Below are 54,141 nucleotides of genomic sequence, written 5' to 3' on the forward strand. Positions count from 1 at the left end.
CGGATCCAGGGCCGAATTAAGGCCTATTAAAAGATCGCAGCCTGCGGCAGCTCCTACATGGGAACGCATTTCTCTGTAGGAGCTGCCGCAGGCTGCGATCTTTTGCTTTTAACGGACTACCGCTCAAACAACTCCATCTGCTCAAACCCGCCGCGCAAGTCCTCCAGCCTCACCCCGACCCCGAGCAACCGCACCGGCTTCCCGCCGCGATTGAACGCCTGCGTCAGCATCAACTGATAACTGCCCAGATCCCGCCCTGCCCCGGCCTGCTCCAGCGTGGTCTGGGTGAAATCATGAAACTTCACTTTGACGAACGGCTTGCCCGGCCGATAACTGCTGTCGATCCGTGCCATCCGTGTTTTCAGGGTTTCCAGCAGTTCTGGCAATTTATCCAGGCAACTGCGCAGATCCGGCAGATCAACGTCGTAGGTGTTTTCCACGCTGATTGACTGACGCCGACTGTCGTTGTGCACCAAGCGATCATCAATCCCACGAGCCAGACTCCACAGTCGCTCACCGAAGCTGCCGAATTCACGCACCAGGGCCAACTTGTCCCACTCGCGCAACTGCGAGCAGTCGACGATGCCGAGCCTGCCCAGCTTGTCCGCCGTGACCTTGCCAACACCGTGCAACTTGCTCACCGGCAAACCACTGACGAAGTCTTCGACCTGATCCGGGGTGATCACGAACAAGCCGTTGGGCTTTTTCCAGTCGCTGGCGATCTTCGCCAGAAACTTGTTCGGCGCTACGCCTGCGGACACAGTGATGTGTAATTGATTGGAGACTCGGCGACGGATGTCCTGCGCAATGCGCGTGGCACTGCCGCCGAAATGCGCGCTGTCCGACACGTCCAGATACGCCTCATCCAGCGACAAAGGCTCAATCAAGTCAGTGTAATCGGCAAAAATCGTATGAATCTCTTTCGAGGCTTCGCGATAAGCGTCCATGCGCGGCTTGACGATGGTCAGGTCCGGGCACAGCTTCAAGGCATGCCCCGACGCCATCGCCGAGCGCACGCCGTATGCCCGCGCTTCATAGTTGCAAGTGGCGATCACCCCTCGCCGATCCGCCGAACCACCCACCGCCAAAGGCTTGCCGGCCAGACGCGGGTCATCGCGCATCTCGATGGCGGCGTAAAAACAATCGCAGTCGATGTGGATGATTTTTCGCTGTGTCATGTCAGAAAAGGAAACGTGGCGAACCGGATCGGCAGTATCTCACTGACACCTGTATATAGCACCAGTGGTATGAATGTTCTTTTGCGCACGTAGGAAAAGGCCTTTGAATTTATTTTCTCAATCGACAAACAACCGTCAATAGAGCTGAAAGCCTTGCCCCACCTGCCCTGCAACGTAAAAAACACCCGACAAAAATCGCTAACCGATTGAACCTCAACAGATTTTATCCAGATTGCGGGTTGACACCCCGGCGTTCCTCTGTAGAATGCCGACACACAGACGCGGGATGGAGCAGTCTGGTAGCTCGTCGGGCTCATAACCCGAAGGTCGTCGGTTCAAATCCGGCTCCCGCAACCAAACATCAAAAAAGGCTACTCGAAAGAGTGGCCTTTTTTGTGCGCGTGTGTTTTTTGAATTTCGTCTTCTTATAGAGAAGCGAGCGCCAAACAGGAATTCTTTGCATTTCCGCAGCTTAACGCGCCACCTGCGACCGTTTGACGCGATTCCACACTTATTTGACCCTTTATGGGATTAGCGGTTGACACCCCGTCGTTCGTCTGTAGAATGCCGCCACACAGACGCGGGATGGAGCAGTCTGGTAGCTCGTCGGGCTCATAACCCGAAGGTCGTCGGTTCAAATCCGGCTCCCGCAACCAAACATCAAAAAGGCTACTCGAAAGAGTGGCCTTTTTTGTATCTGTTGAAAAAGTCCTTTCGCAACAATGATCTGTCACTGTGCAGTGAACCGCTTGGGATCATCAGAAGTCCTGACTTGCGACTATGCTTGAGTCACAGGCAAGGCCTCTGCAATCCAGGAACTGCCCTCGCCGATACCCGGTGAGAGGCGTAGTATTTTGTGATTATTTTTTTCTACAGGGATTGGTAACTTGGCTGGATACCTCCATCCTGTCGCGCACAATCCAAGAGGTGATTGATGCGCGCCAACTCGTCTGATCCACAAGACACCGTCACAGCGGAACATCCGATCAAACCCGAGCGCCTGCGCTTGCTGGATCGGTTGAGCAAATACCGGCAACCGATCGGTCTGGCGGTCACACTGCTGCTGTTTGCCATTGCGCTGATTGCCTGCCGCCATCTGCTCGCCGAACTTGATCTCGATGCGCTGCACGACTCGATTCTCGACGTGCCGAAACCCGCCCTGCTCGGCGCATTCGGCGCGACCGTGGTCGGCTTCATTATTCTGCTCGGCTATGAATGGTCGGCCAGCCGTTATGCCGGCGTGACCTTGCCACCGCGCACGTTGGCCCTCGGCGGCTTCACGGCGTTTGCGATTGGCAATGCGATCGGTCTGTCGCTGCTGTCCGGCGGTTCGGTGCGCTACCGTTTATATGCACGACTGGGTCTGGGGGCGTCGGAAGTCGCGCACATGACCTTGTTCGCCAGCCTGTCATTGGGCTGCGCCTTGCCGCCGCTGGCAGCGCTCGCGACGCTGAGTGACCTGCCTGCGGCTTCCCAGGCGCTGGGGCTGTCCGAAGGCCTGCTCGGCACTGTCGCCGCTGTTGTGCTGTTGCTCGGCGCAGTGTTGGCTATCGGCATCTACCGTCGACGCCTGCCGGAACAACCGTTGCGCGACAACCTGCTGGTCAGGGTTGGCCGTCGCACGCTGCGCTTGCCGGGTCGACGCCTGACGTTCCTGCAACTGATCATTACCGCCCTCGACGTCGCCGCTGCTGCCACCGTCCTTTATCTGTTGCTGCCGGAAGCGCCGCCGTTTGGTGCATTCCTGCTGGTGTATCTGCTGGCATTGGCTGCCGGCGTACTCAGCCACGTACCGGGTGGCGTTGGTGTCTTCGAAGCGATTCTGCTGGCCGCTTTCGCTGACAAGCTCGGTGCCGCACCACTGGCCGCGGCGCTGCTGCTGTATCGCCTGATCTACGTGGTGTTGCCGCTGCTGGTCGCCTGCGTATTCCTGCTGATCAACGAAGGCCAGCGCCTGTTTCAGACTCAGACCATGCGTGCAGCGTCCGGTCTGGCGGCACCGATTCTGGCGGTGCTGGTGTTCCTGTCCGGTGTGGTGCTGCTGTTTTCCGGCGCGACTCCCGAGATCGACACCCGTCTGGAGCACATCGGCTTTCTGATCCCGCATCGTCTGGTCGACGCCTCGCACTTCGGCGCCAGCCTGATCGGCGTCCTTTGCCTGATGCTCGCTCAGGGCCTGCGCCGCCGCCTGTCGGCCGCGTGGATGCTGACCACCATTCTGCTGCTGGTTGGCGCCCTGCTCTCGCTGCTCAAAGGTTTCGACTGGGAAGAAGCGACGCTGATGACACTGACGGCTGCGCTGCTCGGTGTGTTCCGTCGCTCGTTCTATCGCCCGAGTCGCCTGACTGAACTGCCCTTCTCGCCGTTGTACCTGGTGGCCAGCCTGTGCGTCCTCGGTGCATCGACATGGCTGCTGCTGTTCGCCTATCAAGACGTGCCGTACAGCCATCAACTGTGGTGGCAGTTCACCCTGGATGCTGACGCGCCGCGCGGCCTGCGCTCGCTGCTCGGCGCCGCCGTGCTGTTGCTGGTGATCGCGCTGACCTGGCTGCTGCGCACCGCGCGCCCGGTCATTCACCTGCCGACGCCTGACGAACTCGATCGCGCGGCAAAGATTCTGATGGCCTCGTCGCAACCCGACGGTGGCCTCGCGCTGACCGGTGACAAGGCGCTGCTGTTTCACCAGAACGACGAAGCGTTCCTGATGTACGCGCGCCGTGGTCGCAGTCTGGTGGCGCTGTACGACCCAATCGGCCCCGGCCTGCAACGCGCCGAAATGATCTGGCAATTCCGCGACCTCTGCGATATTCACCACGCCCGCCCGGTGTTCTACCAGGTGCGCGCGGAGAACCTGCCGTACTACATGGACATCGGCCTGACCGCGATCAAACTCGGCGAAGAAGCCCGGGTCGACCTGATTCGCTTTGACCTGGAAGCCAAGGGCAAGGAGATGAAGGACCTGCGTTACACCTGGAACCGTGGCACCCGCGATGGTCTGTCGCTGGAAATCCATGAGCCGGGTCAGGCGCCGATGGACGAGCTGAAAGTGATTTCCGATGCGTGGCTGACCGGCAAGAACGTGCGTGAGAAAGGCTTCTCCCTCGGCCGTTTCAGCGACGATTACCTGAAGCATTTCCGCATCGCGGTGATTCGCTTCGAAGGCCGCCCGGTGGCGTTCGCCAACTTGCTCGAAACTTATAGCCATGACCTGGCCAGTCTCGACCTGATGCGCGCGCACCCGGACGCCCCCAAGCTGACCATGGAATTCATGATGGTCGGCCTGATTCAACACTATAAGAGTCACGGATACGCGCGCTTCAGCCTGGGCATGGTGCCGTTGTCGGGGTTGCAACCCCGGCGTGGTGCACCGCTGACCCAGCGTCTGGGCTCGATGGTTTTCCGCCGTGGTGAGCAGCTGTACAACTTCCAAGGCTTGCGCCGCTTCAAAGACAAGTTCCAGCCTGACTGGGAACCCCGTTATATGGCCGTGCCCGCCGGACTCGATCCGCTGGTGGCGCTGGCCGACACTGCTGCCCTGATCGCGGGCGGCTTGACTGGATTGGTGAAACGCTGATGATTCAACGCTCCCTGAAGTACATCCTGGCCGCACTGATTGTGCTGGCCGTGATTGCCGGCGGCGGTTTCTGGTACCTGAAACGCCCGGCACCGGAACCGACCGTCGAACAGCTCAACCCGGCCGATGGCGCCGCCATGACCCGCGTCATTCCCGGCACCAAGCCCAAGGCTCAAGTGCTGGTTGCGGTCAACGACGACCAGAAACTCTCTGAAAAACAACTGACCACCCTGAGCCGCAGCGCCTCGGCGCAGATCGTTCAGGTGATTCTGCCGAAAGACTGCCTGCTGCAAAGCCGCGCCCTGCAATCGGGTCTGCGTGAACTGAATGGCCCGGCCACTCTCGTCAGCGGCATCGGCCCAGGCGCTGTACTCGCCTGGCGCTGGTTGTCGGAGCAGAAAGACGACAAGGCTCAAGCCATTTCCGTGGATCTGGCCCTGGAAAAAGGTGGCTGCACGCACCTGCTGCCGAAATCCGCCGCCCACGGCCACTGGCTGGCAGCGTGGAACGACAACCCGGACGACGCCAGCGCAGGCTTCGTACGCGACCAACCGAACGCCGAAACCAGCATCAGCGACTACGACATCAACCTGCCGCAAGTGCTCAACAACGAACTGCGCAAGATCCTCGTCGGCGGCGACAAGGCCAACGGCGGTCTGGCGATCCCGGTGGTTGAAGTGCCGGCCGGCCAGGCCAAAGACACCGTGACCCTGTTCCTCTCCGGCGACGGCGGCTGGCGCGACCTCGACCGCGACGTGGCCGGTGAAATGGCCAAGATCGGCTACCCAGTGGTCGGCATCGACACCCTGCGCTACTACTGGCAGCACAAGAGCCCGGAGCAAAGCGCACTCGACCTGACCGAACTGATGCAGCACTACCGGCAGAAATGGGGCACCAAGCGTTTCATCCTCACCGGTTATTCGTTCGGTGCTGACGTATTGCCAGCGATCTACAACCGCCTGCCAGACACCGAGCAGCAACGCGTCGACGCCATCATCCTGCTGGCCTTCGCCCGCACCGGCAGCTTCGAGATCGAAGTCGAAGGCTGGCTGGGTAACGCCGGCAAAGAAGCCGCGACCGGCCCGGAAATGGCCAAGCTGCCAGCCGCCAAGGTTGTGTGCATCTATGGTGAAGAAGAGACCGATGAAAGTGGCTGCACCGACAAGACTGCCGTTGGCGAGGCAGTGAAACTGCCTGGCGGCCACCACTTCGACGAGAACTACCCGGCGCTGGCCAAGCGTTTGGTGGATTTGATCGAGAAGCGCCAGAGCAAGGACTCGGTCGCCGAAGAGTGATCTGAGCCTCCACAAAAAGCCCCCGCAACTTCGCAGTTGCGGGGGCTTTTTACATCTCGGACGATGAACCCATTCCCCTGTAGGAGTGAGCCTGCTCGCGATAGCGGAGTGTCAGCCACCTGGTTGCCAACTGACACACCGCTATCGCGAGCAGGCTCACTCCTACAAGGGATGGCGCTGGATTCGAGATTTTGTGCAGTGACCGTAAATTTCTTGACTCTTCAGGAAGCTAAAAACGCCAAGTGTCCACATTCCATAAAACGTGGACACCTGCTTGATTGGCATTATCGATCGTCAACTCCACACTCATTCATCTGCTGAACAAATCCCCGCAAAACCGCCAGCAACGTTTAGTTTCGTTTACTTCTGGTCTCGCAATATCAGATGACGCCCACAGACCTTGTAGGCAAACTCCGAAACTCTTGTTGGGGCGCTGTGCCGCTCTATTGCGCTGTTTTTCGACGGGATACTCTCCGGACGTCGCTGACCCATTCAGCGATCGGGTGTGGTAACCCGGAGAAACCATCGCAACAGCGCGCTCCTCAAGTTATGGCGGCTGTGCGTGGGACGCTTTCGGGCGTGCCGGTTTCCTTGGTTCCCGGTTTACCACCCTGCGTACAGTTGCCTCCCTTTCGCGTGGTAACGAAAGTCGCGGCACTTCGAACTAAGGAGTAACACGATGACCGAAACTGATCTGCACGGACTCGCAACCGTTAAAACCATCGGCTTCACCCCTTTCCTCTACAACTCGGATCAAGCGTTCTTCAACGTGAGCGCCGGCATCCCGATTCTCGATGCCCTGTCCAAATCCTCCGACCTGCTGTACCTCGCAAAATCCTTCGCCGAAGATGCGGCCTTCATCAGAGACACCGACCGCCACGCCTGGGCTGCGCATTACCTCACACTCATGGGCAAGGCTTTGCTTGATGATGTGATTCAGACACTGACTCCTCGTCCTCCGCGAACAAAGGCTGAATCTGAATTAGATGCACCCAAGAGCATGTAAAAGCGCAGGCACAAAAAAGCCCCCGCCAGTTGAAAAACCGGCGAGGGCTATCTTTTAATTGGTTTCGACACATTGATCAGATTCGACGCTCGGCGGCGTCGTAAACCTCTTCATCTCGCCGCACCCCAACTGCGACGATCAACACCTGAATCGCCCTGCCATTGACCCGATAAACAATGCGCGTGTCGCCCGTGAGAATCCTGCGACATCCGGCAAGGCTGGCTCTGAGCGGTTTTCCAGACTTGTCTGGCTCACCATTAATAATCCGCTCTTCAATGACATCAAGAACCCGGTTGGCTGCCGCAGATCCCAGTTGATCCAGATCCCCTTGGACTTCCGGATGATAAATCACTCCCCAAACCATCCAGCACTCCTTTAGTCCTTCCTGGCATACCTGGCCCGCATATCGTCATGGCTGACCGCCTGGGCCGGATCAAAATTGATCAATCTCTCCCGGGCTGCCGCTTCGATGCGCAGATTCTCGAGTTCATCCAGCATCTCTTGATAGGCCTGCACATTGATGATGACAGCGGCCGGTTGATTGTCTTTGAAGATAACCAAACGCTCAGTTGCACGACTGGAGATTTCCTTGAGCTTCGCACTGAAGCTCCTGACCATGGCAGTGACGGAAATTGCCTGGTCAGCACGTTCTAGTAATGCCGTCATAACTACCTCTCACTCACTTGCTGATTAGCACAATAATGCACAGAGTATTGCGTTGAATTAAACACAGTGCAACTTCCTGTTTCCAGCCACCGACCAAATACCCGCTCGACCAGACGCCCACAAAAAAGCCCCCGCCAACCACAAGGCTGACGGGGGCTTTTCGGTAGGGGCCAAGCTTACATTTCTACCTGCGTCCCCAACTCAATCACCCGATTCAGCGGCAGATTGAAGAACCGCAAATTCCCATTGGCATTCTTCAACATGAACGCAAACAGCGCTTCACGCCAACGCGCCATCCCCTCAAGTTTCGAAGCAATCACCGTTTCGCGGCTGAGGAAGTAAGTCGTGCGCATCGGGCTGAAATCCAGATCATCCAGATGACACAGCTTCAGCGCCTGCGGCACGTCCGGTTCATCGGTGAAGCCGAAGTGCAGGATCACCCGGAAGAAACCCTCCCCGTGCGCTTCGACCTCGAAGCGCCGCGATGGCGGTACGCGCGGGATGTCTTCGTAGACCACCGTCAGCAACACCACCTGCTCGTGCAACACCTGGTTATGCAGCAGGTTGTGCAACAGCGCATGCGGCACGGCGTCGGAGCGTGCAGTGAGAAACACGGCTGTGCCCTGCACCCGATGCGGTGGCTGCACGCGGATGCTGCTGATAAAGATCGGCAGCGGCAATGCACCTTCATCGAGGCGTTCGACCAGCAGTTGTTTGCCGCGCTTCCAGGTGGTCATCAGCACGAACAGCGCAATACCGGCGATCACCGGGAATGCACCGCCCTGGACGATCTTCGGCACGTTGGCGGCGAAATACAGACCGTCCACCAGCAGAAAGCCCAGCAGCACCGGCACCGCGAGGATCGGTGGCCATTTCCACAGCAGCAGCATCACTGCCGACACCAGAATGGTGGTCATCAGCATGGTGCCGGTCACCGCCACGCCGTAGGCCGAGGCCAGTGCGCCGGAGGATTCAAAGCCCAGCACCAGCAGCACCACGCCGACCATCAGCGCCCAGTTCACCGCGCCGATATAGATCTGGCCCTGCTCGTCGCTGGAGGTGTGCTGGATGTACATGCGCGGGATGTAGCCGAGCTGGATCGCCTGACGGGTCAGGGAGAACGCGCCGGAAATCACCGCTTGCGAGGCAATCACCGTGGCCAGCGTCGACAAGCCGACCAGTGGAATCAATGCCCAGCTCGGTGCCAGCAGATAGAACGGGTTACGCGCCGCCTCGGGATTTTCCAGCAGCAAGGCGCCCTGACCGAAGTAATTGAGCACCAGCGCCGGCAACACCAGAATGAACCACGCACGGGCAATCGGCTTGCGGCCAAAGTGACCCATGTCGGCGTACAGCGCTTCGGCACCGGTCAGCGCCAGCACCACAGCGCCGAGAATCGCCACGCCCATGCCCGGATGAACCACGAAGAAATTCACCGCCCAGATCGGGTTCATCGCATGCAGCACTTCTGGCGCGTGGCTGATGCCATACACACCGAGGGCGCCGAGGACGAGGAACCAGGTGACCATGATCGGCCCGAACAGAATGCCGATCCGCGCCGTACCGTGTTTCTGGATCAGAAACAGCGCGACCAGCACCACCAGCGACAGCGGCACGACCCAATGGTCGATGCCATCAAATGCCAGCCCCAGACCTTCAATCGCCGACAGTACGGAAATCGCCGGGGTGATCATGCTGTCGCCATAAAACAGCGCCGCGCCGATCAGTCCGCAAACCACCAGCAACGAGCGCAATTTCTTGCGATGCCCGGCAGCGCGACGGGCCAGTGCGGTGAGCGCCATGATGCCGCCCTCGCCCTGATTGTCGGCGCGCAGCACGAACATCATGTATTTGATCGACACGACCCAGATCAGCGACCAGAAGATCAACGACAGAATGCCCAGCACGCCGTCGTGGTTGACCGGTACGCCGTAACCGCCGGAAAACACTTCTTTGAGGGTGTACAACGGGCTCGTGCCGATGTCGCCGTAAACTACCCCGACCGCCGCGACCAGCATGCTCAGCGGCTTGGAGGCCGAACCCTCGGCGCCTGCCGCATGACTACTTGCCTGACCCATCCAACACTCCTGATTTTAGAACCGGCTTCTTTGAATGAAGCACTATGCTTTGTGGTGCAGCATGCGCTGTTTTACCTGTTGTTACAGACGTTTTGTTGACTGTAAAAAATTGGTAAAGCTCAACGGCGCGAAGCATAGCGCAGCACTCGTCGTATTTCCCTGCATAAAGCTGGTCAAGTGCGTTGCTCGCCGCTAGAATTGCGCACTTTTTGATCAGAGGCGCGCCCTAAGCGCCCGTCCGTCGGCTTTCGCACCCAGAAAGCGATGTCACAAAATACCGAGGTTAGACATGTCCACCACTCCTGCGCCGGCCAATCCAAAGGTTGGCTTTGTATCTCTGGGTTGCCCGAAAGCACTGGTCGACTCCGAGCGCATCCTGACCCAGCTGCGCATGGAAGGCTATGACGTGGTGTCCACCTATCAGGACGCCGACGTTGTAGTCGTCAACACCTGCGGTTTCATCGATTCGGCCAAGGCTGAGTCTTTGGAAGTGATCGGCGAAGCGATCAAGGAAAACGGCAAGGTCATCGTCACCGGTTGCATGGGCGTGGAAGAAGGCAACATCCGCAACGTCCACCCGAGCGTGCTGGCCGTGACCGGTCCGCAGCAGTACGAGCAAGTGGTCAACGCCGTGCACGAAGTCGTGCCGCCGCGTAAGGATCACAACCCGCTGATCGACCTGGTGCCGCCGCAAGGCATCAAGCTGACCCCGCGTCACTACGCGTACCTGAAAATTTCCGAAGGCTGCAACCACAGCTGCTCGTTCTGCATCATCCCGTCGATGCGCGGCAAACTTGTCAGCCGTCCGGTCGGTGATGTGCTCGACGAAGCTCAGCGTCTGGTCAAATCCGGCGTTAAAGAGCTGTTGGTGATCTCGCAAGACACCAGCGCCTACGGCGTCGACGTCAAATACCGCACCGGTTTCTGGAACGGCGCGCCGGTGAAAACCCGCATGACCGAACTGTGTGAAGCGCTGAGCACCCTCGGCGTCTGGGTGCGTCTGCACTACGTTTACCCGTACCCGCACGTCGACGAGCTGATCCCGTTGATGGCCGCTGGCAAGATCCTGCCGTACCTGGACATCCCGTTCCAGCACGCCAGCCCGAAAGTATTGAAGTCGATGAAACGCCCGGCGTTCGAAGACAAGACCCTGGCGCGGATCAAGAACTGGCGCGAAATCTGCCCGGACCTGATCATCCGTTCGACCTTCATCGTCGGCTTCCCGGGCGAAACTGAAGAAGATTTCCAGTACCTGCTCAACTGGCTGACCGAAGCCCAGCTCGACCGCGTTGGCTGCTTCCAGTACTCGCCGGTTGAAGGCGCCCCGGCCAATGATCTGGATCTGGAAATTGTTCCAGACGACGTCAAGCAGGATCGTTGGGATCGCTTCATGGCGCACCAGCAAGCGATCAGCTCGGCACGTCTGCAAATGCGCATTGGCCGTGAAATCGAAGTGCTGGTGGACGAAGTCGACGAGCAAGGCGCGGTTGGCCGCTGCTTCTTCGACGCCCCGGAAATCGACGGCAACGTGTTTATCGACAACGGCAGTAATCTGAAGCCGGGTGACAAGGTCTGGTGCAAGGTGACTGACGCTGACGAATACGACCTGTGGGCCGAACAGATCTGATCTGAAGGTCAAAAGCCCCTCACCCCAGCCCTCTCCCAGAGGGAGAGGGAGCTGACCGTGTTGTTCTTTCGAGATACATCGACCTGAACGTTCGAGTCGAACTCAGGTTTTGAACAGCACGAAGATCAGCTCCCTTCCCCCTCGCCCCCTCCCAGAGGGAGAGGGAGCTGACCGTGTTGTTCTTTCGAGGTACATCGACCTGAGCTATCCGGTCGAACTCAGGTTTTGAACAGCACGAAGATCAGCTCCCTTCCCCCTCGCCCCCTTGGGGGAGAGGGTTGGGGTGAGGGGGAGAGTTCTTGCTGGCGACAGAAGTATCCAGCCAGACACCGCAACAAATACAAAAAGCCCCACTCTTTTTACAAGATGCGGGGCTTTTTTACGGCTATCGTTTAGCGGGGGACGGACTCCCTTGAAACGGACAAGAGGCAGACGGGCATGCGTCACCATTCGGTCATCCACACACCGAAACTCAGCGATTATCAGGAACTGACCCGGGTCTGGGAGGCCTCGGTTCGCGCCACCCATGATTTTCTGCCGGACAGCTACATCGAGCTGCTGCGCAATCTGGTGCTCTCGCGTTATCTGGATGCGGTGATGCTGATCTGCACCAGGGACGCCGACCAGCGCATCACCGGGTTTGCCGGTGTCGCGGCGGGCAAGATCGAGATGCTGTTTATCGATCCGGATTATCGGGGTCAGGGCTTGGGCAAGAAGCTGCTCAACTATGCCATGCAGCATCTGAATGCCGATGAACTCGACGTCAATGAACAGAACCCGCAGGCCTTGGGCTTTTACTTCAAGCAGGGTTTCGAAGTGATCGGCCGCTCGGAGGTCGATGGCATGGGCCAGCCGTATCCGTTGCTGCATATGCGCTTGCGCCAGAACCAGCAGCGCTCCAGTAACGGCTGAAACAACCCAACCCAATGTAGGAGTGAGCCTGCTCGCGATAGCGCCAGATCAGCCACCATCAATGTCGAATGTCAGATGGCTATCGCGAGCAGGCTCACTCCTACAAAAAGCATTCCCGAAATGGAACCGGGCTTAACCGGCGCCACACAGGTACAATGCCCACCCCTTTTTTGTTACGGCCCTGTCATGACTGACCCGATTCGCCTCTCCAAACGCCTCATCGAACTGGTCGGTTGCTCCCGCCGGGAGGCCGAGCTGTTCATCGAGGGCGGCTGGGTCACCGTGGACGGCGAAGTGATTGACGAGCCGCAATTCAAGGTCGGCGAGCAGAAAGTCGAGCTCGACAAGGACGCCAAGGCCACCGCGCCGGAGCCGGTGACCATCCTGCTCAATGCCCCTGCCGGCATGGACGTCGAAACGGCCATGCAATCGCTCAGCGCCGAAACCCTTAGCGAAGAGCACCGTTTCAGCAAGCGCCCTCTGCGCGGCCACTTTCTGCGCCTGACCGCCAGCGCTGACCTGCAAGCCAAGGCCAGCGGCCTGCTGGTGTTCACCCAGGACTGGAAAATCCTGCGCAAGCTCACCGCCGACGCCGCGAAGATCGAGCAGGAATACGTGGTCGAAGTCGAAGGTGACATGGTCGCCCACGGCCTCAATCGCCTGCAGCACGGCCTGACGCACAAGGGCAAGGAACTGCCGCCGGTCAAGGCCAGCTGGCAGAACGAAAACCGTCTGCGCTTCGCCATGAAGAACCCGCAGCCGGGGATCATCGCGCAGTTCTGCGAAGCGGTCGGCCTCAAGGTCGTCGGCATCCGCCGTATCCGCATCGGCGGCGTCTCGATCGGCAAAGTCCCGGTCGGCCAATGGCGCTACCTGTCCGGCAAAGAGAAGTTCTAAGACTTCCACTGCCGCCACACATTCCGGTAGCGCGCCTGCGCGCTGCCCACAACGCATCAGGATTACTCACATGATTCATAACGACGTATTGCGCAGCGTGCGCTACATGCTCGACATCAGCGACAAGAAAGTTGTCGAGATCATCAAGCTCGGCGGCATGGACGTCGCGCTCGCTGACGTAGTGACCTGGCTCGACAAGAAAGAAGAAGACGAAGAAGGTTTCGTGCGCTGCCCGGACGAAGTCATCGCACACTTCCTCGACGGCCTGGTGATCTTCAAGCGCGGCAAGGACGAAAGCCGTCCGCCGCAGCCGATCGAAGTGCCGGTGACCAACAACATCATCCTGAAAAAGCTGCGTGTGGCCTTCGAACTGAAAGAAGACGACATGCACGCGATCCTCAAGGCTGCCGAGTTCCCGGTGTCCAAGCCTGAGCTGAGCGCGCTGTTCCGCAAGGTCGGCCACACCAACTATCGCCCGTGCGGTGACCAGTTGCTGCGCAATTTCCTCAAGGGCCTGACCCTGCGCGTTCGTCCGGCCTGATCCCCTCCGCGGTGGCGACCGATGGTCGCCACCGCAACGCATGACTGTTCATTCCCTCCAGAAATAATGGCTCCGCTTCGCGCGGCTGACGACTAGGGTGTACTGATCCCCAATCTTCAGGACTCGCCATGCACCCGTATTTCTCCCTGCAAGGCCGCACCGCTCTGGTGACCGGCGGCACCCGTGGTATCGGCAAAATGATCGCCAAAGCCTTTGTCGAGGCTGGCGCGCGCGTTTACGTCTGCTCGCGCGACGCCGAAGCCTGCCATCAAACTGCGGAAGAACTCAGCGCCTTGGGCACGTGCCACGGCGTGGCGGCGAATCTGGCGACCGAAGAAGGTGTGCAGGAACTGGCCGCGCGCCTGGGCGAGCAGATCACCCATCTGGATATTCTGGTAAACAATGCCGGCACCACCTGGGGCGCGCCGCTGGAGAGCTACCCGGTCAAGGGCTGGGAAAAGGTCATGCAGCTCAACGTGACCTCGGTGTTCACCTGCATTCAGCAATTTCTGCCGTTGCTACGCAAGGCCGGCTCGGCGGCGAATCCGGCGCGGATCATCAACATTGGTTCGGTGGCGGGGATTTCTTCGTTTGGTGAGCAAGCGTATGCCTATGGGCCGAGTAAGGCTGCTCTGCATCAGTTGTCGCGGATTCTGGCGCGGGAGTTGGTGAGCCAGCACATCAACGTCAATGTGATTGCGCCGGGACGCTTTCCGAGCAAGATGACTCAGCACATTGGCAATGATCAGCAGGCGTTGGCTGAAGATACGGCGTTGATTCCGATGAAGCGTTGGGGGCGTGAAGAGGAGATGGCGGCGTTGGCGATCAGTCTGGCGAGTACGGCTGGGGCTTATATGACCGGGAATATTATTCCGCTGGATGGCGGGTTTAGTCTCTGACATCGGCGGTGAAGCATCGCGAGCAGGCTCACTCCTACAGGGATTTTCAGCGAACACAGATTTTGTGTACACCCATGACCCTGTAGGAGTGAGCCTGCTCGCGATGGCTTCAGCCCAGTCTCCACCAGCCATAGGGTCTGCCGGGTTATCATGCCCACCCCTGCCCCGCTTCGAATGCAAACCATGACTTACAGCGTCTCCCCCATCGGCTTCGTGCGCTCCTGCTTCAAGGAAAAATTCGCCATCCCCCGCCAGCCACAACTGGCCCCCGCCGCCCGTGGCGTGCTGGAACTGGTGGCGCCGTTCGATCAGGGTGACGCGGTGCAGGGTCTGGAGCAGGTCAGCCATGTCTGGCTGCTGTTCCTGTTTCATCAGGCACTGGAAGAAAAACCACGCTTGAAAGTCCGCCCGCCACGCCTGGGCGGCAACAAGTCCATGGGCGTATTCGCCACCCGCGCCACACACCGTCCTAATGGCATCGGCCAGTCCGTGGTGAAACTGGACAAAGTCGAAGCCAATCGCCTGTTCATCTCCGGCATCGACTTGCTCGACGGCACGCCGGTTCTCGACATCAAACCCTACGTGCCCTACGCCGACATCATTCCCGACGCCTCCAACAGTATCGCCAGCGCCGCGCCACAGCTGATTGAGGTGCAGTGGACCGACTCAGCCCTGAAACAAGCGCATACACACGCTCAGCGCCTCGACGAGCCTTTGGTTGAACTGATTGAACAGTGTCTGGCGCAGGATCCGCGCCCGGCCTATCAAACCCCGGCGCCTGAACGCGAATATGGCGCGCAATTCTGGGATCTGGACGTACGCTGGCATTATCCGACGCCTGAGCAGATTCGCGTGCTGGAAGTCATTCCAGCCATGGTCTGAAACCGCGCCCAATGTAGGAGCTGCCGCAGGCTGCGATCTTTTGATTTTGCTCTTCAAAAGCAAGATCAAAAGATCGCAGCCTGCGGCAGCTCCTACAGGTGAATGTCGCGGGCATAAAAAAGCCCCCATTGCCAATTCAGGCAATGGGGGCTTCTTCAGTGGGACTTACTTCTCGACGAACGCACGCTCGATCAGGTAATCACCCGGCTCGCGCATCCGCGCCGAGATCTTCAGGCCGAAGCTGTCGAGCACTTCGCTGGTCTCGTCGAGCATGCTCGGGCTGCCGCAGATCATCGCGCGGTCGTCCTGCGGGTTGATCGGTGGCAGGCCGATGTCGCTGAACAGCTTGCCGCTGCGCATCAGATCGGTCAGACGGCCCTGATTCTCGAAAGGCTCGCGGGTCACGGTCGGGTAGTAGATCAGCTTGTCACGCAGCGCTTCGCCGAAGAACTCGTTCTGCGGCAGATGCTCGGTGATGAATTCGCGGTAGGCGACTTCGTTGACGTAACGCACACCGTGGACCAGGATCACTTTTTCAAAGCGCTCGTAGGTTTCCGGGTCCTGGATCACGCTCATGAACGGCGCCAGGCCAGTGCCGGTGCTCAGCAGGTACAAATGCTTGCCCGGGTTCAGGTCATCCAGAACCAAGGTGCCGGTAGGCTTCTTCGAGATGATGATCTCGTCGCCTTCCTTCAAATGCTGCAGCTGCGAGGTCAGCGGGCCGTCCTGCACCTTGATGCTGAAGAACTCCAGATGCTCTTCCCAGTTCGGGCTGGCGATCGAGTAAGCGCGCATAAGCGGGCGGCCGTTAGGCTGTTGCAGGCCGATCATCACGAACTGACCGTTCTCGAAGCGCAGGCCCGGATCGCGGGTGCACTTGAAGCTGAACAGAGTGTCGTTCCAGTGATGAACACTGAGGACACGCTCGTGGTTCATGTTGCTCATGTACGTTTGACTCCTGGAGATTGGGTCTGCGCTGGCTTTTGCAGGCGACGGTGCGCAATTGCATCGCATTCTAATAGCGACGACAATATCTGTTAACTGGATTATTAAGATAAGGGTTATCGGTTATATCGATATGCGATTTACTCTCCGTCAACTGCAAGTCTTCGTCGCCGTCGCCCAGCAGGAAAGCGTATCCCGTGCTGCGGGTCTGCTCAACCTCTCACAGTCGGCTGCCAGCACCTCGATCACCGAACTGGAGCGTCAGTCCAGCTGCCAGCTGTTCGACCGCGCCGGCAAACGGCTGAGCCTCAACGCCCTCGGCAAACAGCTGCTGCCACAAGCGGTGGCCCTGCTCGATCAGGCCAAGGAAATCGAAGACCTGCTCAACGGCAAATCCGGTTTCGGCTCGCTGTCGGTAGGCGCGACGCTGACCATCGGCAATTACCTGGCGACCCTGCTGATCGGCAGCTTCATGCAGCGCCACCCGGAAAGCCAGGTGAAGCTGCACGTGCAGAACACTGCCAATATCGTGCAACAAGTTGCCCACTACGAAATTGATCTGGGTCTAATCGAAGGCGATTGCAGCCACCCGGACATCGAAGTGCAGAGCTGGGTCGAGGATGAACTGGTGGTGTTCTGCGCGCCGCAGCATCCGCTGGCGCAACGTGGTAGCGCGTCCATGGAAGAATTGACTCACGAGGCGTGGATTCTGCGTGAACAGGGTTCCGGCACGCGGCTGACCTTCGATCAGGCCATGCGTCACCATCGCAGCTCGCTGAATATCCGTCTGGAGCTGGAACACACCGAGGCGATCAAACGCGCGGTGGAATCAGGGTTGGGGATTGGTTGCATCTCGCGACTGGCACTGCGCGATGCGTTCCGACGCGGCAGTCTGGTGCCGGTGGAAACGCCGGACCTGGACCTGGCGCGGCAGTTCTACTTCATCTGGCACAAGCAGAAATACCAGACCTCGGCGATGCGCGAGTTTCTCGAGCTGTGCCGCGCTTTCACCGCCGGGGTTCAGCGCAGCGACGAGATTGTTTTGCCGACCATCGCTTAAAGCAGAATCACTGCCCACACCAGGCCGATCATGCTCAGCGCGACGAATTGCGCGGCGCTGCCCATGTCCTTGGCGTTCTTCGACAGTGGATGCAGTTCCAGCGAGATGCGGTCGATGGCCGCCTCTACTGCCGAGTTCAACAACTCGACGATCAGCGCCAGCAGGCACACTGCAATCAATAGTGCCTGCTCAACGCGGCTGACATTGAGGAAGAACGTCAGCGGAATCAGCACCACATTGAGCAGCACCAGTTGGCGGAACGCCGCTTCACCGGTGAAGGCGGCGCGCAGACCGTCGAGCGAATAACCGGAGGCATTCAGGATGCGTTTCAGGCCGGTTTGGCCCTTGAAAGGTGACATAAGGAAGAAACCAACCAAAAAGGAGTGGGAAAGCTAGATCAATAAAAGTCAAAAAAACGTGAAGACACCAGCCTTTATTGGCTCGGAATTGACTCAAGTTGTTGCAGCAGTAAAGCCGCTTGCGTGCGAGTGCGCACATTCAACTTGCGAAAGATCGCCGTGACGTGGGCCTTGATGGTCGCTTCGGACACGCTCAGCTCATAGGCAATCTGTTTGTTCAGCAGGCCTTCACAGACCATGGTCAGCACGCGGAACTGCTGCGGTGTCAGGCTGGCGAGCCCGTCGCTGGCGGCTTTGGCTTCGTCGGAAACGGCAACCGCTTCGAACGCCTGCGGCGGCCAGAACACATCGCCATCGAGTACTTTGCGCACCGCTTGCTGAATCACGCTGAGGTCGCTGGACTTGGGTATAAAGCCACTGGCACCGAACTCTCGGGATTTGACCATCACCGACGCTTCTTCCTGCGCCGACACCATCACCACCGGAATCTGCGGGTATTGTCCGCGCAGCAGCACCAGCCCGGAAAAGCCATAAGCGCCGGGCATGTTCAGGTCCAGCAGGACCAGATCCCAGTCAGCCTTTTCGGTCAGGCGGGTTTCCAGTTCGGCGATGCTCGCCACTTCCACCAGGCGTACATCCGGGCCAAGGCCCAGCGTCACCGCTTGATGCAGGGCGCTACGAAACAGAGGGTGATCATCGGCAATCAGGATGTCGTATGTGGCCATTTTTCAAATGATCCTGTTTTTGATGGCAGACACGGTGCATTCCGGTCTGGCCAAAGCAACTCAAGATGCCGCTTTTGAAGCGATATCCACAGGGGCACGTTCAACGCCAATCAATAGCAAACACGGCGTTTCAAACCTTGGCCGCACCCTAATCGGCGCCAAGCATGCCCAGCGAAGACGGGGTGGTCAAGCAGCACGGCCGCTGGCTTGTACAGTATGGGCCACTATTGGGCCAACTCCGGCTGCACCTTTCGTATATAGGGCAACAGCTCGGCGTGCGCGGGGGTGGCTTCATTCATGTCCAGTTGTTGCTTGGCACCGAGGTAGTGCTGGCTGAACACGTCGAAATAGGCGTCCAGCGCAGAAGCCGCGTCGCTGTCACCCGCCAGTTCGAGACATAGCGCAGCCACTTCGGCGGTGCACAGATGTTCGCTGCGGGTCGAACGACGCAAGCGGTAGCGCGAGAGTTTGTCGGGCAGCAGGCTCAAGATCGGCAAGCGATCGAAATACGGGCTCTTGCGGAAGATCTTCCGCGCTTCAGTCCACGTTGCGTCGAGCAAAATGAACAGCGGACGTTTGCTGCTATCGATCGCGACGGTGTTGGTCACTCGCGCCGGTTCAACGTATTCGCCGGGAAACACCAGATACGGCTGCCACTGCGGGTCATTGAGCAGTGCGAGCATCTGCGGATCGGGCTCGGTACGCGACCAGATGAACGCGTGGTTATCGCGCACCACGTCGGCAATCAGCCAACCGGTGTTGCTCGGCTTGAACACTTCCTTGCCGGTCATGATCAGACACACGCCCGAACGAGTGTCGACACTCGGCCGCCAGGCGCACAGGCAATGGCTGATGATCACCCGGCAGTCGCGGCAACGCTCAGAGCGAAAGCCACGGGCCTGAATCGGCTTGATGCCTTCATCTTCGCGCTGGTCACGCAGACGGGCGACGGCGTTGGGCGCATGGTTCATCGTGGATAACGCCGAAAAGCAGGAAAACTCGACACGAACGACACTCGGCAGGGCAATAAAGGCCGGCAGTTTACCAGAGCGATGGGCACAAGCCTGTACCCTCCCGACCGGCTCCCCTATAATTCGCCGCCACTGAACGCACAGTCACGTGGCTGGTCGAACCACCAGTCACTGAACCAGGAGAGTTTCATGCTGCGCCTTATCGTTCCCACCGCTGCCATTCTGCTGGCGTCGTCCTTCACCGCTCAGGCTGCCTCCCTGAGTGAGCAGAATCTGAACCGCGAGCTGCGCAACGTCGCCGCCCAGAGCAGCGTCGGCACGCCACGCGCCATCAGTGAAGACATTCTTGATCAGGGCTTCACCGTTGAAGGCACGCAGTTGATCAACCACCTGAGTGTGCAAAAGAGCCACGCCGACAAGATGCGCGCTGACCCTAAAGCCGTGTATTTCCAGTTGGGCGCTTCGGTGTGCAACAACCCGTCGTTTCGCAAGCTGATGGCCAAGGGCGCAATCATGCGTTACGACTTCACGGAAGTGAAAACCAACAAAGCGATCGGCTCCGCCAGCTATCAGGAATCGGATTGCCCGAAAGCCGGTCCGGCGAAGAAGAAGTAATCATCGCGAATTGGCGCGCCGCTGTTCATCCTCGGCGCGCAGTTCGGCCAGCAAGGCCTGTAGATAGTGCGAACGGCGCTCGCCGCCGGCCAAGCGCCGGCAGCACTCCTCTTCGAGACTGAGATGATTGGTCTCGGCTGATGCCTTCAACATTCGATACAACTGCGTATCGATCTCCAGAATCACTCTGGCCATGTGTCCCGCCTCCTTGCCACCCGCAAATCCTTGAATAGCGTGCACCTTGCGTACGGTCGTTGACGCAAAGTTGTCGTACGGCGCCTGTAAGTTAGTTAATCAGAGGGATTGCCGCTCGGCGCACGTTCGGACGAGCGGTGACGGCATCGGCTGAAAAACAATAAACGGTTGCCAGCCAGAACGTTGCGGCGCAATGATCGAGTCAGCGCAAAGCTTCGCAAGGGTCTAGATTCAGAGTATTCCCGATCATTTTTAAACGGCAGGAAAGGAACTGTCGATCGTGTGTGTTTTTTTGCAGCGCGGCACTGACGCCGCTCGTCAGGGCCATCCCGCTCTGTGCAGAAGGAGACGTTGAATGCCTTACCAACCGAATGACCTCTTGAGTCGTCATTTTCAGGAAAACGGTCCCGACCTCATTACTCAGGTCGAAGAACAACTCAGCCGGGTTTCCCCCAACAGCCCCAACCTTCCCATCTACCGCGACATGATCCTGACCGTGCTGCGCATGGCGCAGGAAGATCACAACCGCTGGAACGCCAAGATCACCCTGCAAGCCCTGCGCGAACTGGAGCAAGCGTTTCGGGTGCTGGAGCAATTCAAGGGCCGACGCAAAGTCACCGTATTCGGCTCGGCGCGAACGCCAGTCGAACATCCACTGTATGCCATGGCCCGAGAACTCGGCGCGGCGTTGACCCGTTCGGACATGATGGTCATCACCGGTGCCGGGGGCGGCATCATGGCAGCCGCCCATGAAGGTGCCGGTCGCGATCACAGCCTCGGGTTCAATATCACCCTGCCCTTCGAGCAACATGCCAACCCGACCGTCGACGGCACCGGCAATCTGTTGCCTTTCCACTTCTTCTTCACGCGCAAATTGTTCTTCGTCAAAGAAGCCGATGCGCTGGTGTTATGCCCCGGAGGGTTCGGCACTCTGGATGAAGCACTGGAAGTGTTGACGCTGATTCAGACTGGCAAGAGTCCGCTGGTGCCGGTGGTGTTACTGGATGCGCCGGGCGGCACATTCTGGCAAGGCGCGATGGACTTCATTCGTCAGCAACTGGAGGACAACCGTTACATCCTGCCCACCGACATGAAATTGATGCGCCTGGTTTACAGCGTCGAAGAGGCGGTCGAGCAGATCAATCAGTTCTACAGTAACTTCCACTCCAGCCGCTGGCTCAAGCGCCAATTCGTGATCCGCATGCATCACAAGCTCAGCGATCAGGCGCTGGCGCACATGCAGGAAGCGTTTGCCGATCTGTGCCTGAGTGACCAGTTTCATCAGCACGCCTACGCCGGCGAGGAACACGATGAAGCGCAGTTCAGTCATCTGGCGCGACTGGCCTTCGCCTTCAACGCGCGCACCCACGGGCGTCTGCGGGAACTGATCGATTACATCAACCTGCCGGAAAACTGGGCTGATTCCAAACCGCAAACAGCGCAACGCTCCCGCGAACCATCAAAGGTTATTTGAGGGCAAAAAAAACGGCCCGCTATTTTCATAGCGGGCCGTTTTTATTGAATCGGATTAATCGTCCATGCCTCGACCGCTGAACAAGCGGTTGATCATCTCCATCGAAAACCCTCGATACGCCAGAAACCGGCCTTGCTTGGCCCGTTCTTTTGCATCAATCGGTAAATGTCCGGAGAACTTCCTGCGCCAGGTGTCCTGAAGTTGCTCCTGCCAACTGATACCGCTTTCGCGCAGGGCGAGTTCGATATCGGCACGCTGCAAACCGCGCTGGCTCAGCTCCTCACGAATCCGTAGAGGGCCATAGCCGGAACGGGCACGATAGGAAACAAAGCTTTCAAGGTAACGGGCTTCGGAAAGCAGCCCCTCCTCCGTCAAACGGTCGAGGGCTGTTTCGATCATCTCCGCCTCGGCGCCGCGCTGACGCAATTTGCGCGTCAGCTCGACTCGACCGTGCTCGCGGCGTGCGAGCAGGTCCATGGCGGTTCGCCGCACAGCGACGAGGGTATCGAGTACGGCGGTGGTCATCGCTGCAATCAGATGTCAGCGTCGGCCAGGTCATCTTCAGTCTCTTTGACTGCAGAAGCCTTGGAGTCGATCACTGCAGGAGTCAGCAGCTTGTCACGCAGTTGCTTCTCGAGCTTCGCGGCGATTTCCGGGTTGTCCGCCAGGAACTTGGCCGAGTTGGCCTTGCCCTGACCGATCTTGGTGCCTTCGTAAGCATACCAGGCGCCGGATTTCTCGACGAAACCGTGCAGCACACCCAGGTCGATCATCTCGCCATTGAGGTAGATGCCCTTGCCGTAAAGAATCTGGAACTCGGCCTGACGGAACGGCGAAGCGACCTTGTTCTTCACAACCTTGACGCGGGTTTCGCTGCCGACCACTTCGTCGCCTTCCTTCACCGCGCCGGTACGGCGGATGTCGAGACGAACCGAGGCGTAGAACTTCAGCGCGTTACCACCGGTGGTGGTTTCCGGGCTACCGAACATCACGCCGATCTTCATACGGATCTGGTTGATGAAGATTACCAGGCAGTTGGCGTTCTTGATGTTACCGGTGATTTTACGCAGCGCCTGGGACATCAGACGGGCTTGCAGGCCCACGTGCATGTCACCCATTTCGCCTTCGATTTCAGCCTTCGGTACCAGTGCCGCCACGGAGTCGACGATGATCACGTCAACGGCGTTGGAGCGCACCAGCATGTCGGTGATTTCCAGCGCCTGTTCGCCGGTGTCCGGCTGGGAAACCAGCAGGTCGTCGACGTTGACGCCCAGCTTGCCGGCGTACTCAGGGTCGAGGGCGTGTTCGGCGTCGACGAATGCGCAGGTCGCGCCGGCTTTCTGGGCCTGGGCGATCACGGACAGCGTCAGTGTGGTTTTACCGGAAGATTCCGGACCGTAGATTTCAACGATACGGCCTTTTGGCAGGCCGCCAATGCCGAGCGCGATGTCCAGACCCAGAGAGCCAGTGGAGATAGCCGGGATCGCCTGACGGTCCTGATCGCCCATACGCATCACGGCACCCTTGCCGAATTGACGTTCGATCTGACCCAGGGCCGCAGCCAAGGCTTTCTTCTTGTTGTCGTCCATTAAAGTCCTCACGTAATCAATAAGGCCTGACGGCCAACACCTGTATAAGTAGCCAGTATTATTCCACAGCGTTCGCGGATCGCCTACCCCTGATTTTCGATTTCTCGTGCCGCTAGTCGCAGGAGCCCCTCTAGCGCGGCCTTCACCGTTTGTCGGCGGACTTCATCGCGGTTGCCGGGGAAGTGTTGAACCTCACTGGTCACGGTCTCGCCAACACCCCAGGCCAGCCAAACAGTGCCGACCGGTTTGTTCGGCGAGCCACCGTCCGGCCCTGCTACACCGCTGACCGCCACGGCAAATCGCGCCAGGCTTTTGTCCTGGGCGCCCCGCACCATCGCCTCGACCACCTCGACACTGACCGCGCCCACCGTCTCGAACAACCCGGCCGGCACATTCAACTGCTGGGTTTTCTGCCGGTTGGAGTAGGTCACATAGCCAGCCTCGAACCACGCTGAACTACCCGGGATCCGCGTAATGGCTTCGGCGATCCCGCCGCCGGTGCAGGACTCGGCCGTGGTGACGTGGGCGTTGAGCACTTGCAGGCGTCGGCCAAGTTCAGCAGCCAATTGGGTGATTTCTTTCACGGCATGCTCCGGATCGTGTGGAATGCCTCCACCGTACACGAGCCGATTGCGCTTTCAATACACAGACTCATTCAAAATGTTCGGGCACCAGCGCTCTGACATACGCCTGACAGGCCTGCAGGGCAATCAATCCGCGGTCGCCGCTGTCGGTGATGGCGATAATTCGTTGAGCATGCGCCGGGTCAAGTCGGGCGCGTACGGTTGCAGGATCCACGCGGCCGGCGCCGGCGGCGGCTGGCATGTTGCAGCCTGGTGCAATGTCACTGGCGGCGAGAAGGGCTGACAACCGTACATCAGCAGTAGCAAGACGATCGCGCAGGCGATCCTGATCACGTTGGGCATCGCTCAGTGCTCGATAGTGGGTTTGTTCACTGGCGGCAAGCCGCTGCTCCAGTGCCAGGCGCTTATCCTGCTCGGCCTGTTGCGCGGTGGCGGCGGCGGAATTCTGTTGATTGAGTACCTCGGCGTTTAACCGAGCCAGCTCCGCGAATTGCCGTCCGTAGCGCCAGTCCTGAAATTGCCAAGCGGCTGCAAAGGCACCAGCGGCCAGCAACAGAATGCCGGTCACACGCCAGGGGATTGGCATAACACCGCCCTCGCCCGCGCCCAGATTTCCAGACGATCCTGCAAGCCGTTCAACCCGCCGTTGATGCGCCGGGTGATGGTATTGAACTGGTCGCGGTCGGCCAGTTCATTCAAGCCGTTCTGCTCCCAGAACCAAGCGGCGGACTCAGCCGCCCATTGCGGTTGTTCGAGCAGTTCGGGCAAGGACAACAGCCGCTCATCACCAAAAAGGCCAACGCTGCATTGTCGGTAATTGCTACGGCCAGTGATTTGTATCAGCCCTCGTCCGCGGTACTTTTGCCCGTCGCCATCAGCCTCTGGCGTATTGCCCAGACGCAGGGCCAACGTACCGGTGTCGTACTTGCTCAGGTATTGGTTGTTGCCCAACTCTCGCACATACCGCAGTTGCCCCGACTCGTGGCCGACCTGCGCCAGAAACGCAGCCATGCGTTTGGGGGTATCGATAAGACGACGAGTCATGGCGGCGTTGAGCACAGAAACAAAAACGCCCGCTTGGGAGCGGGCGTTGGGCATGATGTCGATAAGGTTGTTTTCAGTTATTTGCATAATGCTTGATCCTCCCTGGATATGGCCCCGATTGAATCACGGCTGGCGGCCAATGCCTGCCAGCCATTTATTTGCCAGAGTTTTCAGGGTGCCCGTTGCCGCCTCAGGTGTTTCGTCCAATGGCAGCACCTGCCCGCCCGATGACAGCCACGCCTGATACTCAACCCAGTCGCGATTGGTCGGGTCCTGCGGGATGAATGCTGAATCCTCCATGCGCAATACGCCGCAAGGAGTCAGTTGATAGGTCATGAGTTCACTCCTAGATTTCAGCGTCGGCTGTCCATTCAATCTGCAATGCTTGACCGGGCACGCTGTTGGGGGGCGTTACCGTGCTGATCGCGAAAGTACGCTGGGTCACCCCGTGTATGAATGTCCCCGTACACGCTGTTTGTGCCGTGTAGTTCCAAACCTGATTACTTGTATTTGCAGGGCAATACAGCACAACAGTCGGTTGCACTCGCTTGAGTACCTGCATGTGGATGGCCAGGCCATATTGACCAGCGTTGCCTCCTGCCGACTGGCTAAACGAAAGAATGCACGTGCCGGCGCCATTGTTCGCCTGAATCGGTAGACGGTTGGCGAACGACTTCTCGAAGTAACGCTGACAGAGCATCAATTCTTCAGCAACCGGACGGTATTCGAAAGGCGTGGAAACAGGCCCCTCTTCCAACTGGATCTGCGCCAGATCAACCGTCTGTACGACGTTGAGCGGCAGGTCGAACGCCAGTCTCAGGCAATCATTGGTGCCGAGCATTTTCCCGGCAATGGTCGGCACCTGAAATGTTGCGCTGTACTTTGTCCAGGCAGTGTTCAACTGAAAGACTTCGACCGCTTTGGTCACGGGTTCCGAACCACTTGCGCCAAAAAACTGCGTAACCGCTACTTTCAGTGCGCGCGCCGCATCAGATCGTGCCCAGAACGTTACGGTGGCGGTTTTCCCGGCAAGGGTTCGCACCGATTCAATGGCCTGGGAGATTTTGTGTTCCGTTGCGCCAACGCCCGCCGTCGTCTGCTGCCAGCGCAGAAAAGAGGCCGGCTCATCAGCCACCTCGGTTTGCCCCGGGACGAAGCTCTGCCGGCTGATCGCCACAGCCGCGTTACCGTTCCAGTCACAGCGAAACCGGTCTGCCACGTAACCACCCACATTCGGTGCCTGGTTGGTCGTCCCGCGTTGCCAGATATCGAAGCCACCATTGATCAACAGATTCTTGCGGTACACCTGCACCGGGAATTGCTGCAACGGGTCGGGTTTCGCTAATTGCCGAATCGCCTGGGCCAGTTGATTGGTCTGCTCTTCATCCGGGGTCAAACCGGCGGCCGTAATCGCGCTGAGAATTTCCTCGGTGACGCTGTTGCCCCAACTGGCCGGGATCAATGAGCCAGGCTTTCCGGCGATAGGGTCTTCGTCGACAAACCTGCCGTTCTCCAGGCCTGAGCCGGGAACGCTTTTTGGGTAATCCACTTTCAGCTCCTTTCAGGTCGCATGAAACGCCAACGCCCGCATAGGCGGGCGTTGGCAAAAATGGCTGTAACACTCTGTTCAACTCGCGACATCAAGCCACAGCCAGCATTCGCATCAGCCAGTCCGGCGGTAAGGGTCGACTCGCGTCTGCGGGAAAACCCGAGCTCGACGGCCAGTCCCGCAGCTCCTGGCGATAGTCCAGAAGCTCCTGATGGTCCTCGATGCTCAGGCTCATCGGTCTGCCTGCGGCCTCCTCATCCCGATCACGATCAACCAGCCATTGGCTGGCCAACAGCTGCCCGTCGCGCCATTTGCGCGCCAGCATCGAAAGTTCGGCATCCGACAGCGGCGCAGCATCGATCAGCACTGGCAAACCATCGGCATCATGGCTGCGGATTTTGCCGGGCGCAGGGTTGCCGATCACCGCGATGAAACGCTCCTCAGTGATCGGTACTGCATCGCTCGGCATGCTTGGATTGATGCCGGACAGGTACACACAGCCTGTGGACTGACTATAAAAACGGTTCATGGTTACTCCTCAGCGTCCGAACGCGATTGCACAAAAGCCGCAAGGCAACAGTTCCGAGTACAACGTGAAACCGTTCTGATTTTTCGCACCCAGCGAAACACTGCCCGGAGCCGATCCATTCAAAGTGGATGGAAATACCGCAAGGCAAACGCTGGGAAACGCCAAGGTAAAACTCGAATATGCCCCTTGAATTCCTAAGGTCGACAGCCCGACCCACTGAATGATGAAACCACCCAGCCAGGAAGGAAAAACAATGTAGCCGTTGGTGGTCAGACTGGTAGAAAAGCCAAAGCGCAGCGTTTTCGGCGTCACGATCGTGGTGGTATCCGCGCCACTGTCGGTCTGCGCCTGAGTAGCTATCTTCGCCACCCCGGCAATGCTTTCGCTCGCCTGCACCACGCGTTTGGCGATGGCTTGAAAAACCCGTAACGGAGTCATGCGTTTAACGTTGTCGGTTCCCTGCTCCGCGTCTTGAACACTGGCCACAGGCACCACACTCTGGGTGATTTTCTGCTCGATGGCAGACTTCAATTGAGCGTTGTCCTGCTCATCCGCTGCGAGGCCAGCCGACTGAATCACATTCAGCACTTCCTCAGTGACAGCATTACCCCACTGCGCTGGAATCAAAGACCCGATGGCCCCGGTCAACGGGTTTTCGTCGACAAACCTGCCGTTGACCAGGCCGGTGCCGGGCAAACTTTTTGGATAATCCATTTCACTTCTCCTTGTAGAAATCAGCCGTTCACGACGGCGCCGGGGACAGTCGGCCAAGTAATCTCGTCAGGAAATCCGGCCTGCTTTTCGAGGCGATTGAGCTCGACGCTGTAGCGTTTCCATTCGAGCAATTGCAGCCGTTCTTCATCGCTCGCATCACCGATGTCTTCGGCATATTGAAGCGGAGCGATACGCAGGACGGCGTCCCGCAAAAGTACGTCGCGCTTTTCCAGCTCCTGCGCTTTGGCATTCGCCATTCGAGCCTGCTCATCCAACACCCAGGCATCATCGCGCCATACATGAAACTCACCCGGCCAGGACTGTGCCGTAAGGGCTTCAGGCAACGCTCCCAGCTCGCTCCAGATCTGTTGCGCGCCCCCGTCCTTGCGATACACCACACCTCGGCGGTCAATCACTTCACGGGGTACGCCATTGATCAACGCCCAACTACGGCCGGTTTCCGGCTCAGGCAATTCGAAGGACAGTTCAACGGCGTTGGCCGGAAGTTGAATGCCGATACCGGGTGTGACGGGAAACTCGACTGGGCCAGACAGAGCGCCCGAACCATCGAATAGATAATTGAACATGAAGTGCCTCAGATAAGTTTGATGCGGCCGGGATAGGCGATGTTGCGAGGGCGGGATTTGAAGGCGTAAAGCAAGGTGGCCGCGGTATCTCGCTGATAGGTAGTGTTCACAGGAAAAATCGGGCCACCGTTGAGCAGCCCCGAAATGAATTGCGGCTCCTCTCGGGTATCCGCTCCAAAACCGATGAGGCTATCGGACCAGTAAGCGCCCACCGCCCCACCGCCGTTAGCACCTTGGGCATAGGCGTGAGTAGACCCCGGTTGAAAGGTGCCCATCACACGTGCGGTGTCCACTCCTCGCCCCTCATCCAGAACCCTGAGAAACTCCCCTCGCCCTTCAGGCCCGCGAAACGTCAACGCACCATCACCCGTGGTCCACTTCCCCTCCGTACCTGAGCGCAAGGCCTCTGCTCCCAGCATTCCTGATTGCTGAGCGTGATCCCACAGCCAGGGCCATTCGGCGCGTTTCATGACAGAGCCATTGAGTGCACCATATCCGCCGGGGTTAAGCAGGATGGTCGTCTCGAAGAAAGGCCGACCTAGCGGAGTGTTGTCGAAGCGACCGACCGGCCACCAACTCCCAACGCCATCACTGCGCAGATGCCACCAGTCACCGCTGCCCATTAATACGAAAAACGGATAACCACTGGCGGCCAGATGGGTATGAAAGCGAATACGATCAGTACCCGACGCCTGGATGACTATGCGACTGCCACTGTTGTCCACTCGCCTGACGATCACATCACGTACACCAAGTGCGGCATTGGCCGACGGCAGCTGCAGAGTCACCGCGCCCGGACTGCCATCGATCAATACGAGGCCGAGTTCTGCCTCGGCCAGTGTTTTCGAGGCCGCCAACCGGGTAATCACCGAACGCATCGGACTGGCGGTGCCGACAATCGATTGAATGGCTTTAAGCAGTTGGCCGGTGTCCGCTTCGGCAGCGACCAGCCCGGCACCGTTAATCACACTCAGAATCTCCTGAGTGACACTGTTGCCCCACACCGCCGGAATCAACGATCCCGGCGTACCCTCCACCGGGTTTTCATCGACGAAGCGGCCATCGACCAAGCCGACGCTGGGGACACTTTTTGGATAATCCATGGGTGTTCGTTCCTCTGAAATGACAAATGACGACGTCGGCAAAACTTTTTAAGCGTGTCCGTCCACGGTCGGTTTTCTGAAAATAAAAAGCCCACGCGGACGTGGGCTTGGGTGACGCAGAACGAAGGCTTTCTGGCTTAGCCGGAAACACCGCTGACCAGCTCACGAATCGCGACCAATGCTTCAGCAGCTGCGCTGTGCGCCTGCTCCAGATTGCCTTTGGCGGACTGCGCACGAATCTGCGCCTTGGCTTTCAGACGCAGGGTGCGCAGGGTCAACAGGTGATTGGTCAGTTCATCGGCCTTGGCGAGAATCTGCTCGGCAGCCTGTTTGGCCGTACGCCCTTTGACCACCCAGGCAGCGACCGACAGCGGCACTTCCTTTTTCGGGTAACCGGCGTCCTGATAAGCCTGAGCATCGGCGGCGGCCTGGGCGTATTCCATGGCTTTGAGCGGGTCGCCGGCCAGCACCGTGCGGACGCTGTCAGCGGCGGCATCGATTCTGGCGCAAAGGCGTTCGGCTTCTTGCAGCTCCAGCTCGGCGACCCTGCCCGCATTGAGCTGCCATGCTTCACCGTCCCAGTCATGGGCCGGTGAAGGCTGTGCAGCACGCAAGCCGTCTTCGAACTGATGCAATTCTTGAATGATGATCATCGGATCAACTCCCAGGAAAGATTGATATTCACCGCCGCTGAAAAGTTGATCGCAATACCGTTTGCGTAGTCGGTCGGGAGAATATTTTTGATGCCCATGCTGAACAGCAACTCATCACTCGTCCCGTTATCGGCACCAAAGGCGTGTTCGGCTTGATAGGTCTGCCAAAGGGAACGCAACATGCTGTGGTCGAAGCTGGCGGTCAATGTCGAAACGGTTGTGTCATTCACCTCGTTGTTGGTAATAACCCGCACCGTCTCCCCCGCACTGGCCCAGCCGTCCCAATTGCTCGACGTGGCAACCTTCGGGTTGAGAAAACAGTAGTTGGCGCCCAGCCATCCGGGTGTCGCAAAATTCACAGCAGTGACTTGTGTCGGATGCGGCGTCGCATTGCCCACCACCAGACGCGCGGCACGGGCATGCGGGTCCAGTGGCAGGTACACCACGCCATTGCCGCTGATTGTTTGCGTCCACGACAAGCGGCTACGGTTATACATCGCCCGGACAATCGGTACCGAGCCGGGGCCGGCTGTCACCACCCAAGCCAGACAGAGATCCAGCGGCGTCGACTGAAAACCACCGCCCGCCGCACCATTGATCGTGCCCTTCAATCCCTCGGGCGTGGCGTCATAGATAATGCCGCGCTGTGTGTAGAAGGTCAGCACACCCGCGACCACTTGCGCACGCAGAAAGTAACCGGAGTTGGGCAACAGTTCGGCACTGCTCCAGGCTATCGTCGTAAAGGTGCGCGGACGCCCCAACTGACCGGCCAACACTTCCTGGCCTAGGCTGACCAACACCCCGGGCAAAATCGATAAGCGCCCGCCACTTGTTGCAACCGCCGACGGCGTGATCGGCATTCGCCCATCTGCCGTAGCCACGGTAGCGGTTGGCAATGAGCCAATCGGCAACGCCAGATCCTGGTTCCAGCCCTTGGCCGAAACGCTCTGAATCGCCTGCAACAACTGATCGTATTTCTTCTCGTCCGGGGTCAACCCACCGGCATTGATCACGTTGAGAATTTCCTGGGTAACCCCATTGCCCCAATCCGCCGGAATCAACGATCCCGGGGTTCCGGTCATCGGGTTTTCATCAACGAACTTCCCATTCACCAATCCGGCGCTGGGCACACTGTTTGGATAATCCACGCCGGGACCTCCTGTTATTCTGGGTGATTGTTCAAGAAGCTGTTTTTGTAGGCTTCAAGTCAGAAAAGGCAGCAAACCGGCAACACTGGCCAGTCCACGCTTTGCGGATAATCTGGCTGCCTGTCGATCTTGTTCAGCGCCAGTTTGTAGGTAGCAAATGCCTTGAACCGCTGCATGTCATCGGCATCCAGCAACCCTGCAATGTAGGCGTCGGCCATACCGACGGTTTGCTGATCAGCTTCGGCCAACAACTCGTCACGCCGCGCCAGCGCCAATGCTCGCTGTTCGCTTTCAACCAGCTGCGATGCGTTCGGCAGTGCATGTTTGGTGACCTTGCCGTCGGTCCACTTCCAGATGCCGTCGCGTTCCTCGATCGTGCGCAGGAACAGCTCATCGGAGATCTCTACGGCAGTGGCAGGCACCCGCGTGTGAATCGTCGAGTCATAGCGCCCAAGCAGTTCGCCCTGGGCATCAAAATCAATGTATTTCATTTCATTCACCGTTGATTTCAGAAGCCGATGGCGAACCAGTTCCAGCCGCCAGGGTCAGCATTGGAGAAGCGCTGAAACTGGCTTTGCGAGAGTCGGTAAAGGGAAAAGCGCAGGTCGGAGAATGCCGGTGAAAGATCGCCGCCCGAGAGAAAGAGCACGCTTTTGGGAAAGGCAATCGGATAGGTAATGGTTTCGCTGAGTGCGCCGCCCGTGGCCAGTCCCCATTGCAGGATCAGGCCACTGGGCAAACGCTGATAGCCGCCTGCAGTGTTCAAGGAAGCGGTAAACGCTGGCGAGTACTTGAGCGCACCGTCACCGGAATCCAGGCCCCAGCCACCACCGAGTAGAAGCCGGCGAAAAGTAACGTAGCTGCCACCGACAAATGACAATGTGTTATCCGGTGCAGCAGCGCTGGCGGTGCCCAGACTCTCGCCACTCCTGACTTTCACGTTCAAACCACCGGAACCTGCCACCAGAGACACCAAGCCTCCCGCAGGCACAGTTGACCATTCCGGCAGTGTCACCGTGCCTGGGCTGGTGAAGATCGAGAGTTTGCCGACGTCAGCGACCGTCAACGAAACATCACCCACGTAATTGGTCTGCCCCGCCAGACTGCCGAGTGCGCGCTGCACAAACTCGGTCGTCGCGACTTTCTGACTGACATCGAATTGTGGCGGCGTTTCAAACAGCTTTTTGCCACGGATGGCCTCGAGCAGCTGGGTGTTCAAGCCTTCGGTCGGTTCGATCCCCGCCGCTTTGATAACCGCCAACACCTCTTCGGTAAGGGCGTTGCCCCACTCAGCAGGAATCAGCGATCCGGGGGTTCCGGTGACGGGATTTTCATCGACAAAACGACTGTTGACCAAACCGACACCGGGCATGCTTTTCGGATAATCCATCCGGCTTACTCCCTAGTCATAATTGATGTGCACCTTGGTATGCGCAGGCGCGCTGCGGTGGATCAGGCACTCCAGCGCTGAGCCCGGGTTGACGCCAAAGCGTTCGCCCCAATAGCTCGCGCCATAACGCCGACCGAGCAGGAGGCGGCCGCCGGTGTTGAGCGTCCACATGAACTGCGCTTCCCACGTGCCCCAATGCGCCGAGCCGAAACGCGAGCGGCCCATGCGCGGGGCTTCGAGTTCGGTGATGGTCGCGTTGGGATAGCCCTGGCTTTTGGCGATGTCGAGGTAGTAGCCGACGGCCTGGCTGCCGACCGCGAGCAAACGTCGGCGTACGGCGAGGCGGCGGTCGTCGAACAGCGGTGTGGCGCCAAGGCACGGGTCAGGCAGTTCCATCACCCGCTCCCAGTCCGGCACCAGTTCGCTGACGCCGGCCGGGTCCATCTCGTTGAGCAGGTCGGCGGCGCGCGCATCGAGGCGCGCCAGTTCGACCGCGACGCCTTGCAGCACTTCTTCAAGTTCCGGGACTCGCTCCGGATCCCAGGCTGGGCCACTGGGCAGTAGCGCACGCAGTTGCGCCTGGTATTGCGCGGCGGTTCTGATCACCCCCATACACAACCTCCGAACGTCAGCAGTTCGCTGTCGTCGGCGGCGACGTTAGCGGTCGGCGCGTTGAGCACGTGATCGGTTTCACCCGCGGCGCTGCTGATCGCTTCACGGATATGGCTGATCAGCAGGTCCTGGCCGAGGTCGGCTTCGCGGTTGTGCAAGTCGCGCAACTGGGTTTCGACGGCCGCGCGTACGGCACTGGTGTCCGGCGTCAGCTTGAGTTTGTAAGTCACCGGCACCTGCACCGGCGGCAGCACATGCACCTCGGCAGTGACCGGACGTAATGGCTCGATGTGCGCCTGCACTTCAGCCAGTTGCTCGGCGTTTGGCACCGGTTGTGGATCATCGTCGCGCATGATGTAGAGGCTGACCGTGCCCGGCCCGAGCAAACCGCCTCGGCACCACGCGCGGGTCACGCCCGGCACTTCCAGCGCCCAGGTCTCGTAATCGCTGGCCGAACCACCATGGGGAATGACGCGATAGGAACGGATCACTCGCGAACGCAGCGACTCCAGACTCTCCAGAGCGACGCCGCCACTCAGACCCGGTTCGACAACGACGAAGCTGTTGCCGACAACCCCGGCAATCGGTTGCACCGGAGAGAGCGCCAGACCGGCATCGGCATTACCGAGGCTGCCGGCGTCAAGCGCGGCGATGGTGGTGCTGTTGCTGCCATTGACCGTGGTGCGTGCGGCGGTAACTTTATAGGTACGACCATCGTTGGTTTGCAGCAACGTATCGACGTCGAGCACCGCGCCGGCGGTGGCGGTAAAACTCACCGTGCCGGTGGCCACTTGCGCGGGTTTGCGCGGCTGGTTCAGACGCAGTGCAGCAATGCGCTCCAGGGTCGACTCGTCAGCCTTGTCCGGCAGAATCTGCTCGGCAATCCAGTCGAGGTACCCGTACAAGCCATACGCGGCGCCGCTGAGCGTTCGCGCCAGCACTTGCGCATCGGACTGGCGCAGCGAATCGCCGGCCAGGTCGCTTTGGGTGCGCTTGATCAGCACCGGCAGCGAAGGGGTTTCAAACGGCATAGATCACCTGCCAACTGTTATCGGGGTTGATGTCCAGGCGTTCGCCGTCGGCCAGGGTCAGGACCGTGCGCAGGTTCAGGCGCTGGGCGTCGAGGCGTTCGCTGATGATGTCGATGGCGCTGCAGTGGCCGTCATCGACTAGCCATTGCAGGGCTTCGCGGGCATAGAATTCGGCGTCCATCTGGGTCTGTCGCGTCAGCTTGACCCGGCGCAACAACCACAGCCGCGAGCCGATACGGTCGTCAGCGACGGTCGGAAAGCTGTCGCCCCACCAGCCGAAACGTTCGTCGTCGTCGAGGGCGTCGTCATCGGCAGCGCGGCGCCAGGTGAACAGGCTGATAAGCACGGCGCGGGTCAGTGCAGCGTGGAGATTAGGGCTGATCAACATCATTTGCCTCCTGCCGGCGCGCCGGTCTGGCCGCTGCCGGCCTGGACGCCGACGTGCACGTGGTTGATCTGGCTGATGCCGCCGGCCAGTTGATCACCGGTGGAAACAATCTTGCCGGTCTGGTTGATGACGGGCGTATCGAAGTTCACCGCCGAACTGGCGCGGATGTTCAGTGTGGTGGTTTCGATATCGATGATCCGCCCGCGCTTGAAGTGAATCCTGTCGCCCTCGTCGGTGTAGATCGCCACTTCACCGGCAGCCAGCGACTGCAGGCGATAGCGGCGGTCAGCGATGACCAGGGCGGTAGCATGGGAACGGGCACCGCCGATAAACGGGACCACGCCGTCGGCCCCGGCCAGCGGATGGCTGGTGAAACCGTAGGGTTCGAAGTGTTCGAGGTCGTCGGTCACCTCGCCGGCGGTGAGGCGCATTTGCAGCGATTGCAGCTTGGATGCCGAATTGGCGAGCACGACGGTGCCGCGCGCCAGCAAGCGTGTCAGTAGGCTCATGGGGTGTCCTCAAAAGGTAGGCATCACGCGATCCACTGTGGGAGCGAGCCTGCTCGCGAATGCGCTGGGTCAGGCAATGTGATGTTGAAGCTGCCAGCGCTTTCGCGAGCAGGCTCGCTCCCACAGGGTTCGGAGTCAGGCTCAGGTTTTTTTCGGGGGTGTCGGATTGGCATCGAAGGTATGCGGCGGCGCCACTTGCAGCGTGGTCACCGAACCCTGTGCCGACAGCGAATACGTGACTTTGGAAATCAGCATGTCGCCATCAAACCCGAGCACCGGATCTTTCACTCGCACCAGCGTGTTGTGTCGCCACAAATCACCGTTGGCCTGACGCCAGCCCTGCACCTGATAGGTAGTGCTCTGCGCACGGCCCATGCGGGTGGCGCTTTCCCATTGCGCACGCTGCTGCGCCAATTCAAAGGTCAGCTGCGTGCCTTCATTGATCACCGTGGTGCGCCGACGTTTGAAGGTCAGGTCGGCAGCAATCGATTCCACTTCGCTGACCGCCGCCCCGCTCTTCTTGTCCGAGCCTTTTTGCTGGCCGATGACCCGGTATTCGGAGAACACCTGGCTGTAATCCATCGGCGCGCTGGCCGAGAGAATATTCTTGCCCAGCTCCAGCACATCGCTCGCCCGGCCACCGCTGCCGGGCTTGGCCAACACCAAACGGCCTTGCTCGTCATCGGTGGAAAACACCCGTAGCAGCGAGAGCAAACGATCGATCGACTGAAACACCGTTTCACCCGGCACGATGGTGTGTTTGGTCAGTCGTGCGGTCTCGGGGATTTCGTTGACCACCGATTGCGCATACTCCATCGCCAGCGCCTCGACAATACGCAGCAACGGTTGCTCCTGCCATTGACCCGGGCGATTGGTGGCCGCGCAATCGACCAGATCCTGGGTCTTCGAACTGCCTTCGATGGTCAGGCTGATCTGCCGCCCGTCATAACGAATCGGCGCTTTGAACACGTAACCGGTGAGCACCAGATCATTGCCGATCTTGACCTCGCAGGGGTCACCGGGCTTGATTGGTTTATCCACCGTTTGCCCTGGCCATTGCCAGGTGATGTCGAGTTTGAAAGTCCGGAACTGGCGCTCGAGATCAGCGCTGATTTCCACGCTTTTCCAGCCGCCATACTCCAGGTTGTTGACCGTCAGCGTGACGCGGTTATCCATCTCGCTCATGGTTTACTCCCCGGGGACTTTCACTTGGTTGGGTGAGAACCCGGGGTGATTCGTCGGGTTGCGCTGCTGGATTTCAAGGGCCCGCGTAGCATCGCCCAGGTACTTGTAGGCGATCACCAGCGACGGCGCGCTTTCCTGAATGGTTTTAGTGACAACCCGGATACCCGAGGACGCAACGGCCTTGAGGTGCGTGACCAACGCATCCAGCAAATCGCTGGCTACCTGGTGATGTGCAGCGCCGTATTTGTTCTTCGCCAGATCAACCGAGCTCACCAGATTCTTCAGCACCGCCAGCGTATCGTCCGTGGACGGCACGTCCTGATGAGTGATCGGCTGGTGGGCCTGACTGCTGACGGAAGGCGTCGACGGCAACTTCATCGGTTTGCTTGCAACCGGCATCGAAGCGATCCACTGCGCCGCTTTCACGATCAGGGTGTCCTGCACCAGATCAGCCATGGCTTGCGCCGCCGCATTGGTGTCCTTGCCAGTGGTGAGCTTCGGCGCATCAGCTTTGCGGATCGCTTCGAGTTGTTGCGACACGTCGGCAATCACGCCACGGTAGCCTTCCTTCGCAAACGTCTTCAGCTCCTTGATATCGCCGAGCAAGCCGTTGAACTCCGCCGCCAGTTCCTTGGGCAACTCCTTGACCGCTTTGACGAAGTCGGTGATGTCTTTGTAGTACTTGATCAGCGGCTGGAGCTGCTCTTTGATGATCTCGTAGACGCCGGCGAGACTGTTACGCAAATTGGCAATGCCGATCCGCGCCGCTTTGATCATCGTCATCGCCTGCTCGAACCGCGCCAGTGCCGATGCCTGAAAAGTCCCGGCCTTGAGCAGTATTGCCTGCTGGGTACTGACGGTCGCGGTCGGAAACTGCAACGGTTTATCGGGATAGAATTTCAGGGTAAAGGTCACCAACCCGCCGTCCTGACGGGTGTGGGTCATGTCGCATTCGCCGACCTTGACTTGCAGGCGTCCGAGCCACGGATGCACCAGCTCGCCACTGCCCGCTTCCAACGCCTTGAGCAGTTTGTCGCGCTGCTCCAGGCAATCGGCGCCGACGATGAACGCGGTGACATCGTGAATCCTCGCCTGCTGGCCGAGGTCTTCGAAATACGGCAGGTCACGCTGCGGATATTCGTGCAGCTGACCTTTGCGGCCGACCGGGGTTTTCGCCGAATCGATCCAGAAGCCGACACCGCGAAAGGATGCCGGCAATAAACGGTCACGCCAGTTCATTGGAACCTCCCACGGACAACGAGCGATAGCCGATGCGCGAAGACAGCGCCAGGCCCGGTTGATTGGTTTGCGGTTGATCGGTACGCAGCCCCGCAGGGGCGTTTTCGAAGCGCACGGTCAGGCCGCCTTCGAGTTGCGTGCGGTTGTTGGCAGCGCTTTGCTGGATCAGGGCGCTGGACGTCTGCGTCAGCGAACTGGAGGATTGCGTCAGTGAGCTCGAGGATTGCGTCAGTGTCCCCGCCGACAACAGGGTTTTGGACGTAACGTCCGTGCTGGAGCCAAGGAATTGCGGCGCCCATTCACCTTTGCCTTCGGCATTGGTTTTTTCCTGTGAGCGGGTGAGCACGTCGACCTTGGCCGATGCTTCGGCCGCGAGTTTCCCCAGGCCTCCGTTGAAAAAATCCCTGATCGGCGCCAGCACTTCGTAAAACGTGTCGCTCCACTTTTTAATCCAGGCGGTCAAAGGGTCCCAGGCCTGAATGAACATCTCCAGAGGCGACCAGCCCAATTGCTCGCGGATAACGGCATACAGCGCAAGGATCGGCAGTTTGATGTAATCCACAAGGTCGCGAAAAAAAGCCGCTACCGGCACCGACACCGCCCTGAGCAAATCCCATATCGATGCAAACAGACCAACCAGCGGCTGCCAGTTCTTCAGAATCAGCGCCTGCGGTGAATACGCAAACAACGTCGCATAGAAGTCGATGACCGGCGCCGCCAGCGCTTTGAGTACGTCCCACAGCGCCGCGAAGAAGCCACTGACCGGCCCCCAGTTGTTGATCAGCATCCCCATCGGAGTGAAGCCGAACAGCGTCCGGAAAAAGCCAGCCATCGGGATCACCACCGGAGCAATCTGTTGCCACAGCCGGGCAAAAAACGCTGAGATCGGCTTCCAGTTGGCGACGATCAACCCTGCCGCCAATGCAACCCCGGCGGCAAAAAGGCCGATAGGCGAAGCGAGCAGCGTGAGCACAGCACTGAAACCCGCAGCCGCCGTCGTCACGACGGTGAACGCTACCGCTGCTGCCGCCAGCCCTTCGACCAGTTGCGGATGATCGGCGACAAATTCGCCGACCGAGGTCATGACCGGCACCAGCGCCGTCACCAAGCCATTGACTGCCGGCAACAACGCCTGACCGATCTTCAACGAAATGTCATCGAGCGAAACGTTGAACTTCGCAAGATTGGTGGACGTTTCGCCCTTCACCACGGCGGGCACCTGCGCCGTTGCAGGTGCCCCCAGTGGCGCGGGAATCAGGGCGTCCTTGCCCAGCGTCGGGGTTTTAAGATTTTTGCTTTTGCTCGCCAGTTCGTCCTCGGCCTTGATCGCCTTTTTCAAGCCCTCCTGAAACGGCTTGAGCAAGCCACCGCCCGAGATAAACCCAGACAGATCAAGCGGCTTGATCCCAGTGCTTTCCAGGCTTTTCTTGAACGCCGCGACTTTGCCCCGGACGCCCTTCATCTCGGTCTCCATTTTCTGCAGACCTTGCATGACCACGAGCATGTTGACCGTGGTCTGAACGTTTTGCTGGATCGCGTTTATCTGTGTAATAGCCATCACTGCACCTGCTGCATCGCATTGATCCGTTGCGCGTGCTCCAGCGATTCGCGGAGCACATCCAGTGGCCTGGCCATCATCTGTTCGGGGTCAACCTTCCAGAACCAGGCCAGGTCATAGGCGACTGCGATCAGGTCGGTGATGGCTCCGACGCCGCACTCATGAAAAAACTCGCAACGGCCCAGCTCAGCGCGTTGAGGTCAGCCAGATCCAGCTGGTTGACCGACGACGGCGGAATGCCGGCGCACACGGCGATGTATTTGGCCGCCACGTCCATGTCGAGGCTGACTTCTTCGCTCTTGTCGATCTTGTACGGCAGCGCCTTGATCGCTCGCACTTCCTGCACCGTCGGGCGGCGCAGGACGAGTTCGGTCAGGGGCTCGCCGTGAGCTTCGATCGCAACCTGAAGCTTCACGGCGCCGCTCATTGCCAGGTCCCCTTGATGCCTTCGAATTTCAGTTCGATGGTGGCGTCATCGCCCTTGGAGACCGGTTCTTCAACCAGATATGCACCGGCCAGCACGTAGACTTTGCCGTTGCTGAATTCGCAGGTGACGGTGATGTCGGTGCCTTCGATCAGCTTCTTCAGCGGGAAGTCGGCGGTGTGCAGCGCGGTCACTTTGAACGACGGCGCGATGTCGGTTTCCTTGTAGAAACCGGGTACGACGGTTTCGCGTTTGACCGCCATCAGCGGGGCTTCGCAGCCGCCATTGATGGTCAGTTGTGCGCCGTCGACTTTGACGTAGCAGGTGCCTGCAATCAGTTGACCCATGGTGTTACTCCCTTTAATGAAAAAGCCCACGCGAGGTGGGCTGAATGCTTGTCGTCAAACGCAGCAATCAAGCCGCGTCGTCGTACTGCAGGCGGAACTGGTTGAGCAGTGCGAACACGCGCAGACCGTTGATGTAATCCGGCGGGAACAGCACGTTCACGCGGCTCGGGTCCTGCACGTCGCGCTCGACGATCAGGTGCTCGGCGAACAGCTCGGCGTTCTCGACATGGCCTTCCAGTTCGAGCTTGGCGTACTGCGCAATCAACTCGCCGCGAATGGTCGCCGGGGTGACGATCGGCTGGCCGGCGCCGAAACGCGTGCCGTCGGAGGCCAGTTTGTGGCGGCCGTATTTGCTGGTGATCACGCTTTGCAGACGACGCACGATGAACGCCGACTGGTGCATGGTTTCGCTGTCCAGATAGGAGTTGTCAGCCTGACCGTAAGCGTTTTTCTGGTAGGTGGTGATCGAGCGCTGGATGCGCACGTAACCGCCTTCGTAATACGCGGTGGCGATGCCGTAGTTGAGCAGCGACTGACGCTCGGTCAGGGTGAAGCGTTCGCTGGCCGGTGCCGGATCAACACCCGGCAGGCTGCCGCTTTGGGTCGGACGGCTGGCGTCGGCAGAGATGAACACCGCGGTGCGTGCGGCCAGTGCGGCAGCTTGTACCCAGAACGGTTGCGGAACGCCCGGCTCCAGCGCCTGAATGGTCATGTGCTGGTCATTGCGTGCCTGGCCGGCAGCAACCAGGGTGCCGACGGAGCCGCGCTTGGCGCTGTAGACGTGACCGAACAGTTGCTTGGCCCACGACCAACGACCGGTGCTGTCATCCATGACGGCTTGCCAGGTGTTGAGGGTCGACAGATCGGACCATGGCAGTGCGATGAATTCGAACGGTTCATCACCCAGTGCGGCGATCGCTTCAACCTGATCCGGCACACCGGCGCCGCCGGTCATGGCGGTGATCGCGGCGGTCAGGCCAGCCGGGGTTTCTTCGCCGTTGCTTTTGCCCAGGCGATTGAATTGCAAGCTGATGTCGTTACCGCTGTCGCCAGTCCATTTGGCGTTCAGGGTGACCACACCTTCGGCAGCGGCAGCGCTGACCGGCAGATCGGCCGTGGCGTTGATTTTCTGCGCCAGTGCAGTGGCTGCTTGGGCTGCGGTAGCACCGTTGACCACGGTGGCCTGAACACGCACGCCACCAACATACAGGTTGAGCAGGCCGGCCTGAGTCGCAGCGCCAGTCAGGGTCAGTACGCCTTTGGCAACGGCGCCTTCAGCGTTGTGCAGCGGCAGGCACCAGATCTCGCCGATCGGGTCGGCCTTGCGGAAGGTCTCGTACATCGAGGCGAGCATCGAGCCTTGGCCGCCGATGCTTTTGGCCAGCGCAACGCTGGAGACCAACACCAGTTTGCCGACTTCGGTCGGGGCGATGTTGTCGTTGACCTGAGCGACGATCAAACGGCGCATGGTCGAACTCGCGCTATTGGCGGCCGAGTTGTCCATTTCGGCATAGAACAGCGGTACACGAATGTCCGCGGGGATGTTGCTGAATCCGATCGCCATTATTTGGCTCCCTTTTGTTTGGCTGGTGCGGTTTTGAGAGTGATGTCGCCGTCGGCCAGACGTCGGCGCCACCAGGCGCTGTCCAGCACTTCACGGCCTTCGAGCGGCAGCAGATCGCCCGCCTCCGGGTCAGGTACGACGCGGCCGGCGGCCGGCAGTACGGTGATGCGATTGCTCATGGGGTTACCTCTGCAGAGAAAGTCATTTCCACGCGCCCATCGGGGCCCGGGCGTTTCAGGTTGGGGTCGGCCGGGTCGATCGCATCGACCCGCACGGTGGCCCCGGTAAAGGACGACAAACCGTCCAGTTCGCGTTCGTGCCAACTCTCCGCAGGCTGACTTGGCAGATTGCGGCCGAGCTGGAACTCGGCAAAAAAGCGCAGCCGGTAGAAAGCGCGGCTGCTGTTGATCGAGACCAGTTCGCCGCCGTCGTAGACGATGGCGCTGTAGTCGTTGTCGGGCTTGAACCCGACCAGCGCGCGCCACAGTTCGGCACGCAGGTCGTGCAACAGATCCAGCGCTTTTGTAGCGTCGGTGGCGTCAAGTACCAGGACGATTTCGAAGCGGTCGCGGATCGGTTGGGTGGTGAGGTTTTGGGTGGTGCTTTCACTCGCCAAGTCGGCCAGTGGCAGCACGTGGGCCGAGGGTGTCGGCAGATCCGGGTTGCCTTGTAGCAGCGCCAGATCGACACCCACCGAAATGTGACTGGCAAGGCTCGGGCATTGCCCACGCAATTGCGTGAGGATCGGGGTGATCTTCATGGGGGTGTTCCAAAATAGTGGGAGTTACCGCAGGCCCCTGTAGGAGTGAGCCTGCTCGCGATAGCGGTGTGTCAGGCGCGTTGGTTTTGAATGTGGCACCGCTATCGCGAGCAGGCTCACTCCTACAGGGGGGCTCGTGGGCTGTGAGATCAGTCTTTGGCTTCGGCTTTCGGGTCGAGGCACGACGCATCGATCAGGCAGCGATAGCTGTTCTCGCGATTACCGCTGGCGGTGACCTTGTCGATCGACCAGCGTCCGCGCATGAAATCCGGCCAGGTATCATCGAGCAGCACCAGGCCTTCAGCGGCCAGACGCGGATCGCCCGGGCAGGTGATCTTCACCTTGAACTTTTGCCGGAGCATTTTGCGCACTTCGCCTTCTCCCACGGCAATGGCGTCGGCTTCATTGGGTTGCTTCTGGCGGATGGTCTTGAACGGCGCAAGTCCCGTTTCGACCCAATGCAAAATGCCTGTAACAGCATCGACAAAACAGGTCTTGCAGCCCTTGGCCTGTTCGCGGGCGGCCTCTTCCAGCGTGGCGCTGATGAAGGCGTGATCGCCGGGACGATTATTGTGGGTGACCGACAACGTCACATCCTGCAGTTTCTGCCCCGAGATGGATTTGATCTGCCCGGGCCGCGCCAGCACATACGCATCGCCATAAGGTTTGGCGACCAGGTTGTACTTCTTCGCCAGCCGCGTCAGAAAGCCCATGTCGGTTTCATTGGACTGGTCGACATGGGCGATTTTTATCATCGCCACGTCCGCTGCGACACGTGATGAAAATCCGTGCTGCGACACCAGTTTGCTGAACAATTGACCGAGCGTCGTCGGTCCATGACTGGCGATGCGGCGCTGCTTGAAGCCGGTCTCGTCATCCTTGCTGAACGGTGCTGCAGTGGCCACCAAAGTCAGGCGAAACGGAAACAGCGTCGGTGTCAGGCGAGTGACTTTGAACTGGCCCTTGTCGACCATCTCTGCCATTTCCAGGTAACCCACCAGCAGGCCGATTTTCCCGCCGAGGTTCGGCAGCCCTTCGAGGCCTTCCAGATCAATGGTCAGGGTCAGTTGATCCGACTCGATACCGGCGGCATCAATGTGCTCCCAACTGATAAGACGCTGGTTGAGCAAATCCGCGTTTGCGCCATAAATCTGAACGACCGGGGTAAAACCCAATGCCATACAACCTCCTTAATCCCACGCCGTGAGCGCTTTGATTGCGGCGGGTTTGCTGTCGAGTTCAGGCAGCACGACCCAGATGCCAGCGGGCAGAACCGGGCCGTGTTCGGCCAGGGTCGGGTTGAGTTTCCACAGGGCTTCTTCGGCCGCATCGTCGCTGCGACCGGTTTCGCGGTAGAGCAGCAGATTCACCGAATCACCGGCCACGCTTCGAACTTTACGCATTGTTGAACTCCGCCAATTCGATGACCCAATCGACCACCATCGCTGTACCGTCATCGATGATGCAGGTCTGGGTTTCCTGAACGTTGTTGACCCGCCACAGCCCCCAGTTGCGGCCGATGCCATCGATCAGCGGCAGCGGTATACGCAGCGCCTGCAAGGCACGCAATTCATCGAGCCGATCCATGGCCACGGCGTACATCGACTTGCCGGTGATGGTCAGGGTTTCCGGCTTCTGTCCGGTCTGACTGGATTTCGGTTTGCTGGTAAGGATCTGTATTTCGGTCCAGCCGCCATCGGACTTGCGCAACAATTGGTGGTACGCAAAGTTGCGCGACAGGCCGAAGATGAAACTGCCCAGAGCCATTTGTTGTTTCATGTGGCGACTCCGTCGGTCAGGGCTGCGTCACGTCGTGTGGCGAGAGGATTGGTCGGCATGATCTGGACCAACTGACTCATTGTTGTCTGCACAACTAGATTGGCCAGTGCCTGGGCGCTGCCCTGATCCTGACCATTGATGTGAATGGTGGAGTTGAACGTGACAGGCTGGCTGGCGGCTGTGGAGGCGAGTGCCGCAGGGTTCGTGGCGGTCGCCGAGGTCGCGATGAGGTCTTTACTGACCTGTGCAGGAGAGCCGAGACGATCGACTTGTGGCCCTCGCTTGTCGCCCAGCGATTCACCGATGGCCCCGCCCGCCATGCTCCCCAGCCACCCGCCGACCATGGTGCCCACACCCGGCAGAATCAACGTACCCAGTGCAGCACCGACAGCGGCACCAACAGACGACCCGGCTAACGATGCACCGGACGACACGACGGCACGCTTATCGCCGCTCATGACGCCGTTGACCATTTCATATCCGGCGCTGAGCAACCGCAGCGGCGGGGCCCGTCTGGCAAGCAGTCTGCCTGCCCTGGCGGAAGAACCGGACAGTGGAGCGGCCGGTGCAGAACTGACGGCTGATGAGCCTGCAAATGCCGTCATGGTTCCCGGCCAGTACGTACCGGACATGCGGGGCAGAACGGGTGGTGCAGGTGGAACACTGATCCGTGGTGGCCGAGGGGTCACCGTGCGGGGGCTTTTCGCACCTTGACCGGTTTGTTCACGTCGGACTCGAGGCTTGATGCTTGACCGGCGAGGCTTGAGTCTGCCCCCCGTCCCGCCGCCCAGCGGTTTGCAACAGCAGTCATGGCCCGCGCCATTTCCGGCCGACGTTTTCTTTGCTTTCGGGTCTTCAATATCGGCAATCAAACCGCCAAGACCGAACGGCAACTTTGAAGCGACGCCCTTGAGCAGTTTGTCGGTGAAATTGCCGAATGCCTTGGCCATCACCGCCACCACGATGGCCGACAGTCCAACGCCCGCAAGGGCCAACGCCGTCGAGGTCTTGGGATGGGCTTCAGCCATATCGGCCACGCCATTGGTCATATTCGTCAGCGAATCCAGCGTGCCGGTCGCATCCGGCGCCAACGCCGTGATCAGACGATTGAGACTGGCATCGAACGCGTTCCAGCTTCGCTGAGGGTCTTTGCCCGCAGGCTCGGCGCTGCGTTCAATCGCGCCGCTGTAAGCCGGTGTCAGTGGAACGTTGGGCTTGAGCAATGAAAGCGGCGTCTGTGCCTCGCCGGGTTTGCCCATCCACTGGAGCACGCCCCCCTCACCCTTGAATGGCGATGCGAGGCTGCTCTGGGTCGCTTGCGAGGACACAAGCGACGACGTTCCTTCCAGTTTGGCCGGAGCGATCAGCGAAAACGCTTTTTGCAGGTCTTCGGGTTTCGCCAGCAGTTTGCGTACACCGTCGTCGCCACTGAAAAGTGTCTTGATCAGCGCTGCTTGCTGCTCTGCCGGTTGTTGCTTCAATGCCGCCAACGCTTTGACAAGGTTGTCCGGTACGTTTTCGGTCAACTTGCCGGGATCAAGCCCCAACGCCTTCCACGCCGACTGCTCGGCCGCCGAGCCTTGGGGGCCTTTGGCCAAGGCTGCACTGATGCTTTTCACCGACGCCCCGGCACCGGCTTTGTCGACGTCAGCATTGAGCAACGCGGCTGACAGCGCCGCCAACTGCTCGGGCAGGATCCCCGCTGCAACGGCCGACTCGCCGGATTGCTGCACGACCGAGCCGATGTCGGCAGCCGTCGTATTCAGTCCGCTGTTGCCCAGATGCTGAGTCGCATCAGCCAGCAGCTGACCTTGAGTCTGATCCAGTCTCATCGAGACTTGCCAGGCCGACAGCATTTCACCGGCCGACTTCAGGCTGATGCCGAACGCCGACGCATTGACCGCTGCATCCAGGGCAAAGTCCAGCAGCACTTGTTCCTTGTCGGCGCCCTTGAGACCCGCACCAATCCCGGATCTGCCAGCCGCGACTTCGACCTGCACCAGATCCACGACCGTCGCCCCACTGCCGGAAACCCGTTTGTCGGTGGCCAGTTTGAGGTTGGCTTTCGACAGCGTGCCGAGGTCGCCACTCAGGCCTTGAACCTGCCTGAGCTGGGCCATGGCGGTTTCCAGGGCCATGTCCGATTGCAGGTAGGCCGGAGGCGAGCGTTGTTCAATCTCAGCCTTGAGCTTTGACTTGCTTTCGCCGCCTGCCGCCGGCGCGGCAGTTACCACTGGCACCTTGAATGATGCCAGGGCCGTGTTCAGCCCCAGGACAACAGCGCCGAGTTTGATCTGTTCACGCACCAGACTGCGGATGTCCAGACTGGCCGTAAGCAACGCCTCTTTCAGTTCGGACAGTGGTTTGACCAGGCTGTCTGTGGCCGATCCCCCTGCCGACAAGCCGGAACCCGCGCCTGCGGTTTGCGCGGCGTACATCAGCGAAAACGATGTGTCTGCCATTGCCGCTCTACTCCTGTTTCACGCCAAGGCGAGTGATCGCTATGTCGTAGCGGCGCAACGCCTTTTCGGCGTCCCATTCCAGAATCTCCGCCTCACTTACCGGGTAAATGAGCGGGACGATATCGAGGATTACTTCGATGTCGCGTTCCGAAAGTAGGCCGCCGGCTGGTTTAAAAAATCGTCGATGCGCACCTGCAATTGCGTCCAGTCAGGGACGGTCAACTGGGCCAGATCGGGGATCATCAGGCCGGTGCAATGGGCGGTGATGAACTCGGCGCGTTCCTTGGCCGTTTTCAGTTTCTTCATCACTTTGGTGGCGCGCAGCACAGGCATTTCCAGGCTCAGCGAGGTCACGGTGCGGCCGGTCACGGCGAGCGGTTGCAGCAGTTGCACCTGATCGGGATCGGCGGTTTTTTCCGCGTCATCGACCTGGCCGAGAAAGTACGCCGCCGGTTGGGTCGACATCTCGTGCACGTACTGGGCGATGCTCACGTAGTCCGGGCGCTTGAGCTGGTCGAGTTCCTTGACCGACAAGCCAGTGGCGAGCAGCGCCAGTTCGAAGAACTGATCGTCTTCGTCATCGCCGGCACGTTCCAGCGCTTCTTTTTGCGCGGCGTAGAACAGCGGCTTGAGCTGGATTGTCTCGATCTGCGAACCGTCGTCGCCGGTGATCGGCGACAACAGGTCATGCTGGGGTGGCATCCACGACATGTATGAATTCCTTGGTGATTCTTTTTTAGGGAGTATCGCTATTCCCTTGTAGGAATGAGCCTGCTCGCGATAGCGGTCTTTCAAGCACATTGATGTTGCATGTACTGACCTCATCGCGAGCAGGCTCACTCCTACAGGGTTTTGTGTTGTGCCGTGATTTACGGCATCAGCACCGCACGCCGCGCATCACCGAGGATGTCGACGCCGTTGAGCACGAACTTCTGGGTGCGCACGTCGATGTCGATCACCGGTACGCCATTTTCCAGGCGGTTGTAGGTGCGGCAGGACAGCTCCAGATTGGTCTTGGGTTTTTCACCCATCTTCACCGCAGTCTCTTCCAGGGATTTCAGCTTGCCGCCGACGGTGTGGTAGGTGAACCAGGTGTTGCCGTCCTGATCCTGACCGGCTTCACGCACGTTCAGCAGGATGTCGTCGCCCAGCTTCACGCCGAGTGCGAGCATGACTTCGGCGCCGAGGCCTTGCAGGGTCAGCTTGGCGTTGAGCGCTTTGCCGCCCTTGGCCATTTCCTCGACGATGAAGCGGCCGCCACGCATTTCTTCGACGTCGAACTCGATCTTCGGCGGGGTGAATTCTTCAACGGTCGCCGACAGCGGCAGGCCTTGCAGGGTGGCCGCGATGGCCTGTCTTACGCGGTTGGTAAACATTAGAGAACGTCCTCCAGGAACTGCTCGATGATTTCATCGCGGGCGTTGAGTTGATAAACCATGTGTTCGTTCGGCGCGTAGCGGCCGTAGTCGATGACCACGTACCAGGTGCCGTTCTTGTACTTCTCGACGCTGTTGAGTTCCGGGTGCAGATAAACGCTGCCGCCAGGAATGGTTTCGTCGGCGACCAGGGTTTGCAGCCAGTCGTTGATGCGCTTGACCTCTTGATCCATGAAGGATTTGGTGAGGTTCTTGGCCATGGCTTTCTGGCCGGCCTTGACCAGCTTGCGGCTGATCGCATCTTCGAGGCCGACGTAGCTGATGAACTTGCCGGTGATCGAGCGGTTGCCCAGCAACGAGAAGCCGCCGAGCACGGTGCGGGCGTAGTAGCTGACGCCGTAACGGTTGAGCAGATCGCCTTCGGTGGAGGTGTCGAGGATGTTGTATTCAACGACCCGCGACACGTCTTCGGCGTAAGTCACCTGGTTGCCCGGGCTCTCCCACTGCTTGACCTTGGCCAGTGCGGCAATCGCCAGACTGGAAGGCGACAGGAAGACGTTTTTCTTCGCTGCTTTCGAGTACACGGCGGGCATGTTGTGCACCACCAGGCAACGGTCGAAACCGAGGTCGGCGCCACCGAGTTCCTGGCTGTACAGCACTTGATCGGCGACCGAAGCGTCCTTGCCGTCCAGTACCACACGGGCCTTGATGCGCTTGCCGAACGAGGCGAACTCGCCGGCCACCGCTTTGGTGCCGGTGAAGCCCGGCGCGCCGATGATGGTCAGGTCTTCCGGCACACTGCCCAGTGCAGCCAGACCGAGCTTGCGGCCGGTGGTTGGATCAACCCCGCCGATCACATTGTTGACGGTGTCGGCCGGGGTCGCGCCCGCTTCGACGATCACCACGTAGACCGGCACCTTGACCACTTTGAGGATCTGGTAAACCGCGTGGTACAGGGTGCCCTCTTCCGAACCGGTCGGATCGAGCAGCGCGTGGGTGGTGAAGCTGTTGATGCGGAACGGCGCGTTACGCGGAATCAGCGGATCGGCTTTCGGCGCAGTGCCGACCAGACCGATGACGTTGTCACCCAGGCCACCCATGGCCTCGGGGGATTCGGTGGCATTGACGGTAATGCCGTTGTGCTCGAAGTTCAGAACCTCAGCCATATTCAGTCAGCCTTCTTGGCAGCGGCCTTTTGGGCCTGGGTGGATTGGGTTTTCAGTCCCAGTCGACCGGCGAAGTGCAGGGCACTGGCCTCGACGTCGAGCAGATCAAGGTCTTGCCCGACGCTCGACCAGTGCCCACCGCCGGTGGGGAATGGGACGAGCACGGTGTAGGTTTGGCGGGTTGCCATTTTTCGTTTCTCCATAAACGGGAAAGCCCCTCTTGGGGAGGGGCTTTGGCGGGTGTTGAATATTGTTGGGCGGACAAGAAAACGCCCTAGGGTGCGGACGTTTATTGAAGCGCAGAGATTGGTGTAACCGGCACGGAATCAGGCCAGCCTTCTTTCAGCATTGCATCCACATAAGTGCCTGCCTCGACAGCTTGAAGCAGCTGAAATTCACGGTCGAAGCAAGCCTGAACGTGCGCCCTGACGGCTTTGGCAATAGCGAGAATCTGCTGCGCTCCAATTTCTACGAAGCCATCGAGTGTTTTGAAATTGCAGCGATAGTCAGGATCAAGCATCGCCGAAAGTCCGGCGCCGTAAATCAGCCCCGCGCTTTCGCGCGAGGTCGCAATCGATAGACCGTCCACAGACACGGCAGAATCTTCGCGCTCATAACGCTCGGCAGCGACTGACCGCGCATAGTCAGGAGCCACTTGCGGAAACGGCTCTTTGATAATCTCGTTGCCCACTTTTCGCCAGATACCATCGGTTTCTTGCGTCAACCTGACAAACAGGTCCTGGTCGATTTTGACGGCTGACGCGGGGATCTGATGAACCCCTTCAATCAGACAGGTCTGTAATTTCGAATGTTCGTCGAATAGTGCGTATTTCATGATTACTCCTTAACTGCCCACCGCGACCCAATGAAAGACGGTGACCCCAGGAAATGTGTGCTTTCCGTAGAATGCAGTGAGATTTGATACTCCCACGTCCACATACCCGTTCACTGGTGACCCAGGCGTGTAGTTCAAGGTGGCATTCAAGCTGTACATGGCATTTGGGAAAGGGATCGGAAAGGCAGTGGCAATATCCGTACCGCCATTTCCGGAGACCCTGCCCCACTGAACAATCAAGCCACCGAGCCACGACGGGAAAATGATGTAACCGTTGATAGCTTTGAGGATTTGAAAACCCCAGCGCAGTTTTTTAGGCGTTACGATTGTGCTGTCGTCAGCCCCAGAGTCGGTCTGCTCTTGGGTTGAAACTTTAGCCGTGCCTTGTTTGATTTCGGTCGCTTGTTGCCCCAGAACGGCTAGCGCAGCGATATCAAGGCTTCCCTGATTGACCGGCGCGTTCCAGGCTTTGATGCACCACATGACGGCGACGTTACGAGGACGAGTTTCCGCCCCACCGGTATCCACAGTCGTGACGGCAGTCACTGTTTGCATCGTGACCCCGGTATCTACTGCCGAAAGAAAAGCGCCTGTAGATATGACTGCAGCCGCGCCATTGACTTTACCCGCCTGCCACGCGCCAGCCGGATCAAGTGTTGCACCGGTCTCATCAAAATAACGGTGGTTGTGAGCTTTGAACGATTCGGCTTGGACACTACCGACAGTTCGCCCCGCGTCCACACCGCGCCCATGATCCCAGCCGCGCAGGAACTCACCGCGCGATTCCGGCAATCGGAAGTTACCCGCGCCTTCATTGCCTTTGTTATAGACAGTGCCGAGATAGGCGGCCAGATCCGGATAAGTCGCAATGCTTTGCACACTGCCATCCAGCTCCAGATAACCGGGAGCGACAATACCCGTCGGGAATGCGAGAACAGCGCCAATCGGAACGGCGGATTTGAGCCGTTCTACTTCCTTGGCCAGCGCGGCGACATCGATGGTTCCCTGATTGACCGGGGCGTTCCAGGCTTTTATGCACCACATGACGGCGATGTTGCGAGGTCGTGCCTCCGCGCCACCAGAACTATTGAAGCCTGCTGCGAAATTGGTCATTACGGCCGTATTGCCGTTGTCTACGACTACGGCACTCGGATTGCTGCCGGTGGCATTGGCGAACGCCTGCATGCGGGTGACCGTATGGGCATGCGACTTGTTGTCGTCGGCCTGCCAACTGCCGAGACCACGCCCAGCATCCACGCCACGCCCATGATCCCAACCGCGCAAGAATTCCCCACGCGCCTCAGGCAACCGGAAGTTCCCGACACCCTCATCACCTTTGTTGAACTTGCTACCTAGATAGGCGCTCAAGTCCGGGTAAGTCGCACTGCTTTTGACGCTGTTATCCAGCTCAAGAAAACCCGGTGGTGGCGCATCAACCGGGAACGCGACAATCGAGCCCACCGGCAACGCCGACGCCTTGGCAATCAACGCCTCAACTTCACCCTTGGTGTACGAATCCTTGATGCCAAACCCGGCCAGCGTCTCAGGGTTCGCACCTGCCGTCGCGCGACCATATTCATCAACGGTCAAACTCTTGTACGTCCCGGCAGCAATCCCGGTTCGCCCCGCGAGCATCTTGAACATCAGTGCGGTCGTGCCAAGCGTAATCGGCGCATTGGTGGTCAGATGCCACAACGAATCTCCATTCGCCGTGCCCTCCTCGACCATGACCGTCAGACCCGGCGTCACCTTGGCGCTGCTGTTGGCATCCGTCGCCCGCACCCAGTCACCATTGGCAACAATCCACAAGCCGTTGTCCTTGGCCAGCGTCTGATTCGCAACAAGCACGCGGTCGCCAGCAATCACTGCGACACCGTCAATTTGCTGCGCACCGCTCAGCACGATGTTGCTGGATGCAGCAACACGCACCGACTGCTTACCATCCAGCTTGCCGAGTTCTTCGGCGAGATAACTCATGACCCAGGCACGCGTGGCTTTGACCACGGTGTCGTCGATCAACAACGTCACCAGCGACGCATTACTCGTTTCGAAAATCGAGCGAATGTAGAACTCTTTACCCGAACCCGACGTCGCCAGCACCGGTTTGAACGACTCCGGATATTTGACGATGGCGTAAAGAATGCCGGTATCAGTCCACAACCCCGCTTCACGCACATACCAGCCACCCACATCCGGCGGAATGGTCACTTCGGCGAGCAGCCAGCTCGGATTCTTCTCGTCCTGCAACAGCGCATTGAGCGGCCCGCGCCAGACTTCGCGTTTCAGCGCGGTGGCGGTCGCGGCCGGGTTGTAGACCGCACCGCCGCCGTCACCGACGGAAATCTGCGTCAACTTGATCGGCACGCCCGCGGCCTTGCACGCCGTTTCGTAGGCAATCCCTGCGTTGGTGAGCAGGGTGTAATAGTCAGCCATTCAGGCCCCCTGAGGATAAATAGTGGATGTTTCGACGGTGTACATACCTGCAGCCACGAACGCCTCTCCCGAGGTTTCGAGCCCTTCGATGAACACCGGATAAACCGTGGTCAGTTCGCCGCAGAACGTCGCGGCGCCGATGACGTGATTGCCGAAAGCGCTCAAGCCAACGGAGACCGTCAGCACATCGCGCTCGCTCTTGGCATCAGCCAGACGTCGATCGAGACGGGCGTCGATTTCTTCGCTGTAGGGTTGTTCGCTGAAGGCTCGTACAGAAAAACTGTAAGGCGCGCCGGGCGGCGTCTGTTCGTACCAGGCGCGAATCTCGGGTCTTAACTGCAAACCCTTGGCGGCGTTTTCCAGTGCCTTGCGAGTGCCGGCCTGGCGCGCGGTGGGCCAGGCGAGTTCGACAGTCAGGCGCTTTTCCGCCTCCGGCGCAGCGGTGCTCCATTCAGCCACACCGCGATCAGCTGCCAGATACGGCAGAAAGGCGACCGGGGTTTCTGCGGGGTTCATCAGTTCAGGAAACGGTGGCGCGATGCGATCGAGCAATGCACCAAAGCCCAGATCCAGACCTCGTTCAAGTGCCGAACTATTCGCCGGGAGCAGCGTCGGGCGCTGGGTTTTATCACTCATAGCGTCAGCACCTCGACCTCGACCGCCGTGCAATACGGCGCTTGAAACGCCGTGGTCACGATCGGCGCCAGCGGTTCAAGAATCTGCAGTTGCACGGCACCGGCGCTGTGCAGCGTGTAGTCGATCCAGCTCGGATCGACCCGGCCTTCGAGGCGATGGCAACTGTCGGCGTAAGCCTGCAACTGCGCTTGCGCAGCAACCTTGGTCAGGCCCGAATCGGGGCCGGAATTGATCTTGGCGACGACGCGGATCTTGTAGCGCTGGATGTCCGCGCCTTGCACGGTCACGAGGTCGGTTTCAGGTCGCACGTCAGGTCGGGCGAAGTGCTGGCGGACACCCTCAAGCAACACTGGCGATGGCGTGCCGTCACCCTCTCGCGAAAGCACAGTGACTTGCACTTCGCCCGGTGCCGTGCGCCGACCATTGCCATCCTTGACCTGCGCGGCGAGGCCGCCCGGGTTGAAGGTGTAAGTGACGTTGACCACCCCGGCATCGGTGGATTCGACATGCACCGTCGGCCGCTCGCCGAGGGTGAAGACCTCGCGGCGATACTGCATCCGCGAGCCCGCTGCCGGGGCGTGCGGCGCCAGGTAATAACGCAGACGAGCGTCGTCATCGCTTTCATAAATCGCTGGCACCGGCGGAAAGGCTGCCGGGTCGCCCGGATCGAGCAACTGTCGCTCCAGGCCCATGTCCGCCAAGCGCGCATCGAGGTTGCTGCCGGTCGCCCACCACGCCAGCATCTGCTTGATGCGTGCGTTGTATTTGCGTTCGTGGGTTTGCAGCCGAACACAGAAGGCCTCGAGCGCCATTGTCAGCAACTCGCTTTCGTTTTCCAGGCTGGTCTTGAGTTTCGCCGCGCTGTTCGGTGCTCGTGCTCCGACGTATTCGATGACGAACGTCTTGAACTCGGCGAGCAAGTCTTCGAACGCTTCGACGGTGATCAGCGCGGGTTCGGCCAATTGATTCTGGCCGGGGATCAACATGCTCATGTCACGACCTCGAAGGTTTGTTGACGGTTTTTCCAGGTGCCGGCGAAACGCAATAA

At 59.4% G+C, this 54,141-nt stretch carries 62 protein-coding genes and 2 tRNA genes (2 of these 64 only partly in view); 15 read left to right on the forward strand and 49 right to left on the reverse strand.

All coding sequences use genetic code 11. The annotated features are described in order from the left end of the window. Positions 1 to 20, forward strand: the 3' end of a protein-coding gene (locus AK821_RS27815; RefSeq protein ID WP_064393104.1) for a hypothetical protein. Its footprint begins 934 nt before the window's first position; only the last 20 of its 954 coding nucleotides appear in the window; the start codon falls outside the window, past its left edge; it ends in the stop codon at positions 18 to 20. A gap of 96 nt (positions 21 to 116) precedes the next feature. Here the strand turns inward: AK821_RS27815 and dinB are convergent, their stop codons facing one another. After that, positions 117 to 1,178 (reverse strand): DNA polymerase IV, encoded by a 1,062-nt coding sequence (gene dinB, locus AK821_RS27820; RefSeq protein ID WP_064393105.1) that lies wholly within the window; start codon positions 1,176 to 1,178, stop codon positions 117 to 119. A gap of 280 nt (positions 1,179 to 1,458) precedes the next feature. On the opposite strand from dinB, the gene AK821_RS27825 reads away from it, so the two are divergent. The 5 genes from AK821_RS27825 to AK821_RS27845 all read left to right on the forward strand — a co-directional run bounded on the left by AK821_RS27825 (position 1,459) and on the right by AK821_RS27845 (position 7,053). Next, a tRNA-Met gene (locus AK821_RS27825) sits at positions 1,459 to 1,535 on the forward strand. 222 nt (positions 1,536 to 1,757) lie between these two features. Further along, positions 1,758 to 1,834, forward strand: a tRNA-Met gene (locus AK821_RS27830). Between the two features lie 278 nt (positions 1,835 to 2,112). After that, entirely contained in the window at positions 2,113 to 4,752 is a 2,640-nt protein-coding gene (gene mprF / locus AK821_RS27835; protein ID WP_064393106.1) for a bifunctional lysylphosphatidylglycerol flippase/synthetase MprF, read from the forward strand. Beyond that, a complete protein-coding gene (locus AK821_RS27840; RefSeq protein WP_064393107.1) occupies positions 4,752 to 6,047 on the forward strand; it encodes a virulence factor family protein in 1,296 nt (431 codons plus the stop codon). The genes mprF and AK821_RS27840 overlap by 1 nt, the downstream gene beginning before the upstream one ends. A 679-nt stretch (positions 6,048 to 6,726) precedes the next feature. Next, complete coding sequence (locus AK821_RS27845) at positions 6,727 to 7,053, forward strand: DUF3077 domain-containing protein (protein WP_064393108.1); 327 nt, start codon at positions 6,727 to 6,729, stop codon at positions 7,051 to 7,053. A gap of 76 nt (positions 7,054 to 7,129) precedes the next feature. Here the strand turns inward: AK821_RS27845 and AK821_RS27850 are convergent, their stop codons facing one another. The 3 genes from AK821_RS27850 to AK821_RS27860 all read right to left on the reverse strand — a co-directional run bounded on the left by AK821_RS27850 (position 7,130) and on the right by AK821_RS27860 (position 9,737). Next, positions 7,130 to 7,417 (reverse strand): type II toxin-antitoxin system RelE family toxin, encoded by a 288-nt coding sequence (locus AK821_RS27850; RefSeq protein ID WP_064393109.1) that lies wholly within the window; start codon positions 7,415 to 7,417, stop codon positions 7,130 to 7,132. An 11-nt stretch (positions 7,418 to 7,428) separates the two neighbouring features. Beyond that, positions 7,429 to 7,719: a Phd-YefM gene (locus AK821_RS27855; RefSeq protein ID WP_064393110.1), complete on the reverse strand. Its 291-nt coding sequence runs from the start codon at positions 7,717 to 7,719 to the stop codon at positions 7,429 to 7,431. 176 nt (positions 7,720 to 7,895) lie between these two features. Then, positions 7,896 to 9,737: a potassium transporter Kup gene (locus AK821_RS27860; RefSeq protein ID WP_371920118.1), complete on the reverse strand. Its 1,842-nt coding sequence runs from the start codon at positions 9,735 to 9,737 to the stop codon at positions 7,896 to 7,898. A gap of 349 nt (positions 9,738 to 10,086) precedes the next feature. Here AK821_RS27860 and rimO point away from each other — a divergent pair, with 349 nt between their 5' ends. From rimO to tsaA, 6 genes are all read left to right on the forward strand, one after another. Next, positions 10,087 to 11,424 carry a 30S ribosomal protein S12 methylthiotransferase RimO gene (gene rimO, locus AK821_RS27865; RefSeq protein ID WP_034154944.1) on the forward strand — a complete coding sequence of 446 codons (1,338 nt, stop codon included), beginning with the start codon at positions 10,087 to 10,089 and terminating at the stop codon, positions 11,422 to 11,424. A gap of 438 nt (positions 11,425 to 11,862) precedes the next feature. Continuing rightward, positions 11,863 to 12,336 carry a GNAT family N-acetyltransferase gene (locus AK821_RS27870; RefSeq protein WP_064393112.1) on the forward strand — a complete coding sequence of 158 codons (474 nt, stop codon included), beginning with the start codon at positions 11,863 to 11,865 and terminating at the stop codon, positions 12,334 to 12,336. 186 nt (positions 12,337 to 12,522) lie between these two features. Continuing rightward, complete coding sequence (locus AK821_RS27875) at positions 12,523 to 13,233, forward strand: rRNA pseudouridine synthase (protein WP_064393113.1); 711 nt, start codon at positions 12,523 to 12,525, stop codon at positions 13,231 to 13,233. Between the two features lie 70 nt (positions 13,234 to 13,303). After that, a complete protein-coding gene (locus AK821_RS27880; RefSeq protein ID WP_064393114.1) occupies positions 13,304 to 13,774 on the forward strand; it encodes a DUF1456 family protein in 471 nt (156 codons plus the stop codon). Between the two features lie 128 nt (positions 13,775 to 13,902). Further along, a complete protein-coding gene (locus AK821_RS27885; RefSeq protein WP_064393115.1) occupies positions 13,903 to 14,673 on the forward strand; it encodes an SDR family oxidoreductase in 771 nt (256 codons plus the stop codon). Positions 14,674 to 14,856: 183 nt separating this feature from the next. Further along, a complete protein-coding gene (gene tsaA, locus AK821_RS27890) occupies positions 14,857 to 15,555 on the forward strand; it encodes a tRNA (N6-threonylcarbamoyladenosine(37)-N6)-methyltransferase TrmO (protein WP_064393116.1) in 699 nt (232 codons plus the stop codon). 165 nt (positions 15,556 to 15,720) lie between these two features. On the opposite strand, the gene fpr is transcribed toward tsaA, so the two are convergent. Further along, complete coding sequence (gene fpr, locus AK821_RS27895) at positions 15,721 to 16,500, reverse strand: ferredoxin-NADP reductase (RefSeq protein WP_007908723.1); 780 nt, start codon at positions 16,498 to 16,500, stop codon at positions 15,721 to 15,723. 133 nt (positions 16,501 to 16,633) lie between these two features. Here fpr and AK821_RS27900 point away from each other — a divergent pair, with 133 nt between their 5' ends. Then, on the forward strand, positions 16,634 to 17,560 hold the full coding sequence (locus AK821_RS27900; protein ID WP_064393117.1) for a LysR family transcriptional regulator: 927 nt from the start codon (positions 16,634 to 16,636) through the stop codon (positions 17,558 to 17,560). On the opposite strand, the gene AK821_RS27905 is transcribed toward AK821_RS27900, so the two are convergent. The 3 genes from AK821_RS27905 to AK821_RS27915 all read right to left on the reverse strand — a co-directional run bounded on the left by AK821_RS27905 (position 17,557) and on the right by AK821_RS27915 (position 19,615). After that, the gene (locus AK821_RS27905) at positions 17,557 to 17,919 is read right to left on the reverse strand and encodes a diacylglycerol kinase (protein WP_064393118.1); all 363 of its coding nucleotides are present in this window, start codon (positions 17,917 to 17,919) and stop codon (positions 17,557 to 17,559) included. The genes AK821_RS27900 and AK821_RS27905 overlap by 4 nt on opposite strands. Before the next feature lie 74 nt (positions 17,920 to 17,993). Beyond that, entirely contained in the window at positions 17,994 to 18,644 is a 651-nt protein-coding gene (erdR, locus tag AK821_RS27910) for a response regulator transcription factor ErdR (RefSeq protein WP_064393119.1), read from the reverse strand. A gap of 224 nt (positions 18,645 to 18,868) precedes the next feature. Continuing rightward, on the reverse strand, positions 18,869 to 19,615 hold the full coding sequence (locus AK821_RS27915; protein WP_064393120.1) for a tRNA-uridine aminocarboxypropyltransferase: 747 nt from the start codon (positions 19,613 to 19,615) through the stop codon (positions 18,869 to 18,871). 189 nt (positions 19,616 to 19,804) lie between these two features. Here AK821_RS27915 and AK821_RS27920 point away from each other — a divergent pair, with 189 nt between their 5' ends. After that, complete coding sequence (locus AK821_RS27920; protein ID WP_008077172.1) at positions 19,805 to 20,230, forward strand: PA3611 family quorum-sensing-regulated virulence factor; 426 nt, start codon at positions 19,805 to 19,807, stop codon at positions 20,228 to 20,230. Here the strand turns inward: AK821_RS27920 and AK821_RS27925 are convergent, their stop codons facing one another. Beyond that, positions 20,231 to 20,425, reverse strand: a complete 195-nt coding sequence (locus tag AK821_RS27925) for a hypothetical protein (protein WP_034154934.1) — start codon at positions 20,423 to 20,425, stop codon at positions 20,231 to 20,233. Positions 20,426 to 20,780: 355 nt separating this feature from the next. Here AK821_RS27925 and AK821_RS27930 point away from each other — a divergent pair, with 355 nt between their 5' ends. After that, positions 20,781 to 21,899 carry a TIGR00730 family Rossman fold protein gene (locus tag AK821_RS27930; RefSeq protein ID WP_064393121.1) on the forward strand — a complete coding sequence of 373 codons (1,119 nt, stop codon included), beginning with the start codon at positions 20,781 to 20,783 and terminating at the stop codon, positions 21,897 to 21,899. Between the two features lie 54 nt (positions 21,900 to 21,953). On the opposite strand, the gene recX is transcribed toward AK821_RS27930, so the two are convergent. From recX to AK821_RS28130, 40 genes are all read right to left on the reverse strand, one after another. Then, positions 21,954 to 22,424 (reverse strand): recombination regulator RecX, encoded by a 471-nt coding sequence (gene recX / locus AK821_RS27935; RefSeq protein ID WP_008077166.1) that lies wholly within the window; start codon positions 22,422 to 22,424, stop codon positions 21,954 to 21,956. Positions 22,425 to 22,432: 8 nt separating this feature from the next. Beyond that, the gene (recA, locus tag AK821_RS27940; protein WP_007908746.1) at positions 22,433 to 23,488 is read right to left on the reverse strand and encodes a recombinase RecA; all 1,056 of its coding nucleotides are present in this window, start codon (positions 23,486 to 23,488) and stop codon (positions 22,433 to 22,435) included. A gap of 83 nt (positions 23,489 to 23,571) precedes the next feature. After that, positions 23,572 to 24,072, reverse strand: a complete 501-nt coding sequence (locus tag AK821_RS27945; protein ID WP_064393122.1) for a CinA family protein — start codon at positions 24,070 to 24,072, stop codon at positions 23,572 to 23,574. Between the two features lie 67 nt (positions 24,073 to 24,139). Next, positions 24,140 to 24,658, reverse strand: coding sequence for a lysis system i-spanin subunit Rz (locus AK821_RS27950; RefSeq protein WP_064393123.1), 519 nt, complete (start codon positions 24,656 to 24,658; stop codon positions 24,140 to 24,142). Continuing rightward, on the reverse strand, positions 24,637 to 25,203 hold the full coding sequence (locus tag AK821_RS27955; protein ID WP_064393124.1) for a glycoside hydrolase family 19 protein: 567 nt from the start codon (positions 25,201 to 25,203) through the stop codon (positions 24,637 to 24,639). The genes AK821_RS27950 and AK821_RS27955 overlap by 22 nt, the downstream gene beginning before the upstream one ends. A 36-nt stretch (positions 25,204 to 25,239) precedes the next feature. Further along, complete coding sequence (locus AK821_RS27960) at positions 25,240 to 25,452, reverse strand: hypothetical protein (RefSeq protein WP_064393125.1); 213 nt, start codon at positions 25,450 to 25,452, stop codon at positions 25,240 to 25,242. Between the two features lie 10 nt (positions 25,453 to 25,462). Next, positions 25,463 to 26,665: a carbohydrate-binding protein CenC gene (locus AK821_RS27965; protein ID WP_064393126.1), complete on the reverse strand. Its 1,203-nt coding sequence runs from the start codon at positions 26,663 to 26,665 to the stop codon at positions 25,463 to 25,465. Positions 26,666 to 26,756: 91 nt separating this feature from the next. Beyond that, positions 26,757 to 27,194 (reverse strand): phage tail assembly chaperone, encoded by a 438-nt coding sequence (locus AK821_RS27970; protein ID WP_064393127.1) that lies wholly within the window; start codon positions 27,192 to 27,194, stop codon positions 26,757 to 26,759. Positions 27,195 to 27,203: 9 nt separating this feature from the next. Then, complete coding sequence (locus tag AK821_RS31520) at positions 27,204 to 27,908, reverse strand: gp53-like domain-containing protein (RefSeq protein WP_064393128.1); 705 nt, start codon at positions 27,906 to 27,908, stop codon at positions 27,204 to 27,206. 20 nt (positions 27,909 to 27,928) lie between these two features. Further along, positions 27,929 to 28,495 (reverse strand): tail fiber assembly protein, encoded by a 567-nt coding sequence (locus AK821_RS27980; RefSeq protein WP_064393129.1) that lies wholly within the window; start codon positions 28,493 to 28,495, stop codon positions 27,929 to 27,931. A gap of 8 nt (positions 28,496 to 28,503) precedes the next feature. Continuing rightward, positions 28,504 to 29,598: a hypothetical protein gene (locus AK821_RS27985; protein WP_064393130.1), complete on the reverse strand. Its 1,095-nt coding sequence runs from the start codon at positions 29,596 to 29,598 to the stop codon at positions 28,504 to 28,506. 137 nt (positions 29,599 to 29,735) lie between these two features. Further along, positions 29,736 to 30,251 (reverse strand): hypothetical protein, encoded by a 516-nt coding sequence (locus AK821_RS27990; protein ID WP_064393131.1) that lies wholly within the window; start codon positions 30,249 to 30,251, stop codon positions 29,736 to 29,738. Next, positions 30,248 to 31,399: a hypothetical protein gene (locus AK821_RS27995; protein WP_064393132.1), complete on the reverse strand. Its 1,152-nt coding sequence runs from the start codon at positions 31,397 to 31,399 to the stop codon at positions 30,248 to 30,250. The genes AK821_RS27990 and AK821_RS27995 overlap by 4 nt, the downstream gene beginning before the upstream one ends. Positions 31,400 to 31,458: 59 nt before the next feature. Beyond that, positions 31,459 to 31,890 (reverse strand): tail fiber assembly protein, encoded by a 432-nt coding sequence (locus tag AK821_RS28000; RefSeq protein WP_064393133.1) that lies wholly within the window; start codon positions 31,888 to 31,890, stop codon positions 31,459 to 31,461. A gap of 17 nt (positions 31,891 to 31,907) precedes the next feature. Next, positions 31,908 to 32,789 (reverse strand): gp53-like domain-containing protein, encoded by an 882-nt coding sequence (locus AK821_RS28005; RefSeq protein WP_064393134.1) that lies wholly within the window; start codon positions 32,787 to 32,789, stop codon positions 31,908 to 31,910. A gap of 12 nt (positions 32,790 to 32,801) precedes the next feature. Then, positions 32,802 to 33,401: a YmfQ family protein gene (locus tag AK821_RS28010; RefSeq protein WP_064393135.1), complete on the reverse strand. Its 600-nt coding sequence runs from the start codon at positions 33,399 to 33,401 to the stop codon at positions 32,802 to 32,804. Next, positions 33,392 to 34,432, reverse strand: coding sequence for a baseplate J/gp47 family protein (locus AK821_RS28015; RefSeq protein WP_064393136.1), 1,041 nt, complete (start codon positions 34,430 to 34,432; stop codon positions 33,392 to 33,394). The genes AK821_RS28010 and AK821_RS28015 overlap by 10 nt, the downstream gene beginning before the upstream one ends. Then, positions 34,422 to 34,820, reverse strand: a complete 399-nt coding sequence (locus AK821_RS28020; RefSeq protein ID WP_064393137.1) for a phage GP46 family protein — start codon at positions 34,818 to 34,820, stop codon at positions 34,422 to 34,424. The genes AK821_RS28015 and AK821_RS28020 overlap by 11 nt, the downstream gene beginning before the upstream one ends. Then, a complete protein-coding gene (locus AK821_RS28025) occupies positions 34,820 to 35,329 on the reverse strand; it encodes a phage baseplate assembly protein V (protein WP_064393138.1) in 510 nt (169 codons plus the stop codon). Before AK821_RS28025 ends, AK821_RS28020 begins: the two co-directional genes overlap by 1 nt. Before the next feature lie 141 nt (positions 35,330 to 35,470). Then, on the reverse strand, positions 35,471 to 36,514 hold the full coding sequence (locus AK821_RS28030) for a phage baseplate assembly protein (protein WP_064393139.1): 1,044 nt from the start codon (positions 36,512 to 36,514) through the stop codon (positions 35,471 to 35,473). 3 nt (positions 36,515 to 36,517) lie between these two features. Then, positions 36,518 to 37,753, reverse strand: a complete 1,236-nt coding sequence (locus AK821_RS28035; RefSeq protein WP_064393140.1) for a DNA circularization protein — start codon at positions 37,751 to 37,753, stop codon at positions 36,518 to 36,520. After that, entirely contained in the window at positions 37,740 to 39,311 is a 1,572-nt protein-coding gene (locus AK821_RS28040; RefSeq protein WP_064393141.1) for a hypothetical protein, read from the reverse strand. The genes AK821_RS28035 and AK821_RS28040 overlap by 14 nt, the downstream gene beginning before the upstream one ends. 130 nt (positions 39,312 to 39,441) lie before the next feature. Further along, positions 39,442 to 39,738 (reverse strand): phage tail assembly protein, encoded by a 297-nt coding sequence (locus AK821_RS28045; RefSeq protein ID WP_003222226.1) that lies wholly within the window; start codon positions 39,736 to 39,738, stop codon positions 39,442 to 39,444. Next, positions 39,735 to 40,082 carry a phage tail tube protein gene (locus AK821_RS28050; RefSeq protein ID WP_007908779.1) on the reverse strand — a complete coding sequence of 116 codons (348 nt, stop codon included), beginning with the start codon at positions 40,080 to 40,082 and terminating at the stop codon, positions 39,735 to 39,737. The genes AK821_RS28045 and AK821_RS28050 overlap by 4 nt, the downstream gene beginning before the upstream one ends. A gap of 67 nt (positions 40,083 to 40,149) precedes the next feature. Then, positions 40,150 to 41,646: a phage tail sheath subtilisin-like domain-containing protein gene (locus AK821_RS28055; RefSeq protein ID WP_064393142.1), complete on the reverse strand. Its 1,497-nt coding sequence runs from the start codon at positions 41,644 to 41,646 to the stop codon at positions 40,150 to 40,152. Then, positions 41,646 to 41,825 (reverse strand): DUF2635 domain-containing protein, encoded by a 180-nt coding sequence (locus tag AK821_RS28060; RefSeq protein WP_034154909.1) that lies wholly within the window; start codon positions 41,823 to 41,825, stop codon positions 41,646 to 41,648. Before AK821_RS28060 ends, AK821_RS28055 begins: the two co-directional genes overlap by 1 nt. After that, positions 41,822 to 42,406 (reverse strand): phage tail terminator protein, encoded by a 585-nt coding sequence (locus tag AK821_RS28065; RefSeq protein ID WP_064393143.1) that lies wholly within the window; start codon positions 42,404 to 42,406, stop codon positions 41,822 to 41,824. Before AK821_RS28065 ends, AK821_RS28060 begins: the two co-directional genes overlap by 4 nt. Before the next feature lie 149 nt (positions 42,407 to 42,555). Continuing rightward, positions 42,556 to 43,587 (reverse strand): phage tail protein, encoded by a 1,032-nt coding sequence (locus AK821_RS28070; protein WP_064393144.1) that lies wholly within the window; start codon positions 43,585 to 43,587, stop codon positions 42,556 to 42,558. Between the two features lie 9 nt (positions 43,588 to 43,596). Then, positions 43,597 to 43,809 (reverse strand): tail protein X, encoded by a 213-nt coding sequence (locus AK821_RS28075; RefSeq protein ID WP_064393145.1) that lies wholly within the window; start codon positions 43,807 to 43,809, stop codon positions 43,597 to 43,599. Then, entirely contained in the window at positions 43,802 to 44,185 is a 384-nt protein-coding gene (locus AK821_RS28080; protein WP_064393146.1) for a phage tail protein, read from the reverse strand. The genes AK821_RS28075 and AK821_RS28080 overlap by 8 nt, the downstream gene beginning before the upstream one ends. After that, complete coding sequence (locus tag AK821_RS28085; protein WP_064393147.1) at positions 44,182 to 46,647, reverse strand: phage tail tape measure protein; 2,466 nt, start codon at positions 46,645 to 46,647, stop codon at positions 44,182 to 44,184. The genes AK821_RS28080 and AK821_RS28085 overlap by 4 nt, the downstream gene beginning before the upstream one ends. 129 nt (positions 46,648 to 46,776) lie before the next feature. Continuing rightward, the gene (locus tag AK821_RS28090; RefSeq protein WP_064393148.1) at positions 46,777 to 47,358 is read right to left on the reverse strand and encodes a phage tail assembly protein; all 582 of its coding nucleotides are present in this window, start codon (positions 47,356 to 47,358) and stop codon (positions 46,777 to 46,779) included. A 158-nt stretch (positions 47,359 to 47,516) separates the two neighbouring features. Further along, positions 47,517 to 48,023, reverse strand: coding sequence for a phage major tail tube protein (locus tag AK821_RS28095; protein ID WP_016985055.1), 507 nt, complete (start codon positions 48,021 to 48,023; stop codon positions 47,517 to 47,519). After that, positions 48,023 to 49,189: a phage tail protein gene (locus AK821_RS28100; protein WP_064393149.1), complete on the reverse strand. Its 1,167-nt coding sequence runs from the start codon at positions 49,187 to 49,189 to the stop codon at positions 48,023 to 48,025. Before AK821_RS28100 ends, AK821_RS28095 begins: the two co-directional genes overlap by 1 nt. Before the next feature lie 2 nt (positions 49,190 to 49,191). Next, on the reverse strand, positions 49,192 to 49,377 hold the full coding sequence (locus tag AK821_RS28105; protein WP_064393150.1) for a hypothetical protein: 186 nt from the start codon (positions 49,375 to 49,377) through the stop codon (positions 49,192 to 49,194). Between the two features lie 101 nt (positions 49,378 to 49,478). Beyond that, the gene (locus AK821_RS28110) at positions 49,479 to 50,024 is read right to left on the reverse strand and encodes a DUF4376 domain-containing protein (RefSeq protein WP_064393151.1); all 546 of its coding nucleotides are present in this window, start codon (positions 50,022 to 50,024) and stop codon (positions 49,479 to 49,481) included. A 9-nt stretch (positions 50,025 to 50,033) separates the two neighbouring features. Then, positions 50,034 to 52,457, reverse strand: coding sequence for a phage tail-collar fiber domain-containing protein (locus tag AK821_RS28115; RefSeq protein ID WP_064393152.1), 2,424 nt, complete (start codon positions 52,455 to 52,457; stop codon positions 50,034 to 50,036). Continuing rightward, complete coding sequence (locus AK821_RS28120) at positions 52,458 to 53,093, reverse strand: phage tail protein I (RefSeq protein ID WP_064393153.1); 636 nt, start codon at positions 53,091 to 53,093, stop codon at positions 52,458 to 52,460. It lies immediately after the preceding gene. Further along, positions 53,090 to 54,085, reverse strand: coding sequence for a baseplate J/gp47 family protein (locus AK821_RS28125; RefSeq protein ID WP_064393154.1), 996 nt, complete (start codon positions 54,083 to 54,085; stop codon positions 53,090 to 53,092). The genes AK821_RS28120 and AK821_RS28125 overlap by 4 nt, the downstream gene beginning before the upstream one ends. Further along, positions 54,082 to 54,141: the final stretch of a phage baseplate protein gene (locus tag AK821_RS28130; protein ID WP_064393155.1), read on the reverse strand. Its footprint extends 273 nt past the window's final position; the window shows 60 of its 333 coding nt (coding positions 274-333); its start codon lies off the right edge, out of view — the gene reads right to left on this strand; its stop codon occupies positions 54,082 to 54,084. Before AK821_RS28130 ends, AK821_RS28125 begins: the two co-directional genes overlap by 4 nt.

It is taken from the genome of Pseudomonas sp. RIT-PI-r (assembly GCF_001297015.1).
Taxonomy (GTDB): domain Bacteria; phylum Pseudomonadota; class Gammaproteobacteria; order Pseudomonadales; family Pseudomonadaceae; genus Aquipseudomonas.

What these genes read in the sequence shown, in the direction of transcription:
- fpr (WP_007908723.1), bottom strand. Translation starts at nt 16,500, where the DNA reads ATGAGCAACATGAACCACGAGCGTGTCCTCAGTGTTCATCACTGGAAC.
- AK821_RS28110 (WP_064393151.1), bottom strand. Translation starts at nt 50,024, where the DNA reads ATGAAATACGCACTATTCGACGAACATTCGAAATTACAGACCTGTCTG.
- mprF (WP_064393106.1), top strand. Translation starts at nt 2,113, where the DNA reads ATGCGCGCCAACTCGTCTGATCCACAAGACACCGTCACAGCGGAACAT.
- AK821_RS27870 (WP_064393112.1), top strand. Translation starts at nt 11,863, where the DNA reads ATGCGTCACCATTCGGTCATCCACACACCGAAACTCAGCGATTATCAG.
- recA (WP_007908746.1), bottom strand. Translation starts at nt 23,488, where the DNA reads ATGGACGACAACAAGAAGAAAGCCTTGGCTGCGGCCCTGGGTCAGATC.
- AK821_RS28035 (WP_064393140.1), bottom strand. Translation starts at nt 37,753, where the DNA reads ATGAACTGGCGTGACCGTTTATTGCCGGCATCCTTTCGCGGTGTCGGC.
- AK821_RS27960 (WP_064393125.1), bottom strand. Translation starts at nt 25,452, where the DNA reads ATGACCTATCAACTGACTCCTTGCGGCGTATTGCGCATGGAGGATTCA.
- AK821_RS27860 (WP_371920118.1), bottom strand. Translation starts at nt 9,737, where the DNA reads ATGCTGGTCGCGGCGGTCGGGGTAGTTTACGGCGACATCGGCACGAGC.
- AK821_RS28015 (WP_064393136.1), bottom strand. Translation starts at nt 34,432, where the DNA reads ATGCCGTTTGAAACCCCTTCGCTGCCGGTGCTGATCAAGCGCACCCAA.
- AK821_RS28105 (WP_064393150.1), bottom strand. Translation starts at nt 49,377, where the DNA reads ATGGCAACCCGCCAAACCTACACCGTGCTCGTCCCATTCCCCACCGGC.
- tsaA (WP_064393116.1), top strand. Translation starts at nt 14,857, where the DNA reads ATGACTTACAGCGTCTCCCCCATCGGCTTCGTGCGCTCCTGCTTCAAG.
- AK821_RS28040 (WP_064393141.1), bottom strand. Translation starts at nt 39,311, where the DNA reads ATGGCTATTACACAGATAAACGCGATCCAGCAAAACGTTCAGACCACG.
- AK821_RS28055 (WP_064393142.1), bottom strand. Translation starts at nt 41,646, where the DNA reads ATGGCGATCGGATTCAGCAACATCCCCGCGGACATTCGTGTACCGCTG.
- AK821_RS28120 (WP_064393153.1), bottom strand. Translation starts at nt 53,093, where the DNA reads ATGAGTGATAAAACCCAGCGCCCGACGCTGCTCCCGGCGAATAGTTCG.
- AK821_RS28095 (WP_016985055.1), bottom strand. Translation starts at nt 48,023, where the DNA reads ATGTTTACCAACCGCGTAAGACAGGCCATCGCGGCCACCCTGCAAGGC.
- AK821_RS28100 (WP_064393149.1), bottom strand. Translation starts at nt 49,189, where the DNA reads ATGGCTGAGGTTCTGAACTTCGAGCACAACGGCATTACCGTCAATGCC.
- dinB (WP_064393105.1), bottom strand. Translation starts at nt 1,178, where the DNA reads ATGACACAGCGAAAAATCATCCACATCGACTGCGATTGTTTTTACGCC.
- AK821_RS27955 (WP_064393124.1), bottom strand. Translation starts at nt 25,203, where the DNA reads ATGCAAATAACTGAAAACAACCTTATCGACATCATGCCCAACGCCCGC.
- AK821_RS27900 (WP_064393117.1), top strand. Translation starts at nt 16,634, where the DNA reads ATGCGATTTACTCTCCGTCAACTGCAAGTCTTCGTCGCCGTCGCCCAG.
- AK821_RS28125 (WP_064393154.1), bottom strand. Translation starts at nt 54,085, where the DNA reads ATGAGCATGTTGATCCCCGGCCAGAATCAATTGGCCGAACCCGCGCTG.
- AK821_RS31520 (WP_064393128.1), bottom strand. Translation starts at nt 27,908, where the DNA reads ATGGATTATCCAAAAAGTTTGCCCGGCACCGGCCTGGTCAACGGCAGG.
- AK821_RS28030 (WP_064393139.1), bottom strand. Translation starts at nt 36,514, where the DNA reads ATGAGCGAGATGGATAACCGCGTCACGCTGACGGTCAACAACCTGGAG.
- AK821_RS28025 (WP_064393138.1), bottom strand. Translation starts at nt 35,329, where the DNA reads ATGAGCCTACTGACACGCTTGCTGGCGCGCGGCACCGTCGTGCTCGCC.
- AK821_RS27970 (WP_064393127.1), bottom strand. Translation starts at nt 27,194, where the DNA reads ATGAACCGTTTTTATAGTCAGTCCACAGGCTGTGTGTACCTGTCCGGC.
- AK821_RS28115 (WP_064393152.1), bottom strand. Translation starts at nt 52,457, where the DNA reads ATGGCTGACTATTACACCCTGCTCACCAACGCAGGGATTGCCTACGAA.
- AK821_RS28010 (WP_064393135.1), bottom strand. Translation starts at nt 33,401, where the DNA reads ATGGGGGTGATCAGAACCGCCGCGCAATACCAGGCGCAACTGCGTGCG.
- AK821_RS27985 (WP_064393130.1), bottom strand. Translation starts at nt 29,598, where the DNA reads ATGGATTATCCAAAAAGTGTCCCCAGCGTCGGCTTGGTCGATGGCCGC.
- AK821_RS28065 (WP_064393143.1), bottom strand. Translation starts at nt 42,406, where the DNA reads ATGAAGATCACCCCGATCCTCACGCAATTGCGTGGGCAATGCCCGAGC.
- erdR (WP_064393119.1), bottom strand. Translation starts at nt 18,644, where the DNA reads ATGGCCACATACGACATCCTGATTGCCGATGATCACCCTCTGTTTCGT.
- AK821_RS27915 (WP_064393120.1), bottom strand. Translation starts at nt 19,615, where the DNA reads ATGAACCATGCGCCCAACGCCGTCGCCCGTCTGCGTGACCAGCGCGAA.
- AK821_RS27885 (WP_064393115.1), top strand. Translation starts at nt 13,903, where the DNA reads ATGCACCCGTATTTCTCCCTGCAAGGCCGCACCGCTCTGGTGACCGGC.
- AK821_RS27920 (WP_008077172.1), top strand. Translation starts at nt 19,805, where the DNA reads ATGCTGCGCCTTATCGTTCCCACCGCTGCCATTCTGCTGGCGTCGTCC.
- AK821_RS28020 (WP_064393137.1), bottom strand. Translation starts at nt 34,820, where the DNA reads ATGTTGATCAGCCCTAATCTCCACGCTGCACTGACCCGCGCCGTGCTT.
- AK821_RS27845 (WP_064393108.1), top strand. Translation starts at nt 6,727, where the DNA reads ATGACCGAAACTGATCTGCACGGACTCGCAACCGTTAAAACCATCGGC.
- recX (WP_008077166.1), bottom strand. Translation starts at nt 22,424, where the DNA reads ATGACCACCGCCGTACTCGATACCCTCGTCGCTGTGCGGCGAACCGCC.
- AK821_RS27880 (WP_064393114.1), top strand. Translation starts at nt 13,304, where the DNA reads ATGATTCATAACGACGTATTGCGCAGCGTGCGCTACATGCTCGACATC.
- AK821_RS27875 (WP_064393113.1), top strand. Translation starts at nt 12,523, where the DNA reads ATGACTGACCCGATTCGCCTCTCCAAACGCCTCATCGAACTGGTCGGT.
- rimO (WP_034154944.1), top strand. Translation starts at nt 10,087, where the DNA reads ATGTCCACCACTCCTGCGCCGGCCAATCCAAAGGTTGGCTTTGTATCT.
- AK821_RS28090 (WP_064393148.1), bottom strand. Translation starts at nt 47,358, where the DNA reads ATGTCGTGGATGCCACCCCAGCATGACCTGTTGTCGCCGATCACCGGC.
- AK821_RS28085 (WP_064393147.1), bottom strand. Translation starts at nt 46,647, where the DNA reads ATGGCAGACACATCGTTTTCGCTGATGTACGCCGCGCAAACCGCAGGC.
- AK821_RS28050 (WP_007908779.1), bottom strand. Translation starts at nt 40,082, where the DNA reads ATGGGTCAACTGATTGCAGGCACCTGCTACGTCAAAGTCGACGGCGCA.
- AK821_RS28075 (WP_064393145.1), bottom strand. Translation starts at nt 43,809, where the DNA reads ATGCGTAAAGTTCGAAGCGTGGCCGGTGATTCGGTGAATCTGCTGCTC.
- AK821_RS28060 (WP_034154909.1), bottom strand. Translation starts at nt 41,825, where the DNA reads ATGAGCAATCGCATCACCGTACTGCCGGCCGCCGGCCGCGTCGTACCT.
- AK821_RS27840 (WP_064393107.1), top strand. Translation starts at nt 4,752, where the DNA reads ATGATTCAACGCTCCCTGAAGTACATCCTGGCCGCACTGATTGTGCTG.
- AK821_RS27930 (WP_064393121.1), top strand. Translation starts at nt 20,781, where the DNA reads ATGCCTTACCAACCGAATGACCTCTTGAGTCGTCATTTTCAGGAAAAC.
- AK821_RS28045 (WP_003222226.1), bottom strand. Translation starts at nt 39,738, where the DNA reads ATGAGCGGCGCCGTGAAGCTTCAGGTTGCGATCGAAGCTCACGGCGAG.
- AK821_RS27990 (WP_064393131.1), bottom strand. Translation starts at nt 30,251, where the DNA reads ATGATCATCATTCAAGAATTGCATCAGTTCGAAGACGGCTTGCGTGCT.
- AK821_RS27980 (WP_064393129.1), bottom strand. Translation starts at nt 28,495, where the DNA reads ATGTTCAATTATCTATTCGATGGTTCGGGCGCTCTGTCTGGCCCAGTC.
- AK821_RS27855 (WP_064393110.1), bottom strand. Translation starts at nt 7,719, where the DNA reads ATGACGGCATTACTAGAACGTGCTGACCAGGCAATTTCCGTCACTGCC.
- AK821_RS27925 (WP_034154934.1), bottom strand. Translation starts at nt 20,425, where the DNA reads ATGGCCAGAGTGATTCTGGAGATCGATACGCAGTTGTATCGAATGTTG.
- AK821_RS28080 (WP_064393146.1), bottom strand. Translation starts at nt 44,185, where the DNA reads ATGAAACAACAAATGGCTCTGGGCAGTTTCATCTTCGGCCTGTCGCGC.
- AK821_RS28070 (WP_064393144.1), bottom strand. Translation starts at nt 43,587, where the DNA reads ATGGCATTGGGTTTTACCCCGGTCGTTCAGATTTATGGCGCAAACGCG.
- AK821_RS27850 (WP_064393109.1), bottom strand. Translation starts at nt 7,417, where the DNA reads ATGGTTTGGGGAGTGATTTATCATCCGGAAGTCCAAGGGGATCTGGAT.
- AK821_RS27905 (WP_064393118.1), bottom strand. Translation starts at nt 17,919, where the DNA reads ATGTCACCTTTCAAGGGCCAAACCGGCCTGAAACGCATCCTGAATGCC.
- AK821_RS27950 (WP_064393123.1), bottom strand. Translation starts at nt 24,658, where the DNA reads ATGCCAATCCCCTGGCGTGTGACCGGCATTCTGTTGCTGGCCGCTGGT.
- AK821_RS28005 (WP_064393134.1), bottom strand. Translation starts at nt 32,789, where the DNA reads ATGGATTATCCGAAAAGCATGCCCGGTGTCGGTTTGGTCAACAGTCGT.
- AK821_RS28000 (WP_064393133.1), bottom strand. Translation starts at nt 31,890, where the DNA reads ATGAAATACATTGATTTTGATGCCCAGGGCGAACTGCTTGGGCGCTAT.